The 55,882-nt window shown below is 68.0% G+C and carries 52 protein-coding genes, 2 tRNA genes and 1 pseudogene (2 of these 55 running past the window's edge); 34 read left to right on the forward strand and 21 right to left on the reverse strand.

The annotated features are described in order from the left end of the window. Positions 1-1,305 carry the 5' portion of an FG-GAP repeat domain-containing protein gene (locus tag ACKN61_RS08170; protein ID WP_408953068.1) on the reverse strand. The gene continues 969 nt to the left of window position 1, outside the view, so 1,305 of the gene's 2,274 nt are visible here — the first part of the coding sequence; it begins with the start codon at positions 1,303-1,305; the stop codon falls past the left edge of the window. A 771-nt stretch (positions 1,306-2,076) separates the two neighbouring features. On the opposite strand from ACKN61_RS08170, the gene thrS reads away from it, so the two are divergent. The 12 genes and pseudogenes from thrS (at position 2,077) to ACKN61_RS08230 (ending at position 15,062) form a co-directional block, all read left to right on the forward strand. Further along, positions 2,077-3,978 carry a threonine--tRNA ligase gene (gene thrS, locus ACKN61_RS08175; RefSeq protein ID WP_223621219.1) on the forward strand — a complete coding sequence of 634 codons (1,902 nt, stop codon included), beginning with the start codon at positions 2,077-2,079 and terminating at the stop codon, positions 3,976-3,978. 79 nt (positions 3,979-4,057) lie between these two features. Further along, positions 4,058-4,591 carry a translation initiation factor IF-3 gene (infC, locus tag ACKN61_RS08180; protein ID WP_200875790.1) on the forward strand — a complete coding sequence of 178 codons (534 nt, stop codon included), beginning with the start codon at positions 4,058-4,060 and terminating at the stop codon, positions 4,589-4,591. A 448-nt stretch (positions 4,592-5,039) separates the two neighbouring features. Next, the gene (rpmI, locus tag ACKN61_RS08185) at positions 5,040-5,237 is read left to right on the forward strand and encodes a 50S ribosomal protein L35 (RefSeq protein ID WP_027083463.1); all 198 of its coding nucleotides are present in this window, start codon (positions 5,040-5,042) and stop codon (positions 5,235-5,237) included. 12 nt (positions 5,238-5,249) lie between these two features. Then, complete coding sequence (rplT, locus tag ACKN61_RS08190) at positions 5,250-5,609, forward strand: 50S ribosomal protein L20 (protein WP_031370386.1); 360 nt, start codon at positions 5,250-5,252, stop codon at positions 5,607-5,609. A 389-nt stretch (positions 5,610-5,998) separates the two neighbouring features. After that, a complete protein-coding gene (pheS, locus tag ACKN61_RS08195; protein ID WP_031370385.1) occupies positions 5,999-7,009 on the forward strand; it encodes a phenylalanine--tRNA ligase subunit alpha in 1,011 nt (336 codons plus the stop codon). A 123-nt stretch (positions 7,010-7,132) separates the two neighbouring features. Then, positions 7,133-9,529, forward strand: coding sequence for a phenylalanine--tRNA ligase subunit beta (pheT, locus tag ACKN61_RS08200; RefSeq protein WP_408953069.1), 2,397 nt, complete (start codon positions 7,133-7,135; stop codon positions 9,527-9,529). A 64-nt stretch (positions 9,530-9,593) separates the two neighbouring features. Then, on the forward strand, positions 9,594-9,896 hold the full coding sequence (locus tag ACKN61_RS08205; protein WP_031370383.1) for an integration host factor subunit alpha: 303 nt from the start codon (positions 9,594-9,596) through the stop codon (positions 9,894-9,896). Beyond that, positions 9,889-10,245, forward strand: a complete 357-nt coding sequence (locus ACKN61_RS08210) for a MerR family transcriptional regulator (RefSeq protein WP_031370382.1) — start codon at positions 9,889-9,891, stop codon at positions 10,243-10,245. Before ACKN61_RS08205 ends, ACKN61_RS08210 begins: the two co-directional genes overlap by 8 nt. A gap of 175 nt (positions 10,246-10,420) precedes the next feature. Continuing rightward, a tRNA-Pro gene (locus ACKN61_RS08215) sits at positions 10,421-10,497 on the forward strand. Between the two features lie 450 nt (positions 10,498-10,947). Further along, positions 10,948-11,688, forward strand: a pseudogene (locus ACKN61_RS08220) (YoaK family protein); the annotation flags it as partial. A gap of 141 nt (positions 11,689-11,829) precedes the next feature. After that, entirely contained in the window at positions 11,830-12,510 is a 681-nt protein-coding gene (locus ACKN61_RS08225) for a TetR/AcrR family transcriptional regulator (RefSeq protein WP_408953070.1), read from the forward strand. Continuing rightward, on the forward strand, positions 12,507-15,062 hold the full coding sequence (locus ACKN61_RS08230; RefSeq protein ID WP_408953071.1) for a PEP/pyruvate-binding domain-containing protein: 2,556 nt from the start codon (positions 12,507-12,509) through the stop codon (positions 15,060-15,062). Before ACKN61_RS08225 ends, ACKN61_RS08230 begins: the two co-directional genes overlap by 4 nt. 34 nt (positions 15,063-15,096) lie before the next feature. On the opposite strand, the gene ACKN61_RS08235 is transcribed toward ACKN61_RS08230, so the two are convergent. Further along, positions 15,097-16,104, reverse strand: a complete 1,008-nt coding sequence (locus ACKN61_RS08235) for a TraB/GumN family protein (RefSeq protein ID WP_408953072.1) — start codon at positions 16,102-16,104, stop codon at positions 15,097-15,099. Positions 16,105-16,467: 363 nt separating this feature from the next. On the opposite strand from ACKN61_RS08235, the gene ACKN61_RS08240 reads away from it, so the two are divergent. The 3 genes from ACKN61_RS08240 to ACKN61_RS08250 are packed head-to-tail and all read left to right on the forward strand — an operon-like array spanning position 16,468 to position 18,746. Continuing rightward, positions 16,468-16,812 carry a hypothetical protein gene (locus ACKN61_RS08240; RefSeq protein ID WP_408953073.1) on the forward strand — a complete coding sequence of 115 codons (345 nt, stop codon included), beginning with the start codon at positions 16,468-16,470 and terminating at the stop codon, positions 16,810-16,812. A gap of 10 nt (positions 16,813-16,822) precedes the next feature. Beyond that, complete coding sequence (locus tag ACKN61_RS08245; RefSeq protein ID WP_408953074.1) at positions 16,823-18,403, forward strand: PepSY-associated TM helix domain-containing protein; 1,581 nt, start codon at positions 16,823-16,825, stop codon at positions 18,401-18,403. Between the two features lie 10 nt (positions 18,404-18,413). Further along, a complete protein-coding gene (locus ACKN61_RS08250; RefSeq protein ID WP_408953075.1) occupies positions 18,414-18,746 on the forward strand; it encodes a DUF3325 domain-containing protein in 333 nt (110 codons plus the stop codon). Positions 18,747-18,760: 14 nt separating this feature from the next. Here ACKN61_RS08250 and ACKN61_RS08255 read toward each other — a convergent pair whose 3' ends face one another. The 8 genes from ACKN61_RS08255 to ACKN61_RS08290 form a co-directional block, all read right to left on the reverse strand. Beyond that, entirely contained in the window at positions 18,761-19,348 is a 588-nt protein-coding gene (locus ACKN61_RS08255) for a hypothetical protein (protein WP_408953076.1), read from the reverse strand. An 8-nt stretch (positions 19,349-19,356) separates the two neighbouring features. After that, the gene (gene dxs, locus ACKN61_RS08260) at positions 19,357-21,264 is read right to left on the reverse strand and encodes a 1-deoxy-D-xylulose-5-phosphate synthase (protein WP_408953077.1); all 1,908 of its coding nucleotides are present in this window, start codon (positions 21,262-21,264) and stop codon (positions 19,357-19,359) included. Between the two features lie 151 nt (positions 21,265-21,415). After that, positions 21,416-22,645, reverse strand: coding sequence for a hypothetical protein (locus ACKN61_RS08265; RefSeq protein ID WP_408953078.1), 1,230 nt, complete (start codon positions 22,643-22,645; stop codon positions 21,416-21,418). A 127-nt stretch (positions 22,646-22,772) separates the two neighbouring features. After that, positions 22,773-23,285, reverse strand: coding sequence for an HNH endonuclease (locus ACKN61_RS08270; RefSeq protein WP_408953777.1), 513 nt, complete (start codon positions 23,283-23,285; stop codon positions 22,773-22,775). 361 nt (positions 23,286-23,646) lie between these two features. Continuing rightward, on the reverse strand, positions 23,647-25,437 hold the full coding sequence (locus ACKN61_RS08275) for an acyl-CoA dehydrogenase C-terminal domain-containing protein (protein WP_408953079.1): 1,791 nt from the start codon (positions 25,435-25,437) through the stop codon (positions 23,647-23,649). A 127-nt stretch (positions 25,438-25,564) separates the two neighbouring features. Further along, positions 25,565-26,047: an LEA type 2 family protein gene (locus tag ACKN61_RS08280; RefSeq protein ID WP_408953080.1), complete on the reverse strand. Its 483-nt coding sequence runs from the start codon at positions 26,045-26,047 to the stop codon at positions 25,565-25,567. A gap of 121 nt (positions 26,048-26,168) precedes the next feature. Continuing rightward, the gene (locus ACKN61_RS08285; protein WP_408953081.1) at positions 26,169-26,486 is read right to left on the reverse strand and encodes a hypothetical protein; all 318 of its coding nucleotides are present in this window, start codon (positions 26,484-26,486) and stop codon (positions 26,169-26,171) included. Positions 26,487-27,014: 528 nt separating this feature from the next. Further along, positions 27,015-27,458, reverse strand: coding sequence for a DUF6491 family protein (locus ACKN61_RS08290; RefSeq protein WP_057919981.1), 444 nt, complete (start codon positions 27,456-27,458; stop codon positions 27,015-27,017). A 170-nt stretch (positions 27,459-27,628) separates the two neighbouring features. Here ACKN61_RS08290 and ACKN61_RS08295 point away from each other — a divergent pair. Next, positions 27,629-27,704 (forward strand) — tRNA-Phe (locus tag ACKN61_RS08295). A 356-nt stretch (positions 27,705-28,060) separates the two neighbouring features. Next, positions 28,061-28,315, forward strand: a complete 255-nt coding sequence (locus tag ACKN61_RS08300) for a hypothetical protein (protein WP_408953082.1) — start codon at positions 28,061-28,063, stop codon at positions 28,313-28,315. Between the two features lie 607 nt (positions 28,316-28,922). Here the strand turns inward: ACKN61_RS08300 and ACKN61_RS08305 are convergent. Continuing rightward, the gene (locus ACKN61_RS08305) at positions 28,923-31,070 is read right to left on the reverse strand and encodes a hypothetical protein (protein ID WP_408953083.1); all 2,148 of its coding nucleotides are present in this window, start codon (positions 31,068-31,070) and stop codon (positions 28,923-28,925) included. A 738-nt stretch (positions 31,071-31,808) separates the two neighbouring features. Between ACKN61_RS08305 and ACKN61_RS08310 the strand changes: the two genes are divergently transcribed. After that, the gene (locus tag ACKN61_RS08310; RefSeq protein WP_408953084.1) at positions 31,809-32,507 is read left to right on the forward strand and encodes a GNAT family N-acetyltransferase; all 699 of its coding nucleotides are present in this window, start codon (positions 31,809-31,811) and stop codon (positions 32,505-32,507) included. Between the two features lie 90 nt (positions 32,508-32,597). Here the strand turns inward: ACKN61_RS08310 and ACKN61_RS08315 are convergent, their stop codons facing one another. The 6 genes from ACKN61_RS08315 to ftsY all read right to left on the reverse strand — a co-directional run bounded on the left by ACKN61_RS08315 (position 32,598) and on the right by ftsY (position 37,567). Next, the gene (locus tag ACKN61_RS08315) at positions 32,598-32,855 is read right to left on the reverse strand and encodes a DUF6289 family protein (RefSeq protein WP_408953085.1); all 258 of its coding nucleotides are present in this window, start codon (positions 32,853-32,855) and stop codon (positions 32,598-32,600) included. A gap of 104 nt (positions 32,856-32,959) precedes the next feature. After that, the gene (locus ACKN61_RS08320; protein ID WP_031372920.1) at positions 32,960-33,214 is read right to left on the reverse strand and encodes a hypothetical protein; all 255 of its coding nucleotides are present in this window, start codon (positions 33,212-33,214) and stop codon (positions 32,960-32,962) included. A 129-nt stretch (positions 33,215-33,343) separates the two neighbouring features. Beyond that, a complete protein-coding gene (locus ACKN61_RS08325; RefSeq protein WP_031372921.1) occupies positions 33,344-33,613 on the reverse strand; it encodes an oxidative damage protection protein in 270 nt (89 codons plus the stop codon). Positions 33,614-33,678: 65 nt separating this feature from the next. After that, entirely contained in the window at positions 33,679-34,803 is a 1,125-nt protein-coding gene (mutY, locus tag ACKN61_RS08330; RefSeq protein WP_408953086.1) for an A/G-specific adenine glycosylase, read from the reverse strand. A gap of 38 nt (positions 34,804-34,841) precedes the next feature. Further along, complete coding sequence (locus ACKN61_RS08335; RefSeq protein ID WP_408953087.1) at positions 34,842-36,200, reverse strand: hypothetical protein; 1,359 nt, start codon at positions 36,198-36,200, stop codon at positions 34,842-34,844. A gap of 14 nt (positions 36,201-36,214) precedes the next feature. After that, a complete protein-coding gene (ftsY, locus tag ACKN61_RS08340; RefSeq protein ID WP_408953088.1) occupies positions 36,215-37,567 on the reverse strand; it encodes a signal recognition particle-docking protein FtsY in 1,353 nt (450 codons plus the stop codon). A gap of 77 nt (positions 37,568-37,644) precedes the next feature. Between ftsY and rsmD the strand changes: the two genes are divergently transcribed. The 8 genes from rsmD (at position 37,645) to ACKN61_RS08380 (ending at position 44,197) form a co-directional block, all read left to right on the forward strand. Further along, a complete protein-coding gene (gene rsmD, locus ACKN61_RS08345) occupies positions 37,645-38,271 on the forward strand; it encodes a 16S rRNA (guanine(966)-N(2))-methyltransferase RsmD (RefSeq protein WP_408953089.1) in 627 nt (208 codons plus the stop codon). A 90-nt stretch (positions 38,272-38,361) separates the two neighbouring features. After that, positions 38,362-38,865 carry a pantetheine-phosphate adenylyltransferase gene (coaD, locus tag ACKN61_RS08350; RefSeq protein ID WP_031372926.1) on the forward strand — a complete coding sequence of 168 codons (504 nt, stop codon included), beginning with the start codon at positions 38,362-38,364 and terminating at the stop codon, positions 38,863-38,865. A gap of 29 nt (positions 38,866-38,894) precedes the next feature. Continuing rightward, positions 38,895-39,389: a hypothetical protein gene (locus ACKN61_RS08355; RefSeq protein ID WP_408953090.1), complete on the forward strand. Its 495-nt coding sequence runs from the start codon at positions 38,895-38,897 to the stop codon at positions 39,387-39,389. Between the two features lie 278 nt (positions 39,390-39,667). Next, positions 39,668-39,916, forward strand: coding sequence for a YfhL family 4Fe-4S dicluster ferredoxin (locus ACKN61_RS08360; protein WP_031372928.1), 249 nt, complete (start codon positions 39,668-39,670; stop codon positions 39,914-39,916). A gap of 56 nt (positions 39,917-39,972) precedes the next feature. Then, positions 39,973-41,685 (forward strand): gamma-glutamyltransferase, encoded by a 1,713-nt coding sequence (ggt, locus tag ACKN61_RS08365; protein ID WP_408953778.1) that lies wholly within the window; start codon positions 39,973-39,975, stop codon positions 41,683-41,685. A 103-nt stretch (positions 41,686-41,788) separates the two neighbouring features. After that, positions 41,789-42,376 carry a hypothetical protein gene (locus tag ACKN61_RS08370; RefSeq protein WP_408953091.1) on the forward strand — a complete coding sequence of 196 codons (588 nt, stop codon included), beginning with the start codon at positions 41,789-41,791 and terminating at the stop codon, positions 42,374-42,376. A gap of 163 nt (positions 42,377-42,539) precedes the next feature. Beyond that, positions 42,540-43,439, forward strand: coding sequence for an MBL fold metallo-hydrolase (locus ACKN61_RS08375; RefSeq protein ID WP_408953092.1), 900 nt, complete (start codon positions 42,540-42,542; stop codon positions 43,437-43,439). After that, positions 43,427-44,197, forward strand: a complete 771-nt coding sequence (locus ACKN61_RS08380) for a TMEM43 family protein (RefSeq protein WP_408953093.1) — start codon at positions 43,427-43,429, stop codon at positions 44,195-44,197. The genes ACKN61_RS08375 and ACKN61_RS08380 overlap by 13 nt, the downstream gene beginning before the upstream one ends. A 129-nt stretch (positions 44,198-44,326) precedes the next feature. On the opposite strand, the gene upp is transcribed toward ACKN61_RS08380, so the two are convergent. The 4 genes from upp to ACKN61_RS08400 form a co-directional block, all read right to left on the reverse strand. After that, on the reverse strand, positions 44,327-44,962 hold the full coding sequence (gene upp / locus ACKN61_RS08385) for a uracil phosphoribosyltransferase (RefSeq protein WP_057917399.1): 636 nt from the start codon (positions 44,960-44,962) through the stop codon (positions 44,327-44,329). Between the two features lie 216 nt (positions 44,963-45,178). Continuing rightward, a complete protein-coding gene (locus tag ACKN61_RS08390) occupies positions 45,179-45,490 on the reverse strand; it encodes a hypothetical protein (RefSeq protein ID WP_408953094.1) in 312 nt (103 codons plus the stop codon). A gap of 52 nt (positions 45,491-45,542) precedes the next feature. Next, positions 45,543-45,785: a hypothetical protein gene (locus ACKN61_RS08395; protein ID WP_031372935.1), complete on the reverse strand. Its 243-nt coding sequence runs from the start codon at positions 45,783-45,785 to the stop codon at positions 45,543-45,545. 32 nt (positions 45,786-45,817) lie between these two features. After that, complete coding sequence (locus tag ACKN61_RS08400) at positions 45,818-47,317, reverse strand: aminotransferase class III-fold pyridoxal phosphate-dependent enzyme (protein WP_408953095.1); 1,500 nt, start codon at positions 47,315-47,317, stop codon at positions 45,818-45,820. Between the two features lie 416 nt (positions 47,318-47,733). Between ACKN61_RS08400 and ACKN61_RS08405 the strand changes: the two genes are divergently transcribed. The 8 genes from ACKN61_RS08405 to secD all read left to right on the forward strand — a co-directional run. Beyond that, positions 47,734-47,964 (forward strand): hypothetical protein, encoded by a 231-nt coding sequence (locus ACKN61_RS08405; protein ID WP_408953096.1) that lies wholly within the window; start codon positions 47,734-47,736, stop codon positions 47,962-47,964. Continuing rightward, positions 47,961-49,796: a CIA30 family protein gene (locus tag ACKN61_RS08410; protein ID WP_408953097.1), complete on the forward strand. Its 1,836-nt coding sequence runs from the start codon at positions 47,961-47,963 to the stop codon at positions 49,794-49,796. Before ACKN61_RS08405 ends, ACKN61_RS08410 begins: the two co-directional genes overlap by 4 nt. An 80-nt stretch (positions 49,797-49,876) precedes the next feature. Then, positions 49,877-51,064: a sensor histidine kinase gene (locus ACKN61_RS08415; RefSeq protein WP_408953098.1), complete on the forward strand. Its 1,188-nt coding sequence runs from the start codon at positions 49,877-49,879 to the stop codon at positions 51,062-51,064. After that, positions 51,061-51,663 (forward strand): response regulator transcription factor, encoded by a 603-nt coding sequence (locus tag ACKN61_RS08420; RefSeq protein WP_031372940.1) that lies wholly within the window; start codon positions 51,061-51,063, stop codon positions 51,661-51,663. Before ACKN61_RS08415 ends, ACKN61_RS08420 begins: the two co-directional genes overlap by 4 nt. A 302-nt stretch (positions 51,664-51,965) precedes the next feature. Next, a complete protein-coding gene (gene queA, locus ACKN61_RS08425) occupies positions 51,966-53,024 on the forward strand; it encodes a tRNA preQ1(34) S-adenosylmethionine ribosyltransferase-isomerase QueA (protein WP_408953099.1) in 1,059 nt (352 codons plus the stop codon). Positions 53,025-53,174: 150 nt separating this feature from the next. Beyond that, positions 53,175-54,281 (forward strand): tRNA guanosine(34) transglycosylase Tgt, encoded by a 1,107-nt coding sequence (gene tgt, locus ACKN61_RS08430; RefSeq protein WP_408953100.1) that lies wholly within the window; start codon positions 53,175-53,177, stop codon positions 54,279-54,281. 283 nt (positions 54,282-54,564) lie between these two features. After that, a complete protein-coding gene (gene yajC, locus ACKN61_RS08435; protein ID WP_408953101.1) occupies positions 54,565-54,921 on the forward strand; it encodes a preprotein translocase subunit YajC in 357 nt (118 codons plus the stop codon). A gap of 63 nt (positions 54,922-54,984) precedes the next feature. Continuing rightward, positions 54,985-55,882 carry the beginning of a protein translocase subunit SecD gene (secD, locus tag ACKN61_RS08440; protein WP_408953102.1) on the forward strand. 965 nt of this gene lie beyond the right edge of the window, so the window shows 898 of its 1,863 coding nt (coding positions 1-898); the start codon lies at positions 54,985-54,987; the stop codon falls past the right edge of the window.

The following is a 55,882-nucleotide window of genomic DNA, read 5'->3' on the forward strand; positions in this document are numbered from 1 at the left end:
GTGGGGCGTGGAGATTTCTTCGGTGGTAGCCGAGCGCGTTTCCAGCCGCGGCGGCAGCAGGCCGTTGTCCCCTTGCAGATAAATGCCGAGGCCGCCGTAGCCATTGCCTGGACCAAGGTCGAGCACGGTCAGGTCGGTCTTGCCGTCGCGGTCCAGGTCGGTGGCGAGCGTCATGTACAGCGCTTCTGTATTGATCCAACTGACCGGCGCCGGCGCGTCGAGCAGGCCGTTGGCGTTCTGGTGATAGATCGAGAGCGTGCCGACGGTGGCGTTGTACTCCAGCGAGCCGGAGAAGGCGACGTCATTGCGGCCATCCTGGTTGAAGTCGCCGACCGACAGGCCGAACGCGCGCTTGCCGTTCTTGGGCGCAAGGTAGCCGCGCATGGCCGACAGCCCGCCGCCGGGAAGCTGGGTGCGGACCACCAGTGCCGCGTTGTAGTCGGTGGCGAAGACGAGGTCCGGCAGGCCATCGCCGGTCACGTCGGCGACGCGCGGGATGGCATCGCCGAAGGGCGCGCCGCTGAGTTGCGGCGGCGGGCCGGGCAGGAAGCCGCCGTTGCCGTCGCCGAGATAAGCGGTGACGCCGCCCGAGAACCCTACGCCGAGCACGTCGAGGCGGCCGTCCTGGTTGTAATCGAGCAGGGCGATGGCGCTTTCGGCCGTAGTGCTGGATGGCGGAGCGGCCATCGCCGGAGCGCGGAATCCGCTGGCGCCGTTGTTGACGAAGATGGCTGCGCCGGCGGGAAAAACGATGGCGATGTCGAGGACGCCGTCGCCGTTCATGTCGGCCAGCTCCAAGCCTCTGGCGTCTCCGCTGGGGCCGCCGGGCCTGGCGTAGTCCAGCGCGAGCGGGGCCGCCAGCGTGCCGTCGGCTTGCTGGGCGTAGACCTGCACTTTCTGGGCGTTGGGTTGCAGATAAGTGGGATTGTTGCGGTAGGAAACGCTGGTGGCGACCAGGTCGTCGCGGCCGTCGCCGGTCACGTCGCCCACGGCGACCGCGAGCGGGTAGATCTTGTCGTCGGACCGGGCGCTGGCAATCACGTACTCGATCGGCGGCAAGAACGAGAACTCGCCAGCGGCCGGTGTGCCCGCTGCGTCGGCCGATTGCAGGTAAGTGGTTTTCGACTCGCTCGGCCGCGAGCGCCAAGGGCGTGCATCCGTCGCGCTCGGTTCGGCGCGAGCCATCGTCACGTCAGCCATCTTCGCATCAGCGCTAGCCTGCGCTGCCGAATCGGTTTGCCAATAGGCTGCCGACGCCACCAGCGCGCAGCCCAGGGCGATCGCCCCGGCCATCAACTTCCTCATGCAACCCCCTGTTGCGAACTCAGACGCGGATCGCGTCGACAGACTGCTTTGCGAGGCTTCGGTCGAAAGCGCGAAATATGTGCTTTGTTGAGTCGACGCGATGCCTGTTTATTCTATGGATTAAATGCGAACTGGTTCAAAATAAATCGACGGCTTGCGGGTGCGGCAAATGACGGCAGGGCGTTGACCGGGGCCCGTTCGATCTGAGGTGACTGACTTTGCGCAAGCCGAGCCGCACCTGCGTCATGCGTGCGGTGGCGTCTTCATCCGGGACGGACCGGGGGGGCGGCTCGACCATGTGCAGCCCCGGCCCAGGCAGGGAGAATGCGGCCGTCAAGGCCGTCTGCTCAGGGAACTCCTTCCCTCCGCGGTTGACTAGACCCCACTGCGTCCCCAAGTATTAGCGCCTGCGACGCGGCATCCGGCCGCGTCCCGAATCCAGGTGGCCCGCGCGAACCGCCGGCCTAGCGTGCGACATGGACACTACCCGCGCCCATCGCTGAATCGCCCGAGGCCCCGCAGATGCAGGCGCCTTCGTGGCGCTTTTTTCTTGCCGCCGGCTTGTCGGCGTCTCCACCGGCGCTTTCGCCGGCGCTGCCCGATACGGGTTTGCCCGTCGGGCGATCCGACCGGTTTCGCCACTCCCCGCTGTTTGTTTCGCACCGACTCCCGATTCCGGGTCGCTGCCGCCGCCGCAGATTCGCCCTTGCAAGGGGCGCTGCCGGCCGGGGCGGCTACTCACCCAACGTCCGAGCCTACGAAGACCCCGCCATGATCGCCATTACGCTCCCCGACGGCAGCCGCCGCGAATTCGAACATCCCGTGTCCGTCATGGACGTCGCCGCCTCGATCGGTGCCGGTCTGGCCAAGGCCACCGTGGCCGGCGAGGTCGACGGCAAGCTGGTCGACGCCAGCGACCGCATCGACCACGACGCCAAGCTGCGCATCATCACCCCGAAGGACCCGGAAGGCGTTGAGATCATCCGCCACTCCTGCGCCCATCTGGTCGGCCACGCGGTCAAGCAGCTGTACCCGACCGCCAAGATGGTGATCGGCCCGGTCATCGACGAAGGCTTCTACTACGACATCTGGTACGAGCGTCCGTTCACGCCCGAGGACCTGGCCGCGATCGAGCAGCGCATGGTTCAGCTGATCGACAAAGACTACGACGTGATCAAAAAGGTCACGCCGCGCGAGGAGGTCATCTCGGTGTTCCAGTCGCGCGGCGAGGACTACAAGCTGCGCCTGGTCGAGGACATGCCCGACGAGCAGGCGATGGGCCTGTACTACCACGAGGAATACGTCGACATGTGCCGCGGCCCGCACGTGCCGAACACGCGTTTCCTCAAGGCCTTCAAGCTCACCCGCATTTCCGGCGCGTACTGGCGCGGCGATTCCAAGAACGAGCAGCTGCAGCGCGTCTACGGCACCGCCTGGGCCGACAAGAAGCAACTGGCGGCGTACATCCAGCGCATCGAGGAAGCCGAGAAGCGCGACCATCGCCGCATCGGCAAGCAGCAGGACCTGTTCCACCTGCAGGAAGAGGCGCCGGGCCTGGTGTTCTGGCACCCGAAGGGCTGGTCGATCTGGCAGGTCGTCGAGCAGTACATGCGCCGCGTCTACCGCGACAGCGGCTACGGCGAAGTGCGTTGCCCGCAGATCCTGGACGTGTCGCTGTGGCAGAAGTCCGGCCACTGGGACAACTACAAGGAGAACATGTTCTTCACCGAGTCGGAGAAGCGCACCTACGCGGTCAAGCCGATGAACTGCCCGGGCCACGTCCAGGTGTTCAACCAGGGCCTGCACAGCTACCGCGACCTGCCGATCCGCTACGGCGAGTTCGGCTCCTGCCACCGCAACGAGCCCTCCGGCGCGCTGCACGGCATCCTGCGCGTGCGCGGCTTCACCCAGGACGACGGCCACGTGTTCTGCCTGGAAGACCAGATCGAGTCCGAGGTCACCGCGTTCCACCGCCAGGCCCTGGCGGTCTACGGCGATTTCGGCTTCGAGGACATCCAGATCAAGATCGCCCTGCGCCCCGATTCGCGCCTCGGCGACGATGCCACCTGGGACAAGGCCGAGGCGGCCCTGCGCAGCGCCCTGGGCGCCTGCGGGGTCGAGTGGCAGGAATTGCCGGGCGAGGGCGCCTTCTACGGCCCCAAGATCGAGTACCACCTCAAGGACGCGATCGGCCGGACCTGGCAGCTGGGCACGATGCAGGTCGACTTCATGATGCCGGGCCGGCTGGGTGCGGAATACGTCGACGAGAACAGCCAGCGCCGCACCCCGGTCATGCTGCACCGGGCCATCGTGGGCTCGATGGAGCGTTTCATCGGCATCCTGATCGAGCACCACGCCGGCCAGTTCCCGGCCTGGCTGGCCCCGGTTCAGGCCACCGTGATGAACATCACCGACGCCCAGGCCGATTATGTGGACGAAGTCCGGAAACTCCTTGCAAATCAAGGGTTCCGGGTCCAGTCGGATTTGCGGAACGAAAAGATCGGCTATAAGATTCGCGAGCACACGCTGCAGCGCGTGCCGTACCTGCTTGTGGCCGGCGACCGCGAGAAGGACAATGGCATGATTGCGGTGCGTACGCGGGGTGGGGAGGACCTGGGGACGATGACCGTCGCCGAGTTCGCTTCGCGTTTGAACGGCGAGAACGTCGGCTAACCGCGCGCAGCTCGTACAGATCCCGTCCCGGTCCGAGCCCGGGACGGCCCGATGCGCAAACAGCGTATCCACTTTGGAGATTGCAACAATCAGTACCCCCGAGAAGCCGAATCGTAAGAACAACGAGATCCGCGTACCGCGCGTACGCGTGATCGGCAGCGATGGCGAAATGATCGGCGTGCTTACGCGCGACGAAGCCTTGCGCATGGCCGAGGACGAGGCGCTGGATCTTGTCGAGATTCAGCCGAATGCCGATCCGCCGGTGTGCCGCATCATGGACTTCGGCAAGTACAAGTTCGAACTGCAGAAGAAGGCCAATGCGGCCAAAAAGAAGCAGAAGCAGGTCGAAATCAAGGAACTCAAGTTCCGTCCGGTGACCGACGAAGGCGACTACCAGATCAAGCTGCGCAACATGCGCCGTTTTCTGGAAGAGGGCGACAAGGTCAAGGTCAACATCCGTTTCCGTGGCCGCGAGATGAGCCACCAGGAACTCGGCCGCGAGATGGCGGCCCGGATCGAGGCCGACCTGGGCGAGGACATCGTCGTCGAGTCGCGTCCGCGACTGGAAGGGCGGCAGATGGTCATGATGATCGCGCCGAAGAAAAAGCAGTAAGCCTGCACAGGGCCGCGAAAGCGGCCCTTCTTCGTAGCGCCGCGAACCGGCGCTGCGAACCGTGTCGATCGCCCCCGTGCAGTGGCTGCGGCGAGCGCCGCGCGACCGTCCAGGTCGCCGCTCGGGCCGCGGGCCGGCGCGGAGATTTCGCGCATTCGGCCCTGGCCGGGCCCCGTCCCGGCCCTGTGGGCAGGCCTCGCCGGCCTGCCGGCCCGGCCGCGAACCGAGCCTCGTAAGCCGCTGATTTGCGTAAGCTTCCGGCCTCGCGCATACTATGCGGCCCGGTTCGCCGGGGTTGTTGTATGCAGCATCACGGACCTGTCGTAGATTCGTTTCAGATCAACGACTTACAAGCCGGCAAGGGCAGGACGGAAAGAGTGGCCAGCGCATTGCGCGCATCGGTGCCACCGCCCAGGCCAGTGACATAAACCTCCGAAAGGACATCGCAATGCCCAAGATCAAGACCAATCGGGCGGCAGCCAAGCGCTTCCGGAAGACCGCTTCCGGCAAGTACAAGTGCGGCCACGCCAACAAGAGCCACATCCTCACCAAGAAAGCGACCAAGCGTAAGCGCAACCTGCGGCAGACGAACCATGTTCGTGCCGAGGACGCTGGCCGTCTGGACCGCATGCTTCCGTATTTGTGAGGAGAATAGAAAATGGCACGAGTTAAGCGTGGTGTAACGGCACGAGCCCGTCACAAGAAAATCCTGAAGCAGGCCAAGGGCTACTACAACGCCCGCCGCAAGGTCTTCCGCGTCGCCAAGCAGGCGGTCACGAAGGCTCTGCAGTACGCCTACATCGGTCGTAAGCAGAAGAAGCGCAATTTCCGTTCGCTGTGGATCACCCGCATCAATGCGGCGGCCCGCATCAACGGCTTGAGCTACAGCCGTTTCATCAACGGCATGCTGAAGGCCGGCATCACCCTCGACCGTAAGGTGCTGGCGGACATCGCCGTGCACGACGCGAAGGGTTTTGCGGCGCTGGCCGAAAAGGCGAAGAGCGCGCTCGCGGCGTAACCTGCTTCATTCCCCGTCCGAGCCGAGTGCCGATGCACGAGGTTCGCGGCGTGGGCACAAGGTTAAGGCATGGGGAAGGGCGCAAGTCCTTCCCCATTGTCGTTTCTGGGCCCCGTTCCCAGGCCCTGCTTTCGGATCCATCGTCGGATTCCGCGGCGGGTTTCCGGCGGGGTCGTTCGATCCGGCCGCTGCCGCGGTTTGTTCGCGGCAACGGCAGGCTGCAGTACCGCTCGTCGCTCGGCCAAAGCCGAATCCATCCGTTCTTGCGGTCGCCGCGCTTCGGTTCCCGACAGCGCCACCGCCAGCGGGGTCCGGTTGTTCGCCGCAGCGACGGTCCGAGGACGATGCCCGTCGACATCCGCGCCGGGCGCTAAGAGATTGGAAAGGCGATGAGTGGAATCGAAGCACTGACCCGACAGGCGCTGGACGAGATCGCCGCGGCGGCGTCTTCCGATGCGATCGAAGCGCTGCGCGTTTCGCTGCTCGGCAAGTCCGGCAGCGTCACCGCCCAGCTCAAGCAGCTCGGCACCCTGCCGGCCGAAGAACGCAAGGCTGCCGGCGAGGCGATCAACAAGGCGCGCGACGCGCTGACCGCCGCATTGGGCGAGCGCAAGATCGCGCTCGACGATGCCGCGCTGGATGCGCGGCTGGCGTCGGAAACCATCGATGTGACCCTGCCCGGCGTCGACGCCGCGCGCGGCGGCCTGCATCCGGTCAGTCGCACCATGGAGCGCATGGCCGACATCTTCGGCCGCCTAGGCTTCGAGCTCGCCGATGGCCCCGAGATCGAGGACGACTGGCACAACTTCGAGGCGCTGAATTTCCCGCCGCACCATCCCGCGCGGGCGATGCACGACACCTTCTATTTTGCACCCGACGAAGCCGGCGTCGCGCGCCTGTTGCGCACCCATACCTCGGGCATGCAGGTGCGCTACATGCTGCAGAACAAACCGCCGCTGCGCATGATCGCGCTCGGCAAGGTGTATCGCAGCGACAGCGACCAGACCCACACGCCGATGTTCCACCAGTGCGAAGGCCTGCTGATCGACGAGCACTCCAGCTTCGCCGACCTCAAGGGCACCCTGGCCGAATTCGTGCGCGCGTTCTTCGAGCGCGATTTCGAGATGCGCTTCCGCCCGAGCTATTTCCCCTTCACCGAGCCCTCGGCCGAAGTCGACATCGCCTGGCAGCAGCCCGACGGCAGCACCCGCTGGCTGGAAGTGCTCGGCTGCGGCATGGTCCATCCGAACGTGCTGCGCAATGTCGGCATCGACCCGGAGCGCTACACCGGCTATGCCTTCGGCATGGGCGTGGAGCGCCTGACCATGCTGCGCTACGGCGTCGACGACCTGCGCAGTTTCTTCGAGAACGATGTGCGGTTTCTCAAGCAGTTTGCTTGAGGCGGGAATCGGGAATGGGGAATAGGGAATCGTAAAAGCGAGAGCTCCGATTCCCGCGCTCCCATCCCGACCCGCGTAGCGCCGTCCGATTCCCCATTCCCTATTCCCGATTCCCGGCCTCCCATGAAATTCTCCGAAAACTGGCTGCGCCAGCATGTGCCGACCACCGCCACGCGTGAGCAGCTCGCTGCGACGTTGACCGCGATCGGCCTCGAAGTCGAAGAAGTCGTCGCCCTGGGCGAATCGCTGGACGGCGTGGTCGTCGCCCGCATCGTCAGCGCCGAGAAGCATCCCGAAGCCGACCGCCTGCAGGTCTGCCAGGTCGATACCGGTCACGGCACCGTGCAGATCGTCTGCGGCGCGCCCAATGCGCGCGCGGGCCTGATCGCGCCCTTGGCCACGGTCGGCGCCTCGCTGCCCGGCGGCCTGGCGATCAAGGCGGCCAAGCTGCGCGGCGTCGAGTCGTTCGGCATGTTGTGCTCGGCCAAGGAGCTCGGTGTCGACCCGGATGCTTCGGGCCTGCTCGAACTGCCGTCCGACGCCCCGGTCGGCACGCCGCTGGCGCACTACCTCGCGCTGCCCGATGCCAGCATCGAGATCAAGCTGACCCCGAACCGCGCTGATTGCTTCAGCGTGCGCGGCATCGCCTACGACGTCGCCGCCGCCACCAGCAGTGCGGTGAGCCCGTTGCAGATCGCGCCGATCGAGGCCGCCATCGCTGCGAGCCTGCAGGTCGAGCTCGACGCCGGCGCCGACGTGCCGCGCTATTGCGGCCGCGTGATCGAAGGACTCGATGCGACCACGCCGACCCCGGTGTGGATGGCCGAGCGCCTGCGCCGCAGCGGCGTGCGTCCGGTCTCGCTGTTGGTCGACGTCACCCAGTACGTGATGCTCGAAATCGGCCAGCCCATGCACGCCTTCGACCGCGACACCCTGCACGGGCCGATCGGCGTGCGCCATGCCCGCGCCGGCGAGACCACCCAGTTGCTCAACGGCCAGACCGTGAGCCTCGACGAGTCGTTCCTGGCGATCACCGACGGCAGCGGCGACGCGCAGCGCGTGATCGCCCTCGGCGGCATCATGGGCGGCTTCGACAGCCGGGTCACCGATGCGACCCGCAACGTGTTCCTGGAAGCGGCGCATTTCGCACCCGCCGCGATCATCGGCCGCGGCCGCAAGCTCGGCCTGCACACCGATGCCGGCCACCGTTTCGAGCGCGGCGTCGATCCCGAGCTGCCGCGCATCGCCATCGAATACGCGACCCGTCTGATCCTCGACATCGCCGGCGGCACCCCGGGGCCGCTGAGCGAGTCGGCGCTGCCGGAGCATTTGCCGCATCCGCAACCGGTCAGGCTGCGACGCGCGCGCCTGGCGCGCGTGCTGGGCCTGGCCGTGGCCGACAGCGAAGTCGAGCGCATCCTGCATGCGCTCGGCCTGGCCGTCGAAGCCAGCGACGACGGCTGGCGGGTGACACCGCCGAGCCGACGCTTCGATATCGCGATCGAGGAAGACCTGATCGAGGAAATCGCCCGCATCCACGGTTACGACCGGATCCCGACCACCTTGCCGGCCGGTTCCGCGCGCCTGGTCGCCCCGAGCGAGACCCGCGTCGACGCCGCGACCGTGCGCCGCCAGTTGGCTGCGCGCGATTATCTGGAGGCGGTCAATTACGCCTTCGTCGACGCCGCCTGGCTGGCGCTGTGGCAGGCCGGCGAGGGCGCGGTGCCGCTGGCCAACCCGCTCAGCGCCGAACTCGGCGTGATGCGCACCCTGCTGCTGCCGGGGCTGGTCGCGGCCCTGGCCCGCAACGCCTCGCGCCAGCAGGCGCGCGTGCGCCTGTTCGAGCTCGGCAACGTGTTCCGCGCCAACCCGGCCGCTTCGCCGCTGGAAACCCAGCGCATCGCCGCGGCGGTCTGCGGCGACGTCCAGTCCGAGCAGTGGGGCGCGGCTGCGCGCCCGGTCGGTTTCCACGACCTGCGCGGCGACCTGGACAGCCTGGCCGCCGCCGCCGGTGCGCGCCTGGACTACCGTCCGTCGCAACAGGCCTGGGCCCACCCGGGCCGCTCGGCCGATGTCTACCGGGTCGACGGCGGCGCCGAGCGCCGGCTGGGCTGGATCGGTCAACTGCATCCGCGCCTGCTCAAAGCACTGGACCTCGACCAGGACGTGGTCGCGTTCGAACTGGACCTGGCGCCGCTGGTCGAGCGCGCCATCCCCAGGGCCGCGGCCTTGTCCAAGTACCCCTCGGTGCGCCGCGATCGGGCCTTCATCGTCGCCGAATCGGTGGCGTGGTCGGCCATCCAGGCCACCGTTCAGGCGGCCGCCGGCCCCAGCCTGCGCGAGCTGGTCCTGTTCGACCGCTACCAGGGCAAGGGCGTGGAAACCGGATTCAAGAGTCTCGCTATGGGCTTGATTCTGCAGGATGAATCGCGCACCCTGACCGATCGGGATGTGGACGCGGTCGTGGCCGAAGTGACGGCAGCGGTGGAACGCGAACACGGCGCCCGGTTGCGCACGTGAGTACTCGCGAGGCGTGTGGCGATTGCGGCCCCGGTCCCAGCCCGGGCGTCGCGCAGAGGACAAAATGGCACTAACGAAAGCGGAAATGGCGGAGCGGTTGTTCGACGAAGTCGGGCTGAACAAGCGCGAGGCCAAGGAGTTCGTCGACGCATTCTTCGATGCGTTGCGCGAGGCTCTGGAGCAGGGACGGCAGGTCAAGCTGTCGGGGTTCGGCAATTTCGATCTGCGCCGCAAGAACCAGCGGCCCGGTCGCAACCCGAAGACCGGCGAGGAGATCCCGATTTCGGCGCGTACGGTGGTGACCTTCCGTCCGGGCCAGAAACTGAAGGAACGCGTCGAAGCGTACAGCGGAGGCGAGCATGCTTGACCCGGGCAGTAACCGAGAACTTCCGCCGATCCCGGCGAAGCGCTACTTCACCATCGGTGAGGTCAGCGAGCTGTGCGACGTCAAGCCGCACGTGCTGCGTTACTGGGAGACCGAGTTTCCCACGCTCAATCCGGTCAAGCGCCGCGGCAACCGCCGCTACTACCAGCGCCACGAGGTGCTGATGGTGCGCCAGATCCGCGGCCTGCTGTACGAGCAGGGCTATACGATCGGCGGCGCGCGCCTGCGCCTGGAGGGCGACTCGGCGAAGGACGAATCGGCGCTGAGCTCGCAGATCGTCAAGCAGGTGCGCATGGAGCTCGAAGAAGTCCTGCAACTGCTGCGCCGCTGAAGCGCCGGCCGGGATTCGGGCATCGGCAGTGGGGAATCCGGCGCAGTACCCGCGTTGCGCCGATTCTCCACTCCCGATTCCCCATTCCTGGCGGCAACGGCTATACTTGCCGCCCGTTCGCGAGAGCGGAGCTCTTTGCGAGAGCTGACTTGCAAGAACGGATCTAGCAACACGTCGGGGCGTAGCGCAGCCTGGTAGCGCATCTGCCTGGGGGGCAGAGGGTCGTCGGTTCAAATCCGGCCGTCCCGACCACTAGATTCGAAGGGCCGTTCGCCTCGCACACGCCGTCCTGTCCTGCCTTATCCTGCATTTGCGACGCATGGACGATGCCGATATTCATCGGCGTTCGAGGGCCAAGCCCCTCCAGAATCATCATCGAACCGACCGGCGAGGCCGACGCTAGTCTGTCCGCGCTTCGGCCGTGCACGTTCGCAGCGGGCATATCGCGCTTTGGCGCAGCTACGGCGCGAAGCCGCGGCCCGATTACCCCACCGGCCATGGGTACGGGTAAAGCGAGCTGCCGTTGACGCGTTGATCGAACCCGGCATCTCGCCTGGCACAGGACGATACCGTCTTTGCTTGGTGTATCCGCCGCGGAACGGCCGATGGCGGGGCGGCTTGGCCCTGGCCGAGCCGGACAGATGCGTGCGAGCGATAATGCAGGCCGTCGCGATTCGTCGGCGCGGTTGTGCAGAGGGCTCAATGCCTGTCGCTTATCTCCGTAACCTGACCGGTAGGGAGCGCCGCCCGGGCGCCGACCGCCACCTTGCGTATTACCTGGCCTTCGTCGCCGGCGCGGTCAACGCCGGCGGTTTTCTTGCGGTGAAGCAATACACCTCGCACATGTCCGGCATTTTGTCGGCGATGGCCGACGACCTCGCGCTCGGCAACCTGGGGCTGGTGCTCGACGGTCTTGGCGCCTTGTTGTCTTTCCTCGCCGGCGCCGCGTGTTCGGCGATCCTGATCAACTGGGGGCGGCGGCGGCGTCTGCACAGCGAGTTCGCCTTGCCGTTGTTGATCGAGGCCGGCCTGCTGCTCGGGTTCGGCCTGCTGGGCGGCAGCCTGCAGGGGCGGCAACTGTTGTTCGTGTCGGTCACGGTGATGGTGCTGTGTTTCATCATGGGCCTGCAGAACGCGATGATCACCAAACTGTCGCGCGCCGAAATCCGCACGACCCACGTCACCGGCATGATCACCGACCTCGGCATCGAGCTCGGCAAGCTCGCGTACTGGAACCGCACCCCCGACAGCGAAAGCGTCCCGCGGGTGGCGGCGAATCGCCGCAAGCTCAGGACTCTGGCCATTCTGGTCGCCGCGTTCTTCGTCGGCGGCGTGACCGGGGCGGTCGGGTTCGGTCGGATCGGTTTCAGCGCCACGATCCCGCTTGCCGCCCTGCTGATGACCTTGGCCCTGGTGCCGGTGCTGGACGACGTGCGCTCGCGTCCCTGAGCCGGGCGTCCGGCCGCTATCGGGCCTGTCGTCCCGGCGCCGCGGCCAGGGCTGGGCTGGGGCTGGCCTGGCCTGGTCTTGCGGTTAAATTTGAACGATGTATAAAATTGGTCTTAGTTCACCAAGGTCAAGGCCATGCCCGTTCCCAGACTGCAGCCCGAATCCGTGCGCGAACCTGCAGCGGAGCCCGGCCGGCGCGAGCGCAAGCGCAACCAGACCCTCGACCATCTCGCCGCGACCGCGTTCGGGCTGTTCGAGGCGCGCGGCTTCGAGGCGGTGACGATGGAGCAGATCGCCGAGGCCGCCGACGTCGCCAAGGGCACGCTCTACAACCACTTTCCGGTCAAGGAAGCGCTGCTGGCGCACCAGTTCCATGGCGAGCTGGCGGCGGCCATGGGCGCCATGGAGGGGCCGAGCGACAGCCTCGGCGAGCGCGCCGGTTTCGTTTCGCGCCTGTCGCGTTGGCTGGAGGCCTCGGCGCACTGGTACCAGGGGCGGCGCGCGTATCTGCCGCATTACCTGCGCTTCCGTTTCCGGCAGGTCGACGCCGCGGCGCGTGCGCGCGACGACGAGGGCGAACGCAGCGGCATGGAGCGTTTGTTCGCGGTCTGGATCGCCGCCGGGCAGGGCAGCGGCGAACTGCGCGACGACCTGTCGCCGGCGCACCTGGCGAGCTTGTTGCAGCATCTGCATCTCGCCGCGCTGATGCGCTGGCTGGCGAGCGCGGACGGCGATCTGGACAACGAATTCGCCGCGATCGTCGATGTCTTCGTGCATGGTGCGAGCCGTCCGGTCGGCGCGCGGAAGTCGCGATGAGCGCCGCGTTGCTGGACTGGCCGGCCGCGGCCGAGGCCGGGCCTGCACAGGCCGGCGGCAAAGGCTGGCAACTCGGCCGGATGGCGACGTTGGGATTGCCGGTGCCGGACGGCCTGGTGATCGCTGCCGCGGCCAGCCGCGAACGGGCCGCCGACGGCTCGGTGCCGCCGGAGCTGTTGGCACGCATCCTCGATGAATTACACACCCGCGGTTGGAGCGAACGCCCGCTTGCCGTGCGTTCGTCGGCACCGCAGGAGGACTCGGCGCGCGCTTCGTTCGCCGGCCTGCATCGCTCCTGTCTCAACGTCCGCGGCGCGCAGGCGCTGGCGGCCGCGATCGTCTCGGTGTGGGATTCGGCGCGCGAACCCGCGGCCGTGGCTTATCGCGAACGCTTCGGCTTCGCGGCCGACGACACCGCGATGGCGGTGGTGATCATGCCGTTGTTGCCTGCGGTCGCTTCCGGCGTGGTCTTCACCTGCGACCCGCTGTCCGGCTGCGACGACCGCGTGCTGATCAATGCGCATTGGGGGCTCGGCGAAGCCCTGGTCGGCGGCCATGCCGACGTCGACGAATACCGTCTGCAAGTGCGGCGCATCGACGACGGCCTGGAGCTGATCGAGCAACGCATCGGCGCCAAGCGCCGACAGTCGCGCGAACGCGCCGACGGCGGCACGGAACTGGCCGATACGCCGCGCGAGTTGGCGCAGCGCGCGGTGCTGACCGCGGCGGGCGCCTTGGAAATCGCCGCTCTGGCGCGCGACGCCGCGGCGGCGCTGGATTTCGCCCGGCCGCGCTTCGACGTCGAGTGGGTCTGGGACGGCGAACGTTTCTGGATCGTGCAGGCGCGGCCGGTCACGGCGAGCGCGCGCCATACCTATCCGGCGCTGTCGCAGCAGCCGAGCCTGTGGACGCGCGCCAACACCAAGGAAATCCTGCCCGAGCCGCTGTCGGCGATGGACTGGTCGCTGTATGCGATCGCCGCCGACCGCATGCTGACGCTCGGTTACGAACTCGGCGGTTATCGGGTATTGCCCGGCGTCGCGCACGCCAGCCTGCATCACGGCCGGGTCTATCTGGAGGCGTCGTTGATCCAATGGGAGGGCCATGACGCTTACGGCATCGCGCCGGCGGCGATCAATGCCTTGCTCGGCGGCAGCCAGGGGACGATCGCGGTGCCGGCGCCGACCTGGCGCGCACGCGCGCAACGCGGCGGACGTTTGTTGCGCTTCATGCGGCGCTCGCTGAAGAAACGCCGCGACGCGGCGGCGGACCTGGCCCGTGCGCGCGAACAGGCTCGGGCCTGGCGCGAACAGGAACTGACGCAGGGCAATCGCGGGCTCGCCGCGCTATTGCGCCAACAGGTCGCGCAGGTGCGCGCCGCGGACGAATTGTTCTTCCTGCAAGGTTCGGCGGGCGGCACCTTGACCACTCTCGTCGACCTGGTCGACAAACGTTGTCCCGGCGAAGGGCAGGCGCTGACGGCGGCGTTGATGGCCGGCGGCGAGGCGAGCGTGACCGCGCAACAAGGCTACGACCTGATCGCGTTGGCGCAGGTCGCGGCCGGGGACGAAGCCGCATTGGCGTGGCTGCGCGGCACTGGGCGCGACAGTGGGCAGTGGTCGGTGCAGTTGCCGGAGAACAGCGCATTCCGCCGCGAATTCGCCGGATTTCTCGAACGCTACGGCCACCGCGCGGTGGCCGAGAGTTATCTGCGCCAGCCGCGTTGGCGCGAGCAACCGGATTATCTGCTCGACATGGTGGCGTCCCTGGTCGGACGCGATGCCCAGGCCTTGCGACAGCGCCAGCGCGAGATTTCGGCGCAGGCCTGGCAGCGTCTGAGCGCGTGCGCGCCGGCCTGGCTGCGGCCGTTGATCCGCCACCTGTTGCGCAGCGCCATCGTCGATTGCAACCAGCGCGAGGCCGCGCGCAGCGCCTTGATGGCTTACTTCGAGGCGATACGCCGCCTCGCCATGAAGCTGGGCGAACGCCTGTCCGGCGACGGTGGTTTCGGACAGGCCGACGAAGTCTTCGATCTGACCGCCGAGGAGCTGTGCGCCGTAGCCGAAGGCCGGCTCGGCCTGCGTCATGCCAAGGCCCGCGCCGACGAACGTCGTGCGACGCGCCTGCGCTGGGCAGCGACGGCCGAACCCGAGGTGGTGGTCGAACACGGCGAACTCGCGGCGATTGCGGCGCAGAGCACTGCGAGCGCGGTGCACCAGGCGGAGGACGGGGCCTGGTCCGGCACCCCGATCGGCGCCGGTCGCGCCAGCGGGCGGGCGCGCATCGTCCGCGACCCGCGCGAGGCGGGTGCGCTCGAAACCGGCGATGTGCTGATCGCGCCCAGTACCGACCCGGCCTGGACGCCGCTGTTCCTCAAGGCCGGCGCGCTGGTGATGGAGACCGGCGGCTATCTGTCCCACGGCGCCATCGTCGCGCGCGAGTTCGGCATTCCGGCGGTGGCGAACCTGCCCGGCATTCTCGGCGAGCTGAGCGAAGGCGAGCGCATCGAAGTCGACGGTCATCGCGGCCGGGTGCGCCGCCTGCGCGATTGATCGCGCAGCGGCGCGAGGGTTCGATTACTGCCGCTCAGGGATCTTCGACGGTATAGCCCTGTTCGCGCAGACGGTCGAGCAGGCCGCCGCGTTCGAGCAGGTCCGACACCGGCAAGGTCGCGAAGGTGCTGCGGTTCTTCGCCAGCGAGTCTTGCGCGCGTTCGAGCCAGGTCGCGGTGACGCGTTCGCGCAGATCGCCGAAACCCAGGCGCTTGGCGACGCCGGTGGCGGCCAGGGCTTCCAGGCAGGTACGGTATTGATCGCCCTGCGGCAGGGTGCGTAGGCTGGCGATATCGCCGACCGCCCAGGCATTGCCGCGTGCGCGCATCGACTCCAGGTCGCCTTCGATGCGCGACAAGGTCTTGGCGAAGCACTCGCGGTCGTCGAGCGCGCTGGCCGAGAACTCCTTGAGCGCGGCCTTCGGGTCTTCGATCTTGACCGTGACCCGGGCCTCGACGATCGGCACGCCATGTTGCTTCGCGGTCTTCTCGACCACCGGCTGGACCACGCCCTTGAGCGTCATCCCGGACTGGCGGATCGCCGCTTCGTAGAGTTCCTGCGCGGCGAAGATCGGCCGCCATTTCTCGACGCCGCCGTCGCGGCCGATGTAGCGCGCCTTGAGCGTCAGCCAGCGCGCATAGAGGTCGGCCGGGACGATTTCCTGCAAGGTCTTGCCGTCGGGATTCTTGCGCGCCTTGAGCGCGGTCGGGATCAGCATCATCGTGCGCAGCATGCCGAGCTCGGTACCGAAGTTGACCGAGGGCGGGGCGATCACTTCCTCCGACTCGGCGATCGCCGCTTCGACATCGCGTGACAGCCAGGTCATGTCCTTCGGTAGCGGGCTCAGGGTGCCGAGGATCCACAGCACGTGGCCGCCGCGCACGACCTTCCACATGCCCGGCCCGGGCTGCTCGCCGGTGACGACCAGGGTGTCGAGATCGCGGATGTCGCCGACCGGCGGCGCGGCCTGCTGGGCGTGGGCAGCGGGCTGGGCGAGGGCGGTGGAGGCCAACAGCAGTACGGCATAAAGGGCACGACGCATCCGTGACGCTCCTGAGCGGGGGATGGGACTCAGCGGAAGCCGGGATCGTAGCCGGTCCCGGGGTCGGACTGTGGGTCAGAGTTGTATTGGACTTGTACGGACTGTGCACCGGTGCGCGAGTGCGCCGGTTCGCAAGCTCGGTCGGGCGACCGCCCGGCTACGACGCGGCCATGACTTGGTCACGACTTGCCAGCTCGGCGGGGTGGAGCGCCCGGCAGGATGCGGCGCGATTCGAGCGGTTTGCAAATGAGAACTATTGCCAATTAGACTGATGGCTTACCCCCATTACGAGCAGGCTCCGAGCTCGCTTCGCCATCCATCCGGCCGCAGTGCCGCCTGGACCGGCCAGGCCATGATCCGCGTATGACCCAGACCCTCGCTCCTGCGACTTCGGTGCCCGCCCGCAAGCCACGCCCGTCCTTGTCGTGGCGCTATCGCGGCGAAGTCGCGGTGCGCGCGTTCGCCGCCTTCGTGATCGGCTATGCCGTCGCCTACGCCTCGACCGCCTTCCTGACCCTGGTGTTGCCGTTGGGCCGCAACGATCGCGTGGTCACCGCGAGCCTGCTGTGTTTCTTCGTCTGGTGCGGCGTCGCGATGTACGCCTTCGCCGCGCGCACGCCCTGGCGTGCGTGCTGGGCGCCGTCCTTGTGGGCGATCGCCTTGTACGGCATCGCCGCGTTGTTTCCCGAACTCGGTGCCCGACCGTGAGCCCGCGCGCATGAAGAGCACCTTCTCGCAGGCGATGGCCTGGCTGCATACCTGGGCCGGCCTGGTGATCGGCTGGCTGCTGTTCGTGATCTTCGTCGGCGGCACCATCGCCTGCTTCGACAAAGAATTGACCCACTGGATGCAGCCGGCGCTGCATGGCAAGACCCCGGTCGCGAACATCGACCTGAGCCGGACCATCGAAGGCCTGCAGCGCATCGCCAAGCCGCATCCGCACGCCTATTACGTGACCCTGCCGAGCGAGCGCAGCCCGGCGCTGCAATCGGCGGTGTATTACGACGCCGGCCCGCACGACGCGATCAACATCGACACCAGCACCGGCCAGGCGATACCGGAAACCGCCGGCGGCGAGTTCTTCTTCACCCTGCACTACAACCTGCATTCGGAAACCTGGGGCATGTACATCGTCGGCATCGCCGGCATGTTCATGCTGATCGCGATCCTGACCGGCATCGTGATCCACAAGCGCATCTTCAAGGATTTCTTCACCTTCCGCCCCGCCAGCGGCGGACAGCGCGCCTGGCTCGACGGCCACAACCTGACCGGCGTGCTCGGTCTGCCGTTCCATCTGATGATCGCCTACACCGGCGTGGCGATCTTCGTCGCCAACTACATGCCGGCCGGGCTGCTCGCGGCCTACGACGGCGACGTCGAGAAGTTCTACGTCGAAGCCAGCGACAGCTACGAGCGTCCGGAAACGCACCAGCCGCTCAAGTCGATCTATCCGATCGACAAGTTGATCGCCGACGCGCGCGAACGCCTGGGCCAGCCGATCTCCTGGGTCAGCGTGCACCATCCCGACGACACCAGCGCGACGATCTCCTTCGGCGGCGACCACAGCCGCGCGGTGGCGTGGAATTTCGACCAGGTCTTCTACGACGCCAACGACGGCAAGCTGCTGCACGAGTCGGGCGCGTTCAAGTCCGGCTACAAGACCTATACCTTCCTCGGCGGCCTGCACATGGCGCAGTGGGGCGGCAGCGCCTTGCGGTGGCTGTACTTCGTGCTCGGCCTGGCCGGTTGCGTGATGATCGCCAGCGGCATGCAGGTCTGGGTCGCCAAGCGCGCGAAGAAGGTCGCCGAAGCCGGCGCCTGGTCGGGCTATGGGCTGGTGCAGGCGCTGAATCTCGGCGTGGTCGGCGGCATGCCGCTGGCGAGCGCGGCGATGTTGATCGCCAATCGCTTGATCCCGGCCACGACGGCGGAACGCGCGAGCTGGGAGATCGGCGTGTTCTGCGCGGTCTGGATCCTGGCTTCGCTGTACGCCGCGATCCCGGCGGTGCGCAGCCGCGGTTGGGGCCACTTCTTCGCCCTCAACGCCGTCGCCTGCGGGCTGATTCCGCTGGTCAACCTGGCGACGTCGCCGCAAAGCCATGTGTTCGCGACGATCGCGCGCGGCGACTGGGCCCTGGCCGGCGTCGACCTGACCGCGCTCGGTTTGTGCGCCGGTTTCGCCTGGCTCGCGCAGCATTCGTTCGCCAAGGCGCGCCAACCGGCATCAGTGCGTCCTGGGCGCGGCCGCGCGGCGCGTGGCGATGCCGTGGTCGACGACACGGCCTTGGCCGATCACTGAGGAGCGTCGCATGCTGTGGTTGGGTTTCAGTCTCGGTGTCGCGGCCTGGTGTCTGCTCAGTCTCGGACTCGAGAAGCATCACCGGCAGTTGTTCGCGCATGCGTTCGACCCGCGCCGCGGCCGTTGGCTGCGTGCGCTCGGTTGGGGTTTGCTGGTGCTCGACTTCGCCTTGTTCGTTGCCGGCTGGGGCTGGTCGCAGGGGCCGGTGTTCTGGTGCGCGGCGCTGATGCTGTCGGCGCTGGCCTGGACCTTGTTGATGACGCTCGCGCCGCGCGCGAGCACCCGCATCGCCATCGCCAGCGTGCTCAGCGCGCTGGTGCTGATGCCGGTTTGGATGGGGTAGGGCCGAGTTGTCGGCTACTTCGTCGGAGCTGGCGTCACGACGGTAAAGACGGGGCACGGGGCGCCTGGCCAATCCTGCTTCGGAACGTAGAGTTCGAACGAAGGTCCGTTTACGACTACGTTGTAAACACGATCTTTCAAGCGAGGTGTGCCTGGGTAGCGCCTCGGTTTCGGAAAATCGATCTTGAAAAATGTCGGTGTTTTGCCGAGCTCCGTCGTGTCTTCGTGCATGAAACTGCGCCGCAGGTCCAGGCGCCCCGAAATCGATCTTCCGGCAGGAATGGGCACCGCTCCATATCGGTCCGCAATGGCGGCGAACTCCTTCAACGGTATGGCGGGACGTCCTCTCGGCGTTTCGTATCCCTCGATACGAAGGTGACGGTGGTCCTCATGCCAAGGCAGACTCATTCTTAGCAGGCTGACTTCGGACTTGCCCGGATTGGTCAGGGTGATCTCAAGCTCGAAGGGCGCATCGCAGGAATGGGATACGCGCGCAATCAGGTGGTCGTAGTCCGAAACGGCGGCTATGGCCGAAGAGCTGCACGCCAAGATGCAGCCCCCCAGCAGCAGGCGCGTGGCGAGATGCCCCGACGCGACCTGCATCCGACCGATCACCCGATCGCCGTCTGCACCGGCGCCGCGCTCACCTGCGGCCAGCGGCGCAGGATCGAGGCGCGGATCGAGGCCGCATCCAGTCCCGCTTCGGCCAGCAGTTGCTCGCGGCTGGCGTGGTGCTGGAATTCGTCGGGCAGGCCCAGGTGCAGGATCGGCAGGACGATGCCCTCGGCCGCGAGCAACTCGGCCACGCCGCTGCCGGCGCCGCCGGCGACGACGTTGTCCTCGAGGGTGACGAAGCCTTCGTGGGTCTTGGCCAGTTCCAGGATCAGGGCGCGGTCGAGCGGTTTGACGAAGCGCATGTTGACCACGGTCAGGCCGAGTTCGGCGCCGATCTGTTCGGCCGCGGGCACGATCGCGCCGAACGCGAGCAGGGCGACGCGCGAGCCGCTGCGGCGCAAGTCGGCCTTGCCGATCGGCAAGGTGTCGAGGCTCGGCTGGATCGCCACGCCGGGGCCGGTGCCGCGCGGATAACGCACCGCCGCCGGGCCTTCGTAACGATGCCCGGTGCTGAGCATCTTGCGGCACTCGTCTTCGTCGGCCGGCGCCATCACCACCATGTTCGGCACGCAGCGCAGGTAGGACAGGTCGAGGTTGCCGGCGTGGGTCGCGCCGTCCGGCCCGACCACGCCGCCGCGGTCAATCGCGAACAGCACGTCGAGGTTCTGGATGGCGACGTCGTGCACGAGTTGGTCGTAGCCGCGCTGCAGGAAGGTGGAGTAGATCGCCACCACCGGCTTGGCGCCTTCGCAGGCCATGCCGGCGGCCAGGGTCACCGCGTGCTGTTCGGCGATGGCGACGTCGAAGTATCGCTTCGGGTATTCCTTGCTGAAGCGCACCAGGCCGGAGCCTTCGCGCATCGCCGGGGTGATGCCGAGCAGGCGTTCGTCGGCGGCGGCCATGTCGCACAGCCACTCGCTAAAAATATCGGTATAGCTCGGCTTCTTCGCGCCGGGCTTGCTGATCAGGCCCTTCTCGGGGTCGAACGGTCCGACCGCGTGATAGCCGATCTGGTCGTCCTCGGCGAGTTCGTAGCCCTTGCCCTTGGTGGTGATGATGTGCAGCAGCTGCGGGCCCTTGAGGCCCTTGAGCGTCTTCATCGCGTGCAGCAGCGCGGGCAGGTCGTGGCCGTCGATCGGGCCGGTGTAGTGGAAGCCGACTTCCTCGAAGAAGGTCGAGGGCACGAACATGCCCTTCCAGTGCTCTTCCCAGCGGCGCACGAACTTCGCGGCCGGCTTGCGCTTGTCGCCGAGCAGCTTCTTGCCGCCTTCGCGGATCGCGTTGAGGGTGCGGCTGCTGGTCAGGCGGCCGAGCATCTTGGTGACGCCGCCGACGTTCTCGGAGATCGACATCTGGTTGTCGTTGAGGATCACCAGCATGTTCGGCTCGGGATCTTCCAGGCCGCCGGCGTGGGCCAGCGCCTCGAAGGCCATGCCGGCGGTCATCGCGCCGTCGCCGATCACCGCCACGACCTTGCGCTCGTCGCCGGCGTGCTGCAGCGCGAGCGCCATGCCGAGCGCGGCCGAGATCGAGGTCGAACTGTGGCCGACGCCGAAGGTGTCGTAGTCGGATTCGTCACGCTTCGGAAACGGCGCCACGCCATCCTTCTGCTTGACGGTGTGGATCTCGTCGCGACGGCCGGTAAGGATCTTGTGCGGGTAGCACTGGTGGCCGACGTCCCACACCAGTCGGTCGACCGGGGTTTCGTACAGCCAGTGCAAGGCCACGGTGAGCTCGATCACGCCGAGCCCGGCGCCGAAATGGCCGCCCACCAGCGCGACTTGTTCGATCAGGTAGGCGCGCAGTTCCTCGGCGATCGCCGGGAGCTCCTCTTCGGGGAACCGGCGCAGGTCGGCGGGGACCTGAATACGGGAAAGACGCGGGTAGCGCTGCGAATCGATCATTACGACCATCTGTCTTCAGCTAGTCGGCCATTGTCCCGCCCCCGCGTGAGGCGAGCAAGAAGTCCGGCCGTTTCATGTTCAGACAGTAGGCGCGGCAAGGCGCCGCGCCGGGGAAAACCGGATGGTCGCGGCGGATTGCCGCAGGCGCGGCTCAGCGGCCGCGCAAACGCCCGAACAGGCCGCCGCTGGACTTGGCCGGCTCGACCGGAGTCGGGTCGCCCTCGGGCTCGGCGAAACCGGTGGCGAGGCTGGCGTTGATGAAATCGGCGACTTCGGCTTCGGTGACGCCGCTGGCTTCGGCGATCTCGGCCACGGTCGCGAGCGCCTTCATCATCACCGTGGCGATGCGGAAGTGCTTGGGATATTCGCGCTCGGTCTGCGGCCACTTGGTCATGCGGTAGCGGCGCTGCGGGTCGTAGCCCGGGGCGAGGCGACCCTGGCCGGCGAGCAGGTTGCCGAACCAGACCAGGCGCGTCAGCGGCATCGAGGCGCCGAGTTCGGCCGCGGCGGCTTCCCACTGCGCGGCCGGCACGACTTCGAAATCGGAGGCGGCGAAACCGCGATCGAACCAGTCGGCCAGCGGCTTGAGTGCGGCCGGGCCGTGGTACTTGCGCTGATCGGCGTCGATCAACAGGCGCTCGTTGCCCTGGACCACGCGCAACAGGCCGCGCAGGCGGCCGGGCACCAGCCAGTCGAGCAAGCCGTCGCCGCGAGCGGTGATGGTTGGGCCGGTCGGGGCGAGCGGGGTCGCAGGCATGGCGCTTGCGGCGATGCTGATTGCGTCGGTCACTGGCGCCGGTGCGGCCGCCGGAGCCACGGCAGGAATCGGCGTGGGCGCCTGAGCGGGTTCCGCCGGCGCAGGTGCGTTCGCCGCGACCGGTGCGGGTGCCGCTTGCTGCGCCGCCGCCTTGGCCGCCGCCGCGTTGGCTTGGGCGCGGTCGGTCTGCAGCAGTTCGACGACGACCTCGGGCAGGGCCGCGGTCGGGTCGGTCAGGGGCTGTTTCGGGATCTCGACCGTCGCCGGTGCGGGTGCCGGAGCGGGCGTCGGCAGGGCCTGGCCGGACTGCAAGGCGATCTCACCGAGCAGCTTGGAGATCGAATCGCTGGTGAAGGGATGCGACAACAGGAAATCGGCCTGGGTGCGTTGGGCCGCGGTCAGGGCGATCACCGACTTGCCGGTCGCATGCAGGCGCAGCCAACTCATCGGGCCGTACATGCTGTCCATGTCGACGACGACGAAGTGTGCCTGTTGTTCGGGCAGCAGAGTCCAGTGACCGCCGAGTTGGGCATTGGCGACCTTGAAGGCCGTCTGCAAGGCGGACTCCGTCGCCGGGTCCATGCCGGTCAGACCGAGGGTCAAAGGCATCTGTGAGGTGTCCACGAAATCGATTGCGACGAGTGTCCGGGACGACTGGATTGTCGTCAACGCGCGCTATACGTCGTTTATGACCCTTATTCGGCACCTGGGCCGGGGTTGTCGCCTCAATACTGCGACGAGTTTCACGCCTTCATGCATTCAGGCGGGCGTTCTTCGGCAGTTGGTTTTTCAGGAACGTCATCTGGTCGGCCAGGATGTTGCGGTTGGACAGGATCAGATGCTCGACCCAGCTCGGGCGGTACGGCACCGCGAGCAGCGGCATGCTGGCCTGCTGTGGGGTGCGGTTGCCCTTGCGCGAGTTGCACTGGAAGCAGGCCGCGACCACGTTCTCCCAGATGTCGCGACCGCCCTTGGACACCGGCACGACGTGGTCGCGGGTCAGGTGCGGGCGATGGAAGTCGTGGCCGCAGTACATGCACAGGTGGCTGTCGCGCGCGAACAGCGCGGCGTTGGTCAGGGCCGGGGTCGGGTCGAGCGCGCTCGGGCGGGCGTGGCCGCGCGCGGCCACGATCGGATGCAGTTCGAGCACGCTGCGTTCGCCGGTCAGGCGGTTGGTGCCGCCGTGCACTTCCAGGCAGGGATCGCCCAAGGTCCAGGCGACCGCGCCGCGCACGTACAGGCAACTGGCTTCCTGCCAGTTCATCCAGTCGAGCACGCGGCCATGCGCATCGAGCGACAGCAGCCGCACGGAGTTGAGTCGTTCGAGAGCGTTGCGCGGAACCGCGCGGGGACCGGCCCAAGGCGAGTAAGGATCGGAGACGCCGGTGGCATCCGGCTCACGCTGAAGCATTTCAGCGTGGGTTCCGGTTCGGACCAGGCGGATCTTCGCTCTATCGGTCTCCATCGGGAATCCAGCTTATACCCGTTTGATGACGATTTTGGTAGTTGCGATGGGGAAGGGGCGCGCGCCCGGTCCGAAGGGGCGGCCTGGTCTGGATCGAATGCCGTAGAAACTACGGTTCCGCCGGAGCTGGCCGGCGGAACCGCATCGTCGGGGCGACGCCTCAGACGTCGAACGCTTCCGCGTCCAGGCCGGTGAGGGTCTCGACGCTGGCGCCGATGGCGATCGCGTGGGCCTGGCTGCGCGGCAACAGGCGGGCGAAGTAGAAGCGCGCGGTTTCGCGCTTGCCGGTCTTGAAGCGCGCCGACTGCGAGGAGGCCTCGCTCGCGGCGACGCTGCGCGCCCACCAGTAGGCCAGCGAGACATAGCCCGAGTACATCAGGTAGTCGTAGGCGGCCGCGCCGACCTCGTCGGGATTGGCGGCGGCGCGCTTGCCGACGGCCATCGTCAGCTGCTGCCATTCGCCGGCCTTGGCGCGCAGCGGGCCGATGAATTCGGCGACGGCGGCATTGCCTTCGTTGTCGGCGCAGAAGCGTTCGATCTTCTCGAGCATCACGCGCAGGCCGGCGCCCTGCAACTGCATGACCTTGCGGCCGAGCAGGTCGAGCGCCTGGATGCCGGTGGTGCCTTCGTACAAGGTGGTGATGCGGGCATCGCGGGCGAGCTGTTCCATGCCGTGCTCGGCGATATAGCCGTGGCCGCCGAAGCACTGCAGCGCGTGGTAGGTGCATTCCACGCCCCACTCGGTGAGGCAGGCCTTGACGATCGGGGTCATGAAGCCGATCAGCGCATCGGCTTCGGCGCGTTCTTTCTCGTCGCCGCTGGCATGGGCGATGTCGACCTGCAGTGCGGCGTCGTAACCCATCACCCGGCCGCCTTCCACCAGCGCCTTGCAGGTCAGCAGCATGCGGCGCACGTCGGGGTGGACGATGATCGGGTCGGCCGGCAGCTCCGGAAACTTCGCGCCCGACAGCGCACGCATCTGCAGGCGGTCGCGCGAGTAGCGCAACGCGTTCTGCAGGGCGCGGTCGGACAGGCCCAGGCCTTGCAGGCCGACAGCGAGGCGGGCGGTATTCATCATGGTGAACATCGCCATCAGGCCCTTGTGCGGCTGGCCGATCAGATAGCCCTGGGCGCCGTCGAAATTCATCACGCAGGTGGCCGAACCGTGGATGCCCATCTTGTGTTCGAGGCTGCCGCAACGCACCGCGTTGGCCTCGCCGATGCTGCCGTCGCGCGCGACCTTGATCTTCGGCACGATGAACAAGGAAATGCCCTTGCTGCCGGCAGGTGCGTCGGGCAGGCGCGCCAGCACCAGGTGGATGATGTTGTCGGTGAGGTCGTGCTCGCCGGCGGTGATGAAGATCTTGGTGCCGCTGATCGAATAGCTGCCGTCGGCCTGCGGTTCGGCCTTGGTCTTGAGCAGGCCCAGGTCGGTGCCGCAGTGCGGCTCGGTCAGGCACATGGTGCCGGTCCAGCGGCCTTCGACCAGCGGCTTGAGGAAGACTTCCTGCTGCCATTCCTCGCCGTGGTGCAGCAAGGCTTCGGTGGCGCCGTGCGAGAGCAGGGGGAAATTGCCCCAGGCCAGGTTGGCCGCGTCGATCATTTCCTTGAGCGGCACGCCGGCCGCGTGCGGCAGGCCCTGGCCGCCGAACTTGATTTCGGCGGTGAGGCCGGACCAGCCGCCTTCGACGAACTGGGTATAGGCCTGCTTGAAGCCCGGCGGCGTGGTGACCGCGCCGGTGGCCTTGTCGTGGCTGCAGCCGATCTGGTCGCCGATGGCGTTGAGCGGAGCGAGCACGGTTTCGTTGAAGCGCGCGCCTTCCTCGAGCACGGCGTCGAGCACGTCGCGGGTGGCGTCGGTGTAACCCAGGCGTTGGAACTGCGCTTCGGCGCCGAGGACGTCGAACAGGACGAAACGCATGTCGGCGAGGGGGGCTTTATAGGTGCTCATGATGGTCCGGGATTCGGGAATGGGGATTCGGGATTCGCAACAGCTGAGCCGGTCGGAGTGACGATGCGGAAAGGGGCTGCGCTATACGCCTTCGCCAATCCCGAATCCCCACTCCCAAATCCCGGCTTTAACGCATCACCCCGGGCAAGCCCGGCGCCGGGCTCAGCGCGCTGCTGCGCTCGATGGTGAAGATGCGTTGCTTGGCTTCGTCGGGGGTGGCGGCGATGTCGCCCTTGAGGCTGTAGGCCAGGCTGCGGCCGCCGGACAGGGCGTCGGCGATGGCGATCTTGGCCGCGCCGGATGGGGTCAGATTGACGGTGACCACGTCGGCCGATTCCGGGCCGATCGAAACCGCCGGCTGGGCCTGGAGCTGGCCGGCGATGTCCTCGCCGAGCTTGAGCTGCAGGTCGAAACGGTCGAAGCGCATCGGGATGCTGCTGAAGTTCTCGATCCGCACCTCGACCGCCCAGCTGCCGTTGGCGCGCACGGTCAGTTGCTGGATGCGGGCGGCGGGTTCGGAGACGCGGCGGACCTGTCCGCCGCCGCAACTGGCGAGCAAGGCGGCGGCGAGCGCCAGCCCGAACAGACGCATCCAGGACCCTGCTTTCATGCCGCCGCTCCGTCGTGATGAGAACGGCGAGGATACTACGGCGAATGGTGGCGTCGTCAGGGTGGTGGTGCCGGCGGACGGAATGCCGGCGGAGCGCTGCGGTAAAGCCCGGCGCCGGGGCTCAGCGGGCTGCGCGGGAGTCGCCGTGCGCGGACGATGCGGTTGCGGCCGGTTCGAGGGGCTGGCCCGCCGTTGCGCGCAGCCTGTCGCCCCGATGGGCGAGCGAGGATTGGGAATTCGGCGCCGGGCGCGCGTCGCGGCCACCCGCCAGCGGCGAGAGCTTGGGCGAGGGATCGGGCGAGGCCAGGGGCGAGGGGGGAAGCGGGGAAGAAGGCGCCGCCGCCTGGGCCAGCAAAGCCAGCACCGAGACGGCGGCCAGTACGAGGAGATAGCGAGGCAGCTCGTGGAGCATGTCCTGGACCACCGATGCTGCCTTCATGCACGAATCCCACGTAGACCACGCGGCACAAACCGATTGGCCGTCCTGGCCCTCGGTGCGAACTCCGTTTCGCCGTGCATGCCCACTTCCCCAACACTTGCAAAGAGTAGCCCCGACTCCGCTGGCTCACCTGCTCAAGGTGACGGCCTTAATCCGTTGCTGAGCGGCATCCGTGTCATCGCATCGACCGTGCTGCCGGGGCGAGTACAGATTGGACCGAGGCGCGGTTCGGCGCAGTAGGTCGACCGCGCGGCGCCGTGTAGGATTTTTCTGACCCCGGTCACGCTCCGGCGCAGGCCGTCTCGGCCGAAGACGACGAGGCGATCCGGCGGCCCGCGGCTTGCCGCGGGGGTGCGCGCCGCGCCGCTGAGGCTGTCGAGCGCAAGCGCCGGTTCGCAACGGTCCGGCCCTGATCGGCTGCTTGCGCGAGGGCGCGATCGTCGCGGCGCATGCGCCCGCTCGTGGCGATGTCCATCGATAGCGCCGCCCAAGCGCGATGCGAAACCGCGCGTCCGCCGACTTCAGAGCTTAGGGCTTAGGATCTTCCGGCATCGTCCCGGCTTCGCGCATGTCGCGCTGCGCCTGCTTGATGGCCTTGACGTCGAGCGGAAGGATGCGGCCGATGAAACAGGGCATCTTGATCGACTGTCGGCCGAGCACGGTGACCTTGTCGAAGCGCGAATGCACGCGGCCCATCTGGTTGCTCACGCTGATCGCCGAGGCGAAGTCTAGGTCGGGGCAACGTCCCTGCAGTTCGAGCAGATAGGCCTGGTTGGGCTTGGTCCACACCGCGAGCGCGCTGTCGCCGAGCGGGGTCCAGCCGTCGATGCGGCCGAAGTACTGGAAGCTGTCGACAGGCGCGGCGGCGTGCGCGCGATACAGCGCCAGGCGCTGCGCATCGTCCATCTTGGGATTGCTAGCGCAGGCGCTCAGCAAGAGCAGGGCGAGAGCGGCCGGAACGAGGCGTTTCATGATCCACTCCTCGGCGGCGCGGGCCGCCATTGCGGGCTAGACCGACATGATGCGCCGGCCGTGGCGGAGCGTCGCATCGGGCGCGCGAGTCGTTCAGTGCCGATGAGGCTTGCCAGATTCCATCGGCATCCGTATCATCCCGCTCCTCTCACGGCGCACCGTGAAAGAACGGCCGGGTAGCTCAGTTGGTAGAGCAGGGGATTGAAAATCCCCGTGTCGGGGGTTCGATTCCCTCCCCGGCCACCATTTGCATCAAGGGCTTAGCGTTCGCGCTAGGCCCTTGGTTTTTGTGGCGCGGCGATGCCGGTGCCGGCGTCGATCGCGACGATTTTTTAGATGCGCGCAGCCCCTTTCGCCGGCTGCTTCGGCGACAGTGCCGACAGCGAACACCGACTCACGACCGTAAGCCGCCAGATTCCATCAAGGCGTGTTGGCCGATGCCCGGCGTGTCCCGCCCGTCCGGATGTTTCATCGCGCAGACCTGAGCGCACCCGCAGAGATCGTTCGGCCGCCCCGGCGGTGGCCGGCAACGGTCGCACGACGAACTTTCGATAAGTCGAACGGCTCAAGATGCGCCGATCGGCTAAAGGATTGGACGCGGGATGTTCGAAGAATTTCTCGGCGGCGGCGTAGCCATGATCGTTTTCGCCGTGATCCTCAGATTTTTCTTCGGTCGTGGCGGTGCATCGGGTTTCGATTCTATCGCCGACGCTCACGAGGACGCAGGCGATGCAGACAATGCGAAGAAACTGCGGGATACCGCGGAGTCTTATCGCACTCGTGTCGATCGCTACTTCTACCTTTTGTTGATCATCGGCCTGTTGATGATCCTCGTATCGCTGATCGGCCGCCCATGACGCCGGACAGGGGCCACGAGAACCCGCCTCGTGCGCCGTCCAATCGGATTCGACCGTTCTGTCCTGCCGCGACCGCGGCATGATTCGCCGACGGCCGCGAGGAGAGGTGTTTGTTCAAAAATTCGGCCTGTAGCGACGATGGCCTTGCCCTTGCGGCGGGTAGGGGAAATCCGACACTTCGGTGCGGTGCCCGCCGACTGCGCGCACCGGGCCGAACCGCCAAGCTGGCCAGGCTGGCAACGTGTGGCCCTCCCTCGGTAGTTGTTTCCACACGGCAAGGGCCTTCAGGGAACGAAGGCCCGCCAGCAACATGACGGCGAGTGCTCGAAAGGCCGTGGCGGCTTGCGCGCCAGCGGCACGCCACGTTCTTCGGGGCGCTCGACGCCTGCGTGCTGGATTCACTTGCGGTAGACGCCCCCGCTGTGGGGCGCATCATCGCTGTCGCTGTCGCTGTCGCTGTCGCTGGCCGAAGGCGCAGAGACGAAACGCGAAACGCGAAACGCGAAAAGCAAGAAGCGAAAAGCAAGCAGCGAAAAGCAAAAAGCACAAGGCGAAAAGCGGAAGGTCGCGGCGCTTCGCCTTTCGTCTCTGGCCGCAGTTCGCCGCCTCAGTTCACTGTGCAGCTCAAGCTCACCGTAATGCTGGCGCCGTTCGCCAAGGCGCCGAGGGTCACCCCGGTGTCCAGCGTCGCCAGGCTGATCGGTGTCGCCGGGCACGCGCTGCCGCTGCAGGTCGGCGGGGTCGTGCAATTCAAGTTGCTACGGCTCGCGATGGGGTCGCGCAGGATCGCGCCGGTGACCGCGTCGGGCCCGTTGTTGGTAACCACGATCGAATAGAGGGTCGTCGCGCCGCGGGCTACGGTGTCGCCGCTCTGATCGTTGGGGCCGGAGCCCGGGGTATTGGTCTTGGTGATCGTCAGGTCGGCAAGCGGCGCGCGCGTGTTGGACAGCGTGCAGGTCAGGTCGTCGCCGGCCACCGGCGTGAGGCTGAAGCTGCTGCCGTTGCCGCTCGGCGTTTGTCCGCCGGCGCGGGCGTTGGTGCAGGTATAGCTGGTCGTGTAGTTGGCCAGGTTCGCAGCGGCGGCGCCGGTTTCGGACAAGGTGTAGGCCGAGCCGATGCTGCCGGTCGTGAGCAAGGCCTCGCCGGTCGCGGTGTTGCCGGTGCCGGTGGTCGTCGCCGTGGCCGGGCCACCGGTGCCGGCGATGCTCAGCGTGAACTGGTCGGCATCGACGAAGCGGCCCAGCGGCAGCGTTTTGCGCAGGCGCAGGATCGGTTGCTTCTGGAACACCAAGGGGCCGCTGGCGGTGTCGTTGGCCGTATTGAAGTCGTTGTTGGTCGGGTCGCCGTCGCCGTCGGGCACGCTGCGGCCGAGCGCGGCGTTGGCGGTGTAGGTGCCACTGACCGTCGGCGAGTTGACCGTGACCGGGATCGTGAAGCTGACCGTGCCGCCGTTGGCGCCGGGCGATGCCGCGGCCGCGAGCGGGGTCGGGTTGAGCGCACAGGTGACGATGGTGTTGGCGCCATTGGCGGTGCAGTTGGCCGGCAAGGTGCCGGCGGTCCAGCCGGCCGGCAGGGTCGCGACCACGGTGAAACCATCGTTGCCGTCGGTCGCGCCTGGGCCGAGGTTGGTCGCGGTCAGGACGATGTTCTGCAACTGGCCGTAGTTGCTGTAGGCCGGCGCCGGGGTCGTCAGCGTCACCGCGATGTCGGGCAAACCGGTGACGTCGAGCGTGCAGGATTGGTCTTGCTCGTTGAGCAAGGCGATGCCGGTCAGGCAGCTGCCGCTGGTGACGAAGGTATTGGCGGCGATGCCGCCCGGCCGCTGGCTGATCGCTGCGCGGTAGTTGCTGCCAGGCAGCACGTAGATCTCGCTCGCGGTCTGCACGGTGCTGAGGTTGGCGGCGGCATTGGCATGCGGGGTGCGCCCGGCGCCGGTGGTTCCGGCGCCGTTGTCGAGCAAGGTTGCGCCCTGGGTCAGGTTGACCAGCCAACCGCTGCCGCCGCGGGTCTGGTTCCAGGCGAAATCGGTGAAACTCAGGATCGCCGAGTGGCGTGCCTGCAACAGGGTGCCGCAATACACATTGATGCCATCGTAGCCTTCACCGCCGGCCTGCATGTACAGGCCCGATACCAGCGTGGTCGAGGTGTTGCTGCAGAACGGCCCGCGCGCGACGTGGGCGGGTTGACCGGCCATGGTCTCGCGCACGCCGACTTCGACGCTGGTCGAGGCGCCGGTGGTCATGCGGACCCAGGAGTTGGCGTCGAGCGTGAGCGGGCGGCAGACCAGGTTCAACGAGGAGGACCACGGCGGGTATTGGCCGCTCGACCATTCGCGGTCCCAGCCGCCGAACTGGTGTACCAGTTGATTGGACGGGCAGTAGTTGGTGACCTCGGTGCCGGGCTCGGCGTAGGTGCCCGACAGCACATCCGGCGTGCCGTTCGGATTGCGATTGACCACGCTGACGGTAACGCCGTTGGTGGTGATGCCGCCGCAGTACAGGCCCACGCGATTGGTCATGCCGCGGGTCGAGCTGATTCCGGCGCTCATCGACTTGTCGCGGTGATAGCCGCCGCGGACGATCGTGCCCGCCTGGCACTGCAGGGCGCCCGAGCCGACGTCGCCTTTATTGGTGCCGATGGTGCCGGTCGGCAAGGCCCCGGCTTGGACGCCGATGCCCGCCTGGGCATGCGCGGTGCCGATACCGACCGCCGAGAGAGCGAGCAGGCACAGGGGGATCCAGAGTTTTGCCAACATTCGTGAACGATCCTTGCGAGGCTTCGGGCGCGCGTTCGAGCTGGGGCGCCGCTAATGTTATGTAGGTCGCAAAAAATGTGCCATTCATCACAGTTTTATAGGAAATCGTTTTCATATCGGTCCCAGGAGCGGACCGCTGACCGCGTAAATCCCTTATTGCGAGCCCGCAAACATGCCGCTGATGGTCAGTTTCTGACCATGAGGGGGGTTCAGAGCCCCAAAGGCCCGCGGCGAACCGCTCGGGTCTCGCTCGATCGGGGGCTGCCGGAAACCCGCGCTGTAGGACGCAAGCACGGCCGACGGCATTCGGTGCCGAGGTCGGCCGGCAGCGAACGAAGGGGGCTGGGACGACGCGCGATCCTTGCCGCGCTGATGTGCGCGATTTGACATCCGCGCGGTTCGCACACTACGGTGCGCGTCCCCGTATCACCGCTATCCGGCGGGCCCAGAGGGACAACATGTCTGAGAGTGTAGCCACCCGCTAAACCCTTCGCTTCGCGAAGGTGGGTAGACGCGTCGAGTTCGTTCGCCGTTCGCGCAAAGCGAATGCGCGCCGCCGCGTCCGTTTCGGCTGCAACCGACATCAGACATGACTACTTCGCAAAGAATGCGGCGCGCGCTGTGCGCGTCCGCTCAAGGTGGAGCCTTCCACCATCGCCGCGCCGTCGGCGCGGACTTCATCGCCATCGCCATCGCCATCGCCATCGTTTGCCGCGACGCCTCCTGCGCGCGCCCGCCATGCTGCAGGACTTCGGTCCTGCCTGCGCGGCCGTGCTCGAAACCCTGCAACGGGTTGCGGGCATCGCGCAGCATGCAACGGCAACGGATAGCGCGCCTGCGACACGGGGATCGGAGGCCGACATGTTGAGCCTGCTGATGTTCAGTCGCGTCTGTCGCCACGAGCCCGCGTGCGGGCAGGAGAACACCATGCAAATCGAACTGGAAAACACCAAGCATCATGCCGGCATCGATGCCGTCACCCGCGCGGCCTTCGCAGGCCACGACGAAGCCGAACTGATCGAACGCCTGCGCGCGGACGGATTGGTCCGGCTGTCCCTGGTCGCCATCGACGGCGAGCGAGTGGTGGGGCACGTGCTGTTCACCACCCTGCATGTCGTCGTCGACGGTCGTATCGTCGACGCGCTCTGTCTCGCTCCGGTATCGGTGCTGCCGCCATACCAGCGGCGTGGAGTGGGCTCGATGCTGATCCGCGAAGGGCTCGCGCGCTCGGCGAGGTTGGGTTGCGAGGCCGTCGTAGTGCTCGGCCATGCCGCTTACTACCCGCGCTTCGGTTTTTCCGCGGCCCTGGCGAGCAAACTCGCGGCGCCGTTCGCGGGCGAGTCGTTCATGGCGCTGGAACTGGTCGAGGGCGCTCTGAGCGGCGAAGCGGGCGAAGTGGTGTATCCGCCTGCGTTCGGCATCGACGGCGGTCATTGATCGCGTCGCCACAATGACGAAGCCCACCGCATGCGGTGGGCTTCGTCGTGTCGCGGATCAACACGGTGTCGATGCGCCGAGCGGATCGACTCAGGGCTCCCAGCCGCAGGTGCTCTTGGCATAGGTGAAGTAGCGGGTGCGTTCGCCCCACTGGAAGGGCTCGCCGCAATGGCCGTAGCCCATGCCGCCGACTTCGACCGTGCGGGTCGCGTCGGAGTAGTAGGTGAAGACATAACCCTCGCCGGGGCCGGGATAGGGCAGTGCGACGGCGGCCAGCGACACGACCATGCCGGCAGCGAGCAGGAACAACGACAGCTTCTTCTTCAGCGGTTTGCTGGTTGCGGACATCGGAGTTCTCCTTGAGGCCCGTGCGCGGCGCGTAGCGAATCCAGCCCGCTCGCGGCGGGCTGGACCGGTCTGTGATTCGCGCAGTGGGCGGCCGAGGCGGCCGATCAGGGCAGCGGGTGGCAGGTGGTCTTGTAGTAAGTCGAGTACGAGGTCATGCGGCCCCACTGGAAGGGCTCGCCGCAGTAGCCATAGGAACGACCGCCGACTTCGACCGTGCGCGATGCGTCGGAGTAGAACGTGAAGGTGTAGCTCTCGCCCGGGCCGGCGTGCGGCAGGGCCATGGCGGCCAGCGAGACGAGCATGCCGGCGGCGAGCAGGAACAGCGACTTCTTCTTGAGCTGCTTCTTCGACTGGAACATCAGGACTCTCCCTTGTGCCTGTGGGCTCCGGATAAGCCGGAGTCCCCCGGTTCTACACGAAACCGGCGCATCGCTGCGACGCAGGCCACGGCTGCGAGGCCGGAATCGTGACGGGCTTCCTGATGCGGATCAGGCCTCGGGCACATAGCCGTCCGGCTTGGCCGCGCCACCGCCGAACAGGAATTTCTCCATTTCGCCTTCGAGGAAAGCGCGGTGCTTGGGGTCGAGCGGCGACAGCCGGTTCTCGTTGATCAGCATGGTCTGGTGCGCGAGCCATGCGGCCCAGGCCGGCTTGCCGACATGAGCGAACACGCGCTTGCCCAACTCGCCGGGCCAGGGCACGAAATCCAGGCCTTCGGCCTCGCGTTGTTCGTACTCGCAGAAAACGGTGCGGCTCATGGGGAAAGTCCTGGACGGTAATGGAATGGGGAAGCGCCGCTGCGGTCGCCCGCATCGGCGCGGCGTCACAACGATTCGATCAGTTTGCGGATCGGCGCCGGAATGCCAAGGGCGGCGAGTTCGGCGCGTTCGAACCAGCGCAGGTCGTCATTGTCGCGCACGCCGTTGCGCAAGGCGACCGGGCGCCAGCGCCGCGGCTGCAGTTCCAGCTTGTAATGGCTGAAGGCGTGCGCGATCGGCGCCAGTTCCTCGCCGTCGGCGAACTCGCCGCTGACGTGCGCGGCGAACCATTGCGCCGCGCCGTCCTCGTCGTCGCTTTGAGGCAGGGTCCACAGCGAGGCCCAGATGCCCGCGGGCGGACGGCGCTGCAGCAGCACCCGGTTGTTGCGGTCGAGCAGCCACAGCACCTGCGCATGACGTTGCGGCGCGACCTTGCCGGGCTTGGGCGTCGGCAGTTCGGCGATGCGGCCTTCGATGCGCGCGACGCAATCGTGCTGCAGCGGACACAGGATGCAGGACGGATCGCTGCGCGTGCACAGGGTCGCGCCGAGGTCCATCTGCGCCTGGGTGTAGTCGGTCATGCGCGCATGCGGCAGATGCGATTCGGCCAGCGCCCACAGCTGGCGTTCGATCGCCGGCAGGCCCGGATAACCGGCGATGCCGTGATACCGGCTCAACACGCGTTTGACGTTGCCGTCGAGGATGGCGTGGCGGTCGTCCCAGGCTTGCGAAAGGATCGCCGCGGCGGTGCTGCGGCCGATGCCGGGCAGCGCGGTCAAGGCATCGATATCGCGCGGCAGGTCGCCGCCGTGGCGCTCGACGCAAAGCTTGGCGGTCGCGTGCAGATTGCGTGCGCGAGCGTAATAGCCCAGACCCGACCACAGGCCGAGCACGGTATCCAGCGAGGCCGCGGCGAGCGCGGGCAGGGTCGGCAAGGTATCGACGAAGCGCTCGAAGAACGGCGCCGCGGTCTTGACCTGGGTCTGCTGCAGCATGATCTCCGACAGCCACACCCGGTACGGCGTGCGCGGATGCTGCCAGGGCAGGTCGTGGCGGCCGCTGACGTCGAACCAGGCCAACAGGCGGTTGGCGTAGGCGTCGTCGCCGGCGTTGGCGCTGTCGGCGGTCTTGCTGGCTGCGGCCACTGCTGCGGTCTTGCCCGCGTGTGGTTTCGTTGCGCGCTGCTTCATGCAAGTAACTTCATGCAGATGACTTCATGCGGGAGACTTCATTCGAGCCGGCGAGTCGCGGCCGGCTTCGGCGCGGGTTGGGATGGCACGGCCGTCGATGGCGCGGCAGTCGGTGTCGTCGCCGTCGGCGTCGCAGCGTCGTCGTCTTGTTCGATTTCGATCTCGACCCCTTCGAGCGTGGCGCCGGACACTTCGATCCGCGGTGTGCTCAAGCGGCCGCTCAACGGCGGCAGCAGCGAGCCTTGTGCGCTCGCGTCGACCCAGGCCAATACCGCCGGCAGGCGGAAGCGGCCATCGAACCGAGTCTGGTCGCGTTGCAGGCGCAGCGCGCTGTCGCCGGAAAAATCGGCCGGGCCGTCGTAGTCGAGCACGAACGGCAACGGCGATTTCGACTGCCCCAACGGCGGCGGCAGCGTGGGCCAGGCTTCGGGCCATTGCGCCAGCACGCCGTCGAGATGCAGTCGCATGCCATCGCCGAAGGCGAAGCGCCCGCTGGCGTCGAGCTGCGGGATCGCATCCTTGCCGCGCAAGGCGGCGCCGAGCGGCGCCAGGGTCAAGGCGGCATCGCGATAGCGCAGCGGCCCGGCCAGGCCGAACACGAACGGCAGATCGGTGTCGCCGGCGCGGTAGCGCGCGTGGGCGCCCAGGCGCAGACGGTCGAGGCCGAGGCCGTCGTCGCCCGAATGCAACAGGGCGCCGAGGCGGATCCGCATCGGCAGGGCCCAATCCTTGGCCTGCACGCTGACGCCGCCGGATAAGCCGAGCCCACGCGCCAGCGCGGGACGTTGCAGCGTCGCGGCGAGATCGAACGGAACCTGCACGCCATCGCTGAGCACGCGTCCGCCGATGCGCGCCCGCAGCCGCCGCTGCGGGTGCAATTCGGGCGAGGACAACGAGATCTGCTCGATCGACCAACCCACGCCGACGACGCGGCCGCGCACAATGCGCAGGCCGTCGCTCAGGCTCGGCATGCGCAGGGGTTCGGTCGACGGCGGGCGTGTTGCCAGCCAACGTTGCAGTGCGGCGACATCGAGTTGCGGCGCATCGAGTTCGACCCGTTCCACGTCGAGCACGGCGCCGGCGGCGCGGATCGTGCGCCACGGCAGGGCGAGATAGACGCGTTCGGCGCGCAGCAGCGGCACGGTCGCGCCGGGTTGGCGTACGACCAGGTCGCGCACCACCAGCATCGGCGTGCCGCGCAAGCGGTATTCGCTGGCGCCGCTGGCGCTGAGCTCAAGCCCCAGCGCCTTGCCGACCTGGCTCAGCAGGATGCCGCTGACCTGGCTGGGCTGCGACACCCAGCGCAGGGCGAGCGCGGCGACCAGCAGCACGATCGCGACGATCGCGATCCGCTTGCGCGAACGGCGCGCCGGGGCGGCCGTGGTCGTCGCGGGCATGGCGAGGCCGCGCCTCAGCCGCCCAGTGCTTCAGGCAGCAGGGCGTCGACGAAGGCCTCGGCATCGAACACGCGCAGATCCTCGGGGCGTTCGCCGATGCCCGCGAAACGGATCGGGATGCCGAACTCGCGCGCTAGCGCGAACACCACGCCGCCCTTGGCGGTGCCGTCGAGCTTGGTCACCACCAGGCCGGTCACGCCGACCGCAGCGTGGAACTGGCGCAACTGCGACAGCGCGTTCTGGCCGGTGGTGCCGTCGATGACCATCAGCACTTCGTGCGGCGCGGTTACGTCGACCTTGGCCAGCACGCGGCGGATCTTGCCGAGTTCGGCCATCAGCCCCTGCTGGGTGTGCAAGCGGCCGGCGGTGTCGGCGATCAGTACCTGGGTGCCGCGCGCCTTGGCCGCCTGCAATGCATCGAACGCGACCGAGGCGGCATCGGCGTTCTGGCCCTGAGCGACCACCGGCACGCCGTTACGTTCGCCCCAGGCCTGCAACTGCGCGACCGCGGCGGCGCGGAAGGTGTCGCCGGCGGCGAGCATCAGCGGGCGGTTCTCGTCGCGGAAACGCTTGGCCAACTTGCCGATGGTGGTGGTCTTGCCGACGCCGTTGACGCCGACCGTCAGCACCACGAAGGGCTTGGCCTGGGTGTCGATGACCAGCGGCTTGGCGACCGGCCGCAGCATCGCGATCAGGTCGGCGCGCAGGGCCGCGAGCAGGGCGTTGGCGTCGGCGAACTCGCGCGACTTCATGCGCTTGCGCAGGCTTTCGACGAGCTGGGTGGTGGCGGTGACGCCGACGTCGGCGGTGATCAGCGCGGTTTCGATCTCGTCGAGCAGGTCGTCGTCCAGGCGCGGATTGCGCGAGAACAGGCCGCCGAAGCTGCGCGCGAACACGCTGCCGCGCAAACGCTCGCGCCAGCCGGATTTGCCCGCGGCGGCGGCCGGCTTGTCGATGTAGTCGGCCGGGGCGGATTCGCCCGGTACCGAGATGACCGTGGTGGATGCGGCTGCCGGTGTTGCCGCGGGCAGGCCGGTCGTAACGGCGGGCGCCACGGGCAAGGGCGGCTCGACTTCGAGCGCTGCGGCCAGCACTTCGGCCGGCACCGGCGGCTCGACGGCTACTGGCTCTACGGGAGCCGGCTTGACGGGAGCCGGCTCGACGGCAGGCGGTGCGGCGGCAGGCGGCTGCGGCGCAGGCGGCTCGACCGTAGCCGGCGTCGCTGCGGGCGCTTCGGCCGGCGGTGCGGCCGGCTCGGGCCGCGCGTTGGGAAACGCGGCGGCCAGCTCTTCGGTGGTGAAACGGCGCTCGGAAGACGAGCTTCCGCCGACGGTTTCGGGTTTCTTGCGGCGAAAAAAACTGACCATTCGGGAGGCTGGGGGCGAGAAGGCGCGAGGATGCGCGAGAATGTGCACATGCTAGCACCGGCCTCCAGGCGCCCCCGATGAAGACTCCACAGCGCGGCCCGCGTCCCGTTTCCGCCGCCTCGCGCAGCGCCGCCCCGACCGGCAAGGTCCGCATCATCGGCGGGCGTTGGCGCGGCACCCGCCTGGCCGTGGCCGATGCGCCGGGCCTGCGCCCGACCTCCGATCGCGTGCGCGAGACCTTGTTCAACTGGCTGATGCCGGTGCTGCCGGGCGCGCGCGTGCTCGACCTGTTCGCCGGTAGCGGCGCGCTCGGCCTGGAAGCGCTGTCGCGCGGCGCCGCATCGGCGGTGCTGGTCGAACGCGACCCAGCCCTGGCCGCCGAACTGCGCGCGCTGACCGCCCGCCTGCAAGGCGGCGAAGCCGCCGCCGTCGCGCAGGCCGATGCCCTGGCCTGGCTGGCGGCGCAGCCGAAGGCGGGCGAGGGCGCAGCGGGCTTCGATCTGGCCTTCGTCGACCCGCCGTTCGCGGCCGGTTTGTGGAGCGCGGTCTGGCCGGCCTTGTTGCCGACGCTGGCGCCTTCGGCCTGGCTGTACGTCGAATCTCCGGCCGATGCGGCGATCGACCTGCCCGGCGACTGGCTGCTGCATCGCGAAGGCGCCACCCGCGAGGTCCGGTACGCCGTGTACCGCCGCCTGGCGCCCTGACCGGGCCCGGCGGGCGGCTGCTACACTGCGCCGCATCCGGCGGGGGCGGCCTTCCCGCTCCCCGTCATTCCAGCAGCGAACGACCATCGAATGAGCTCGGCCCGCAACCGAATCGCCGTCTATCCCGGCACGTTCGACCCGATCACCAACGGTCACATCGACCTGGTAGACCGCGCCGCCCCGTTGTTCGAACGCATGATCATCGGCGTGGCGGAGAGCCCGGGCAAAGGGCCGGCGTTGCCGCTCAAGACCCGCGTGGAGCTGGCCCGCAAGGCGGTCGCCCACCAGCCCAACGTCGAAGTGCGCGGGTTCGACTCGCTGCTGGCGCATTTCGTCGCCCAGGTCGGCGGCGGCGTGCTGCTGCGCGGGCTGCGCGCGGTGTCCGACTTCGAATACGAATTCCAGCTGGCGAGCATGAACCGGCACCTGATCCCGGAGGTCGAGACTCTGTTCCTGACCCCGGCCGAGCAGTACGGCTTCATCTCGTCCTCGCTGGTGCGCGAAATCGCCCGCCTCGGCGGCGACGTTTCCGGCTTCGTGCCGCCGGCCGTGGTCGACGCGCTGCAGGCCGAGTGGCAACGCAACAAACACTGACCACCAAACAAACATCCAAGGGGCAAACGATGAAAACTTCCTCCCGCCTGCTGCTGATCGCCTGCCTGGCGCTGCCGTTCGTGGCCGCGTGCCAGAAAGAGGAGAAGAAGGAAGCCGCGGCCGAGACCGCCGCGCTGCCGGCGCCGAAGACCAGCGACGAAAACGCCTGGAACGCCTACCTGACCGACGTCGTCCAGCGCAATCTCGACGGCGTCAGCGGCAGCACCTACGTCTACGTGCTGCCGGCGCCGGAAGCGCCGACCTTCCAGGGCGACTACGAGCGCATGCTCGAAAAGGCGCAGACCGACCTGTCGCGCGGCATCCTCGAAGGCAACCTGGTGGCGTTCGGCTCGCCGAACTCGGCCAAGACCGCCGACCTGGTCGTCGCTTCGTTCGCCAAGGTCGAGCCGACCACGATGAAGGGCGTCAAGTTCATCTTCATCGGCGACGCCGCCGACAACGAGCGCGTCAAGGCCGCGGTGGCGGCATCGTCGGTCAACTACGTGTTCGTCGAAGCCAAGTGATTCACCGCCCGGCCGCTAGCGCGGCCGGGGCGTTCCGGACCGCCCAGCGCGGCCGGAGCCATCGATTCGAGCCGCGCAAGCGGCTCGAATCGTTTGTGGGCCGGGATGTCCCGGTCCGGGCCGGGCAGTCGGGCCGGGCGGCAGGCTGCGGCACACTCGCGGCGACGCCCGCAACACGCAGCATCCCGGCGCTCGGCTATGCCGGCGGACGCCCAAGCCCTACACTGCGACCACCATGCCGGCAATGCGACCCCGCGGCTCGCCGGCGACCAATGCCCATGTCGCTCAAGATCAACGAACTCTGCGTCAACTGCGACGTCTGCGAGCCAGCCTGCCCGAATCAGGCCATCTCCCAGGGCGAAACGATCTATGTGATCGATCCGGCGCGTTGCACCGAATGCGTCGGGCACTATGACGAACCACAATGCGTGGTCGTTTGTCCGGTCGAATGCATCGACCCGGACCCCAACCACGTCGAAACCGAGCCGCAATTGCTGGACAAGCTGCGGCGTCTACAGCAGGAGTGAACACGATGCGCAAGGCGTTGCGGCTGCGGGCCGGTCTGAAGTCTCCCATCTGCTTGATGGCCACCCTGCTGCTGATCGCCTCGCCCGCGTTGTGCGCCGACGGCGGTGCCCGCGCGCCCGCGCGCGCCGCCGCGACGGCCAGCGCGGCCGCGCATCCGCCCGGCACCGCGATCGCCAGCGCGCATTCGCTCTCCACCCAGGCCGGCCTGGAAATCGTTCGTGCCGGCGGCAACGCCTTCGACGCCGCGATCGCGGTGTCCTCGACCCTGTCGGTGGTCGAGCCGATCAGCTCGGGCATCGGCGGCGGCGGTTTCTTCCTGCTGCACGACGCCAAGCGCAAGCGCGACATTTTCGTCGACGCGCGCGAGACCGCGCCGGCCGCGGCCACGCCGGAGGCTTATCTGGACGACAGGGGCGAGCTCAACCGCGACCGCGCCACCAACGGCCCGTGGTCGGCCGGCATTCCCGGTCTGCCGGCGGCATTGGTGCACCTGGCGCAGAACTACGGAAAGCTGCCGCTGAAGACTTCGCTGGCGCCGGCGATCCGCATCGCGCGCGAGGGCTTCGAGGTCTATCCGCGCCTGGAAAAGGGCTACGGCAGCCGTCGTGAAGTGATGGAGCGCTATCGCGGCACCCGCGAGGTCTTCCTCGCCGACGGTTCGCCGCCGAAAGCCGGCGAGACCCTCAAGCAGCCGGATCTGGCGCGCACCCTGGAACTGCTGGCCGAGAAAGGCTTCGACGGTTTCTATCGCGGCGACGTCGCCGCCAAGCTGTTGGCCTCGGTCAAGGAAGAAGGCGGCCAATGGCGCGCCGAGGAACTGGCCGGTTACAAAGTGCGCGAGCGCGAGCCGCTGCGCTTGAAGTACCGCGGTTGGGACATCGTCACCGCGCCGCCGCCGTCCTCGGGTGGTGTGGCCTTGGCCGAGATTCTGCAGGTGCTGCAGGGCTGGGACCTGTCCAAGCTCGATCCCGCGCACCGCACCCACATCCTCGCCGAAGCCATGCGCCGCGCTTATCGCGACCGCACGATTTATCTGGGCGATCCGGATTTCGTGAAGATGCCGATCAAGCGGCTGACCAGCGCCGATTACGCCGCCGGCCTGCGCGCGACGATCCATCCCGAGAAGGCCACGCCGAGCGATCTGCTGTCGGGCCAGCCGGCGCCGCTGGAAGACGACGAGACCACCCATTTCTCGATCATCGACGGCGACGGCAACCGTGTCTCGGCGACCCAGACGGTGAACCTGCTGTACGGCTCGGGCCTGGTGGCGCCGGGCACCGGCGTGCTGCTCAACAACGAAATGGACGACTTCGCACTGCGCCCGGCCACGCCGAACGCGTTCGGCGTGATGGGCTTCGAGGCCAACGCGCCGGCAGCGGGCAAGCGCATGCTCAGCTCGATGACGCCGAGTTTCCTGGAGTCGCCCGATCGCGTGGTCGCGGTTGGCGCACCCGGCGGCAGCCGCATCATCACCCAGGTGTTGCTGGCGATACTGGCCTACGACGCCGGCCTGCAACCGCAGCAGGTCGCCGCACAGCCGCGCATCCATCACCAGTGGATGCCGGACGCGATCTCGGCCGAAGCCGGCGCGCTCGATGCCGCCACCGTCGCCAAGCTCCAGGCCATGGGCCACAAGGTCAACGCCGGCGAATCGACCTGGGGCAACCTGCAGACGGTGATGTGGGACAAGCGCGCCAACACCTTGTCCGGCGGCACCGATCCGCGCAATCCGGTCGGCCAGGCCGACGTGCAGCCGAACAAGCCCTGAGGCGGCGCCTGCGAAACCGCCGCCGCGATGGCGCGACGGCGGTGCGGTGCAGTAGATTTCGCGGCATGGATGGCGTCAGCACGAAGCGACAGGGGACAGGGCAGTGAGCGACGACAACGACAAGCGTTGGTATACCCGCGTGCCTGCGATCTCGATCGCGCTGGTCGCTTTCCTCGTGGCCCTGACCACCCTGATCAACAACGTGCGCGAGATCGGCGGGCTCAAGGACAAGCCGACGACACCGGCCGCGCCCTCGCAGCCGGTCGCGACCGCTCCGGTCAAGCCGGCCGCGCCGCAGGCGCCGGCGCGCTACACGGTGCTGCTGACCCTGGAAAAGATCGAAGTCGTCAACGACGGCACCAACGGCAGCACGGCCTGGTCGTTCGACATCAGCGCCGGTGGCCAGGATCTGTTCGCGCTGCCGTCGCGCGATTACCTGGACAGCGAAGCCGAGCGCATCGTCGCGCCGCGTCCGACCGACCCCTCGATGGGGCGGGTGGTGCTGGTGGCTGGGCAGGAAATGCTGGTCAAGATCAACGGACGCTCGTCCGGGCTGATCAGCAAGGCCGCGGCCAGCGGCAGCGCGACCCTGCTGGCCGAGCGGCCCCTGGCGCCGGTGCGCGTGGTCGCAGGCGACGGCCGCGACGGCGAGTTCATTTTCCACTTCGCCACCGTCACCACGCCGCAATGACGGCCGCAGGCGCGGTGGCGGCGCCTGCCCATGATCGGCCGCTGCATAGCGTGAGCGGCGCCTGTCCACGATCCGCGGCTTCGCCGCATTCCGGCCCGATGCCTGCGTTTGCGCAGTAAAATCGAGCCATCCTTCGCCAGTGCCCGTAACGGGCGGTGCAGACATGAAGCTCTGGTCGATCCTCGGCAACTCGCAGAAACTCGATGGCGGCGCGATGTTCGGCAATGCGCCGCGCGCGATGTGGGCCAAGTGGTCGCCGCCCGACGAGCACAACCGCATCGCCCTGGCTTGCCGGGCTCTGCTCGCCAGCCCGCTCAACGGCAAGACCGTGCTGTTCGAGGCCGGCATCGGCGCCTTCTTCGAGCCCAAGCTGCGCGAACGCTACGGCGTGGTCGAGGACCGTCATGTGCTGCTCGAATCGCTGGCGCGTGCCGGTTTCGTGCCCGAGGACATCGACGTCGTGGTGCTGTCGCATCTGCATTTCGACCATGCCGGCGGCCTGCTCGCGCCGTGGGCCGAAGGGCAGGCGCCGCGCCTGTTGTTCCCGAACGCGTCCTATCTGGTCGGGCGCGAGCATTACGAACGCGCGCTTCACCCGCATGCGCGCGATCGCGCGAGTTTCATTCCCGAGTTGCCGGGGTTGCTCGAAGCCACCGGCAAGCTCGAACTGGTCGAGGGCGCGCATTCCAGACTGCTAGGCGACAGCGTGCGTTTCCACTACAGCGACGGCCACACGCCGGGGCTGATGCTGGCGGAAATCGTCGGCCCGGAAAACGTCGGTGGCGAGCCGCACGGCGGCGTGGTGTTCTGCGCCGATCTGATTCCCGGGCGGCCGTGGGTGCACGTGCCGATCACCATGGGCTACGACCGCAACGCCGAGCTGTTGATCGACGAGAAGAAGAGCTTCCTCAGCGACAAGCTCGCGCGCAACGTGCATCTGTTCTTCACCCACGACCCCGACTGCGCGTTGGCGCAGGTGGTGCGCGACGAGAAGGGCAAGTTCGGCACCGCGCACGAAGTCGCCGAACTGCAGGCGCGGACGCTGGCCGCATGGGCTGCCTGAGCGGCCGCCGGCGCCGGGCGGCGCTGGTCGTGTGCGCCATCGCCTTATTGGCGATGTGCGTGTTCGCGGGCAGCGCATTCGCCCAAGCCGAAGACCCGGGCGAACCGCTCGGCGAGCCGCGCAGCGGCAAACGCCTGCTGGATCGCGACTTCGGCGTGGAAACGCGCGAGTTCGGCCTGGATCGGCGGGTCGAGATGTATCAGTGGCGTTCGGTGGGCGAGGGCTACGAGCGGGTCTGGAACGCGGCGCCGATCGATTCCTCGAAGTTCTCGCCGGGGCACGTCAATCCCTCGCGCCTGCCCCTGGAGAACAAACGCTGGTGGGCGGACGCCGCGACCCTAGACGGCAAACCGATCCGCCCCGACGTGCTGCGCGCGGTCGGCGAGTGGCGTTTGTTCCGTCCGAATTTCAGCCGCCTGCCGGCGAACCTCGCCGCGACCTTCCAGCCGGAAGGCGACGGCCTCGGCAGTGCCGAGAACCCGCTCGACCCGCAGATCGGCGATCTGCGCGTGAGCTGGCGCGAGCTGAGGTTGCCGCCCTTGGAAGGCAAGCTGGAATTGCGCGAAGGCAGTTGGCGTTTGCGGCCCGAAGCCGCCGCCGCGGCCTTGAACGCCGCGCCTGCGCGCGAGCCGAATGCGGCGGCCTCGCTCGACCGCGACGACGGCCGCTGGTCGCCGGCCTGGTTCGCCACCGCGGTGGGGTTCGCCCTGATCCTGCTGTACCGGTTGCGCAAGCGGCGCCAGCGCAAGACCTCTTAAGGCTTCGCCCGGGCGCAGCGGTCTTCGTTGCACCGGGGCGCCTGCGCAGCGCGAGCAGCGCATCGACGGCGATATGCGTCGGGTCGCCCCCGCACGCGTGGCGGGGCGCGGTCCCCCTCGCAACAACGCTCAAGCGTAATGCTTGGTCCCGAAGATCTTGTCGCCGGCATCGCCGAGGCCGGGCAGGATGTAACCGACTTCGTTGAGGCGTTCGTCGACCGAAGCGGTGAAGACTTCGACGTCGGGATGGCGCGCTTCCAGCGCTTTCAGGCCTTCCGGCGCGGCGACCAGGAACAAGCCCTTGATGCGCTTGCAGCCGGCGGCCTTGAGCAGGTCGACGGTCGCGATCAGGCTGCCGCCGGTGGCGAGCATCGGGTCGAGGATCAACGCGGTGCGCTCCTCCATGCGGCCGGTGAGTTTTTCGTAGTAGCCGACCGGTTGCAGGGTCTGCTCGTCGCGCTGCAGGCCGACCACGCCCACCTTGGCCGCCGGGATCAATTCCAGCACGCCCGGCAGCATGCCCAGGCCGGCGCGCAGGATCGGCACCAGGGTGACCTTGGCGCCCTTGATGCGGCGGGTGACGACCGGCCCGGCCCAGCCTTCGACCACGGCTTCCTCGGTTTCCAGGTCGGCGGTGGCTTCGTAGGTCAGCAGGGTCGCGACTTCCGAGGCCAGTTCGCGGAACGACTTGGTGCTGTTGTCGGCGCGGCGCATCAAGCCGAGCTTGTGCTGCACGAGCGGGTGGCGGACTTCTACGATTTTCATGAGCGGCCTTTGTGCGGGTGTTTGCCGGGCGGTCTTGGCCGCAAGCATTGATGGTTGAAGGGCAGGGCGCAAGCGTGGCGCAGGCGGATGCAGGCGTTCGCGCTCACCGCGGTGAAGGAAACGGCGGCGACGCGGCGTCAGGGTGGCGCTGCTTGCGCTGCGGGCGGGGCGAAGCGAGGTTCTGGCCGTTGGCTTCCGGCGGCCGGCGGGGAGAACTCAGTCCGCGACGGCGTAGAGGTTGTCGCCGTCGGCGATCACCTGGGCGACGAACAGCGAAAATCCGCGGATCTCGGCTGGGTCGGTGAACCGGGCCTCGAGCCGCTTCAGTTCGGCATGCAGATCCGCCAGTTCGCAGGACGAGATCTCGGCGTCGGCGAGGTAGTCGTGCAGCCTGCGCAGCAGCGGATACTCGTGGTGCGGCAGCGCCCGGGCCATCAACTGCTGGTGGAAGGGCAGGTCGATGGCGAACGATTTGCGCGAGGCGGGCGCCTCGCGTTCGTGCCGGGCCTGGATCAGGTCGAGCGCCATGACGGGGCGCAAGTCGGGCCGCGGTGTGGCCGCGGCCGACATGCGTTCGGCCTCAGGCCGTGCGTACGTACTGGATCTCGACGCCGTCGCTGTCGCCGATGGCCGCGCGCAGCACGGTGATCAACGAGCCCGCATTGAGATGATCGATCTCGATCATGTCGACGGTGGCGTGGTCGATGAAGTAGTTCTGGTCCTTGCTGTCTTCTTCTTCCAGCGCCGCGACGAGGATCTGCAATTCCTCTTCGCTGATCTCGCCGATGTCGGCGCCGGTGTCCTTGTTCGACAAACGAATCATTCCGCGACCTCGGTTGGGATGGGCGAAGCCTATCAGGCCGCCGCAGCCTGTTGCGCGCGCGGACCTTCGCGCAGGGCGCGGCCGACCATCGACACCAGCAGTTCGATCTCGTCGCTGCCGATGGTGAAGTTCGGGGTGAAGCGCAGCGAGTTGACGCCGCCGTGGATCACGCCGATGCCGCGCTCGCGCAGCCATTCTTCGGTCGAACCGGCGCCATAGCACTTGAACTGCGGGGCGAGCTCGCACGAGAACAGCAGGCCGGTGCCCTGGACCTTGGTGATCAGGCCGCCGAGTTCGCTCTTGAGCTTCTCCAGCTTTTCGATCGCCTCGGCGCCGCGGTTGCGGATGTTGGCCTGCAGTTCCGGGGTGACGTGTTCCATCACCGCGACGGCGACATCGAGAGCGCGCGGGTTGCTGGTCATGGTGTTGCCGTACAGGCCCTTGCGGTACAGCGAGGCGGCGCGTTCGCCGACCGCGAGCACAGACAGCGGGTACTGACCGGCGTTGAGCGCCTTGGAATAGGTTTCCATGTCCGGCGCTTCCAGGCCTTCGAAGCCGGGGTAGTCGACGATCGACAGCACGCCGTGCGCGCGCAGGCCGGCCTGGATCGAGTCGACCAGCAGCAGCGAACCGTGGTTGCGGGTCAGCTCGCGGGCGGCGGCATAGAACGCCGGCGGCACGCCGCGGCCCGGGTCGCCTTCGCCCATGACCGGTTCCAGGAACATGGCCTCGACGAACCAGCCGTTGCTGTCGGCGTCGGCGAACACCTTCTTCAGGGCGTCGACGTCGTAGGGCTCGACGGTGATGACCGAGTCTTCGTTGCGGAAGCTGGCCAGGTGCTGCACGTAGGCCTTGCGCGAGGAATCCGAGTACAGCGCAGGGCGCTCGGTGCGGCCGTGGAAGCTGCCCTTGACGACGACGCGCTTGATCGCGCGGCCGGCGTGGCGCGCGCCCGGGTCGGTCATCAGCTTGCTGTTGACGTCGGCGATGCGCGCGGCCAGCGACACCGATTCGGAACCGGAGTTGAGGCAGAAGAAACGCTCGTACGGGCACTCGCCGCGGGTGGTGCCGATGGCCCCGCGCAGGGCGCGCTCGAAGCGCAGCTGCGACAGCGACGGGGTCATGATGTTGGCCATCACCTGCGGCTTGGCCATCGCCGCGATCACCGCCGAGGGGGTGTGGCCGAAGCCGAGCATGCCGTAGCCGCCGGAGTCGTGCAGCACCGCGCCCTTCAGGGTGATCACCCAGGGGCCGCGCGCGGTCAGGGCGACATACGGATTGACGCCGTCGTCGGGATAGAAATTGACGTAGCCGGCCTGGACGGCCTGGATCTGCGCGTCCTCGTCGAGGTCGAGAAGGTCGGCGTGCAGGTCGCGGATCAGGGCGTACTCGGCCGCGGCCGCGGCGATGGCTTCGCCGAGCTCGGGGTGGGTCATGGCGAAACGGGCGACGGTGTCGTCGTCCAGGCCGATGGTGCGGCGTTTGCCGGCGTGAGCGCGCAGCGGCGCGAGTTGGCTGAGCAGGTTGTTCATCGTCAATCTCCACAGGCCGGCATCGTGCGCGGCCTCTCCATTTTTCGGCCGGGGCCGAAGGCTTCATCACATGGGAGACCGGTCCGCCTTCATGGCTGGACCCTCGCAGTTGCAGCGGCATTGCCGCCAAGCGCCATCTCTCACACCCATACAACGTAAGGAACAACGAAAGATCGCAGTCGCGGTGCGCGCAAGAATTTTGCGTGGCGCCACCGCTTCTCGATGATTTTTCGTTTCAATTCAATAATTTATGAGAGTTTATCATGCCCGGACCTTGCCGATAACCCCCATCGCCCCGGCCGGCCTGGGGACGGGCGTGACGCTTGTCACCGGCGATGAATGATCTCGCCCACTGCCCCGTGGAGCGCCCGAGGACGACAGTGAGCGCACCTTCCGCAAGCCCGTGGAGCCAGCCGATGAGCGCGATCCATCCCTTCCACGGTGTCGTCGCCGCGACCGCGGGGCGGTCCGCGGGCGGCTCGGTTCCGGCCGCGGGCGTAGCAGCCATCATGCTGACCGGCGCGCCGGCCCGGCCTTGGCCGCGTCGCTTGCCCTTGTCGCAATCGCCGGCGGCCCCGGCCGCCGGCGCCGCCGCATCCTCCGATGACCGCGCTGCGGCCATCGCCACCGAATGGAGCAGAACATGAAGATGGAAAAATCGTCCATGCACACCCAAGCCGTCGGCCTGTTGCTCGGCGCCTTGCTGGGCTCGGGCGCAGCGGTCGCCGCCGAGGGCGCTGACGCGCCGGCCGCGATCGCCGGCAAGGCGGCGCTGCCGGCGACATCGTTCGCGATCCGCCAGGTGCGCGTGTTCGACGGCGAGCGCGTGTTGCCCTCGGCGACGGTGCTGGTGCGCGACGGCCTGATCGCCGAGGTCGGCGCGGGCGTGGCGGTGCCGGCCGGCGTGCCGGTGGTCGACGGCAACGGCGCCACCTTGCTGCCGGGCCTGATCGATTCGCACGTCCACAGCTGGGGGCCTGCGCGCAGCGACGCCCTGCGTTTCGGCGTGACCACCGAGCTGGACATGTTCACCGACCACCGCGGCCTGGCGGCGGCGCGCGCCGAACGCGAAAGCCTCGGCAAGACCGAGAAGGCCGATCTGTGGTCGGCCGGCACCCTGGTCACCGCCAAGGGCGGGCACGGCACCCAGTACGGCATGCCGGTCGCCACGCTCGACGATCCGGCGCAGGCGCAGGCCTTCGTCGATGCGCGCATCGCCGAGGGGTCGGATTACATCAAGCTGGTGCTGGAGCCGCTGCTCGATTCCACCGGCAAGGCGCGCCTGAACACCTTGTCGGAGGCCTCCCTGCGCGCCGCGATCAAGGCCGCGCACGCGCGCAAGCGCCTGGCCGTGGTGCACGTGTCGCAGGCCTCCGATGCGGCCTTGGCGATCAATGCCGGCGCCGACGGTCTGGTCCATATCAACAGCGACCTGATCGACGACCCGAAGCTCGTTGCGGCGATCAAGCAGCGCAAGGCCTTCGTGGTTCCGACTCTGACCGTGATGTCGTCGGTCTACGGTATCGACGGCGCCTCGCGCAAGCGCGTCGCCGGCGATGCGCGGCTGACCCCGTACCTGCGGCCGCAACAGAAAGACGAACTGGCGGCGAGCTTTCCCAGCGGCTTCCTGACCGAGGCGAAATTCAAGAACTCCCTGGAGAACGTGCGCCGCCTGCACGAGGCCGGGGTGACCTTGCTCGCCGGCACCGACAGCGGCAATCCCGGCACCACCCACGGCGCCAGCGAACACGGCGAGCTCGAACTGTTGGTGCAGGCCGGGCTGAGCCCGGTGCAGGCCTTGATTGCGGCGACCGCCGCGCCCGCGCGCAGCTTCGGCCTCGACGACCGCGGCCGCATCGCGCGCGGCCTGCGCGCCGACCTGGTCCTGGTCGACGGCGACCCGACCACCGACATCACCGCGACTCGCGCGATCCGTTCGATCTGGAAAAACGGCTATCCGGTGGACCGCACCATCGACACCGCGCAGCCGATCCTCAAGCCGGGCAAGATCGCCTTGTTCGCGGACGACAAGCCCAGCGCGAACTGGATCGCCTCCAACGATATCTACATCGGCGGCAAGTCGAGTTCGCGCCTGGAAGCGGTGGCCGAAGCCGGCAAGGCGCCGACGCTCGCGGCCCGGGGCGAGGTCGTCGCCGGTATCGCCCAGCCCTGGGGCGGGCTGATGTTCGTGCCGGGCCCGGTGCCGTTGGCTTCGGTCGATGCGCGCGGGGTCGGCGAGTTCAAGCTGCGGGTGCGCGGCGACGGCCGCAAGCTCACGGTGATGGTGTTCTCGGGCAACGACATGCGCCGCCCGCCCGGCATCCAACAGCTCGAGGTCGGTGCGCAGTGGCAGGACGTGCGCGTGCCGCTGGCGAGCATGGCCGGCGTCGATCTGGCCAACCTGCGCGGCATCGTGGTGGGCGCCGGCGGCGAGCCGGGCCCGTTCGCGTTCGAGATCGAAGCGGTCGAACTCCGTTAAAGTCCGCTACGCCGATGCGGTCCGGACCGGCGCCGGACCGCATCGCCACCTAGGTCTTGCCGACCTGAAGGAGCTCGACCATGCGCTTGCCGCCGCCCACGATGGATGCCCAAGACAACCTGCTCGGTTGGCACCTGGCTTCGTTGCTGTATCTGAGTTTCGTGTTCATCCCGCTGTTCTTCTGGCCGCGGGTGCCGTGGTGGGTGGTGACCGCGGCGGTGACCTCGGTGCTGTTGTTCCTGCCGCTGTACTGGGCCTTCTACCGCAGCGGCTCCAAGCTGCGCCTGTGGTTGCTGCTCGCGGTGGCCTGCATCGGTTATGCGGTGATCCCGTTCGGCGGCGGGGGCGGCACTTACCTGATTTTCGCCTCCGGCATGATCGCCAGCCTGCTGCCGTTGGGGCGCGGCATCGCCTTGGCCGCGGTGCTGTTCGCGCTGCTCGGCGTCGAATTCATGCTGCTGGTGCCGAAGGAAGCGATGCCGCTGTCGACCTTCCTGATCAATCTGCTGGTCGGCGCGATCGTGTTCGCCGGTGTGGTCGCCGCGCGCAACCGCGAACGCCGCCATGCCGAGCTGCGCCTGACCCAGGACGAAGTGAAGCGCTTGGCCAGCCTGGCCGAACGCGAACGTATCGGCCGCGACCTGCACGATCTGCTCGGCCACACTTTGTCGGTGGTGGTGTTGAAATCGCAGCTCGCCGCGCGCCTGCTCGAACACGACACCGCCGCCGCGCACGCCCAGATCAACGAAGTCGAACGGGTCGCGCGCGAAGCCCTGACCCAGGTCCGCGAAGCCGTCGCCGGCATCCGCGCCAACGGCCTGCAGGCCGAACTCGCGGCGGCGCGGCTGGCGCTGCTGAGCGGCGAGATCAGCCTCGACCACAAGCTGGCGACCATCGACATCCCGCTCAACATCGAAGCCGCGTTGGCGCTGGCCCTGCGCGAATCGGTGACCAACGTGATGCGGCATGCGCGGGCGCGCCGGGTCGACGTCGAACTGACCCAGGACTCGCGCGGCGGCATCGTGCTGCGGATCGCCGACGACGGCCGCGGCGGCGTATCCAGCGAGGGCCACGGCCTGACCGGCATGCGCGAACGCTTGCGCGCGGTCGGCGGCACCGTCGAAATCGAAAGCCCGAACGGCGCCGGCACGCGCCTGAGCCTGCTGGTGCCGCGCGAGGCGCTGGTCGTCGCCCGTCGCCTGGCCGCGCCCGCGGCAAATTCCGCACCGGCGGCGACGCCGGCCCTGCTCGAACGAGGTATCGCATGATCCGTCTGTTGCTCGCCGAAGATCAGGCCCTGGTGCGCGGCGCGCTGGCGGCGCTGTTGAACCTGGAACCCGACATCGAGGTCGTCGCCGAAGCCGGCGACGGCGCGGCGGCCTGGGAAGCGGTCAAGCGGGTCCAGCCCGACCTGATCATGACCGACATCGAAATGCCGGGCATGACCGGCATCGACCTGGCCATGCGCGTGCGCGACTCCGGCATGTCGACCCGGGTGGTGATCGTCACCACCTTCGGTCGCGCCGGTTACCTGCGCAGGGCGATGGACGCCGGCGTGCGCGGCTACCTGCTCAAGGACGCCCCGGCCGGGCAACTGGCCGAAGCCCTGCGCCAGGTGCACCGCGGCGGCCGCGCGATCGATCCGCAACTCGCGGTCGCGGCCTGGAGCGACGAAGACCCGCTGACCGAGCGCGAGCGCCAGGTCCTGCGCCTGGCCGGCGAAGGCCTGTCGACCGCCGAGATCGGCGAGCGCCTGCACCTGAGCCAGGGCACCGTGCGCAATTACCTGTCCGAAGCCATCGGCAAGCTCGACAGCAGCAACCGCATCGAGGCCTATCGCCGCGCCCGGCAGAACGGCTGGCTGTAAGCGCCCGGCGCCGACTCGTCATAGATGCCGGCCGTCTCGGATCCGAAACCGGGGCGATTCCCAGCCGGGAGCCTGTGCTGTTCCCCCCTTTGGAAAAGGCGGGGCAGGGGGGATTTCCCGCCAGCTCGCCAGACCCCGCCAAGCCGGCTTTTGCCGATCCCGCCCCATACCCGGGATAATGGGCGCTCTCCGAAACCTTGCCCGGCCCCCTTGCCGCCCGGTTTCGCCCCGTCCGTCAGCCCAGCCGGTTTTCGCCGGCTTCGGTGGCTACGGCGCTTCGCGCTCAATTACTTCGGTTCCCTTTGAAGAAGAACGACTTCCACTACGAACTGCCGCCCGAGCTGATCGCCCAGGCGCCCCTGGCCGAGCGTTCCGCCAGCCGCCTGCTGGTCGTGCCGCCGGCGCCGGCGCCGCGCGAAGACCGGGTGTTCCGCGAGCTGCCGCAGTTGCTGCAGCCCGGCGACTTGCTGGTGTTCAACGACACCCGGGTGATCCCGGCGCGTCTGTTCGGCCAGAAGAGCACCGGCGGCCGGGTCGAGATCCTGATCGAGCGCCTGCTCGGCGGCATGGAGGCGCGCGCGCAACTAGGCGTCAGCAAGTCGCCGAAAGAAGGCGCGCGCATCGCCCTCGATGCCGGCGGCGAAGCCGAGGTGCTGGGCCGCGAAGGCGAGTTCTATCGCCTGCGCTTCCACGTGCCCGAGTCGCTCGAACAATGGCTGCTGCACGCCGGCCGCCTGCCGTTGCCGCCGTACATCCAGCGCGAGCCCGGCAGCGACGACCAGGAGCGCTACCAGACCGTGTTCGCGCGCGAAGTCGGTGCGGTCGCGGCGCCGACCGCCGGCCTGCATTTCGACGACGCCCTGCTGGACCAACTGCGCGAGCGCGGTATCGAGTTCGGCCACGTCACCCTGCACGTCGGTGCCGGCACCTTCCAGCCGGTGCGCGCCGAAAGCCTCGACCAGCACGTCATGCACAGCGAGTGGCTCAACGTCGGCGCCGGCCTGGTCGAACAGATCCGCCGCACCCGCGCCGCCGGCGGCCGGGTGATCGCAGTCGGCACGACCGTGGTGCGCGCGCTGGAAAGCGCGATCCGCCACCACAGCGGCGTCGCAGGCGAGGAAAGCGAACTGCAGCCGTTCGCCGGCGAAACGCGCTTGTTCATCCTGCCCGGTTACCGCATCCGCTCGGTCGACGGCCTGATCACCAATTTCCACCTGCCGGAGAGCACCTTGCTGATGCTGGTCTCGGCCTTCGCCGGCAAGGACGCGGTGTTCGCCGCTTACGAGCATGCGATCCGCGAGCGCTATCGCTTCTTCTCCTATGGGGACGCCATGCTGCTGTGGCCAACCGCAGCGACGTAGCCCCGCCGCGACACCACGAAGCCGAGACCCCACAACCGTCTTTCCAGCTTCCGCGCACCGCCAGCAAAGCGAAAGCCTTAGCTCGATCGCTCCGCACGAATCCATCCCCACGCATCGCCCATGCGTCCCACTCGATAAAGGAATACGCGCATGAGCCGCATGTCCTTCCAATTGCTCGGTCAAGACGGCGCCGCGCGCCGCGGCCGCCTGACCTTTCCGCGCGGCACGGTGGAAACGCCGGCCTTCATGCCGGTGGGCACCTACGGTTCGGTCAAGGGCATCATGCCCGAGCACGTGCGCGACCTCGGGGCCGAGATCATCCTCGGCAACACCTTCCATCTGTACCTGCGGCCCGGCCTGGACGTGATCGGCGATCACGGCGGCCTGCACGGCTTCGCCCGCTGGAACGGCCCGATCCTGACCGACTCCGGCGGCTTCCAGGTGTTCTCGCTCGCGCACCGGCGCAAGATCACCGAGCAGGGCGTGACCTTCGCCTCGCCGGTCGACGGCAGCAAGGTCTTCCTCGGCCCGGAAGAGAGCATGAACATCCAGCGCGTGCTGGATTCGGACATCGTCATGATCTTCGACGAGTGCACGCCGTATCCGGCCACCGTCGAGGTGGCGCGCAAGTCGATGGAGCTGAGCCTGCGCTGGGCCGAGCGCTCCAAGAAAGCCCATGAAGGCAACGATGCGGCCTTGTTCGGCATCGTCCAGGGCGGCGTCCATCACGAGCTGCGCACCCAGTCGGCGGCCGGCCTGAAGGGGCTGGGCTTCGACGGCTATGCGATCGGCGGCTTAGCGGTCGGCGAGCCCGAGGCCGAGCGCAACGAAATGCTCGAACACACCTGCCCGCAGCTGCCCGAGGACCATCCGCGCTATCTGATGGGCGTCGGCCGCCCCGAGGACCTGGTCGAGTCGGTCGCGCGCGGCGTCGACATGTTCGATTGCGTGATGCCGACCCGCAACGCCCGCAACGGCCATTACTTCACCCCAAGCGGCACCGTGCGCGTGCGCAACGCCAAGTACGAGCGCGACCTGCGCCCGATCGAAGAGGGCTGCGACTGCTACGCCTGCAGCAACGGTTTCAGCCGCGCCTACCTGCGCCACCTGGACCGCTGCAACGAGATGCTCGGACCGATGCTGGGCACTCTGCACAACCTGCGCTACTACCAGCGCCTGATGGCGCAGATGCGCGAGGCCATCGAGCAGGGAACCTTTACCGCCTTCCGGGAGTCTTTCTACGCCGCACGCGCCTAGGACGGCTTCGGGCTGCTGGCCGGCTAGGGGTTTGGACCCAGCTGGCCTGGACCTTCCAAGCCCGACCTTCCAGGTCTGACCTTCCAAGTCTGACCCCACCGGACTCCAACCCGGTCGCCCGGCGCGTGAACGGGTGGGGCCGGCTGCGAAACGGACGGGGCAGGGCCCCGGAGGTTTCGTCGCCCACCGATAAAGCGTGCGCTGCGGCTCATTTGGGCCCCGGCCTTGACTCCAACCCAGCCGTGGCATAATCCCCGGCTATTTTTCGTTCCAGGACATTCCGATGAATCTGCTCGACCTCCTGATCGCCCCCGCTTATGCCCAGGCCACCGCCGGTGCCGCGCCCGCTCCGGGTGGCTTTCTCGGCAGCGCCGGCGGCTTCGTCCTGCCGCTGATCCTGATCGGCGTCATGTACTTCCTGATCTTCCGTCCGCAGATGAAGCGCGCCAAGGAACACCGCGGCATGCTCGAAAAGCTGGCCAAGGGCGACGAAGTGCTGACCAACGGCGGCATCGCCGGCACCGTGACCGACATCGGCGAGAACTTCATCACCGTCGAAATCGCCGCCAACGTGCGCATCCGCGTGCAGAAGGGCGCGATCGCCAACGTGTTGCCCAAGGGCACCTTGAAGTCGGCCTGAGCCGACGCCACGCCTTTATTTACATAGACGCGGCGGCCGGGGAGGCTGCCGCAGGGGTTCTCGATGCTGACCTTCGCGCGCTGGAAATACTTCGCCATCCTGGTCGTACTGATCTTCAGCGTGATTTATGCGCTGCCGAACGCTTATCCGCAGGATCCGTCCGTACAGATCTCCGCGGCCCGGCCGACCGGCACCCAGGTCGATGCGACCTTGGCCAAGCGCGTCGAAGGCATCCTCGCCAAGGCGCAAATTTCCTCGAAGTCGATCCTGGTCGAGAACCAGGGCAACCTGATGGTGCGCCTGACCGACACCGACCTGCAGACCCGCGCCGCCGACCTGCTGCGCCCGCAGCTCGGCAGCGAATATGTGGTGGCCCTGAGCCTGGCCCCGACCGTGCCGGACTGGCTGCAGGCGTTCGGCGCCAAGCCGATGCCGCGCGGCCTGGACTTGCAGGGCGGCGTCCACTTCACCATGCAGGTCGACCAGGACGCCGCGCTCAACAAGCGTCTTGAGGCTTACGTCGAAGACGTGCGTTCGACCCTGCGCGACAGCAGCGTCTCCTACACCTCGGTGGTGCGTCGCGGCAACGAGGCCATCGTCGCCACGCTCGCCGCTGGCGCCAATGCCGACAAGGCGCAGAAGCAGTTGCGCACCGCCTTCCCGACCCTGACCCAGAGCCTCGACGGGCAGACCCTGACCCTGGAGATTCCGCAGTCGGAGCTGCAGCGCATCTCGCTCGACGCGATCGAGCAGAACCTGACCACCCTGCGCAACCGCATCAACGCCTTCGGCGTCGCCGAGCCGGTGATCCAGCGCCAGGGCACCGACCGCATCGTGATCCAGCTGCCGGGCCTGCAGGACACCGCCGAAGCCAAGCGCCGCATCGGCGCCACCGCGACCCTCGAATTCCGCGCCGTGGTCGGCGACGAAGCCACCGCCGCGGCCGCCGTGCGCGACCGCA

The sequence above is a fragment of the Lysobacter sp. Hz25 genome, assembly GCF_046097045.1.
In the GTDB taxonomy this organism is placed as follows: Bacteria; Pseudomonadota; Gammaproteobacteria; order Xanthomonadales; family Xanthomonadaceae; genus Lysobacter; species Lysobacter antibioticus_B.

Coding starts and splice junctions, on each gene's coding strand:
- thrS (WP_223621219.1), top strand. CDS start 2,077: ATGATCGCCATTACGCTCCCCGACGGCAGCCGCCGCGAATTCGAACAT.
- rpmI (WP_027083463.1), top strand. CDS start 5,040: ATGCCCAAGATCAAGACCAATCGGGCGGCAGCCAAGCGCTTCCGGAAG.
- rplT (WP_031370386.1), top strand. CDS start 5,250: ATGGCACGAGTTAAGCGTGGTGTAACGGCACGAGCCCGTCACAAGAAA.
- pheS (WP_031370385.1), top strand. CDS start 5,999: ATGAGTGGAATCGAAGCACTGACCCGACAGGCGCTGGACGAGATCGCC.
- pheT (WP_408953069.1), top strand. CDS start 7,133: ATGAAATTCTCCGAAAACTGGCTGCGCCAGCATGTGCCGACCACCGCC.
- ACKN61_RS08205 (WP_031370383.1), top strand. CDS start 9,594: ATGGCACTAACGAAAGCGGAAATGGCGGAGCGGTTGTTCGACGAAGTC.
- ACKN61_RS08210 (WP_031370382.1), top strand. CDS start 9,889: ATGCTTGACCCGGGCAGTAACCGAGAACTTCCGCCGATCCCGGCGAAG.
- ACKN61_RS08225 (WP_408953070.1), top strand. CDS start 11,830: ATGCCCGTTCCCAGACTGCAGCCCGAATCCGTGCGCGAACCTGCAGCG.
- ACKN61_RS08230 (WP_408953071.1), top strand. CDS start 12,507: ATGAGCGCCGCGTTGCTGGACTGGCCGGCCGCGGCCGAGGCCGGGCCT.
- ACKN61_RS08235 (WP_408953072.1), bottom strand. CDS start 16,104: ATGCGTCGTGCCCTTTATGCCGTACTGCTGTTGGCCTCCACCGCCCTC.
- ACKN61_RS08240 (WP_408953073.1), top strand. CDS start 16,468: ATGACCCAGACCCTCGCTCCTGCGACTTCGGTGCCCGCCCGCAAGCCA.
- ACKN61_RS08245 (WP_408953074.1), top strand. CDS start 16,823: ATGAAGAGCACCTTCTCGCAGGCGATGGCCTGGCTGCATACCTGGGCC.
- ACKN61_RS08250 (WP_408953075.1), top strand. CDS start 18,414: ATGCTGTGGTTGGGTTTCAGTCTCGGTGTCGCGGCCTGGTGTCTGCTC.
- ACKN61_RS08255 (WP_408953076.1), bottom strand. CDS start 19,348: ATGCAGGTCGCGTCGGGGCATCTCGCCACGCGCCTGCTGCTGGGGGGC.
- dxs (WP_408953077.1), bottom strand. CDS start 21,264: ATGATCGATTCGCAGCGCTACCCGCGTCTTTCCCGTATTCAGGTCCCC.
- ACKN61_RS08270 (WP_408953777.1), bottom strand. CDS start 23,285: ATGAACTGGCAGGAAGCCAGTTGCCTGTACGTGCGCGGCGCGGTCGCC.
- ACKN61_RS08275 (WP_408953079.1), bottom strand. CDS start 25,437: ATGAGCACCTATAAAGCCCCCCTCGCCGACATGCGTTTCGTCCTGTTC.
- ACKN61_RS08280 (WP_408953080.1), bottom strand. CDS start 26,047: ATGAAAGCAGGGTCCTGGATGCGTCTGTTCGGGCTGGCGCTCGCCGCC.
- ACKN61_RS08285 (WP_408953081.1), bottom strand. CDS start 26,486: ATGAAGGCAGCATCGGTGGTCCAGGACATGCTCCACGAGCTGCCTCGC.
- ACKN61_RS08290 (WP_057919981.1), bottom strand. CDS start 27,458: ATGAAACGCCTCGTTCCGGCCGCTCTCGCCCTGCTCTTGCTGAGCGCC.
- ACKN61_RS08300 (WP_408953082.1), top strand. CDS start 28,061: ATGTTCGAAGAATTTCTCGGCGGCGGCGTAGCCATGATCGTTTTCGCC.
- ACKN61_RS08305 (WP_408953083.1), bottom strand. CDS start 31,070: ATGTTGGCAAAACTCTGGATCCCCCTGTGCCTGCTCGCTCTCTCGGCG.
- ACKN61_RS08310 (WP_408953084.1), top strand. CDS start 31,809: ATGCTGCAGGACTTCGGTCCTGCCTGCGCGGCCGTGCTCGAAACCCTG.
- ACKN61_RS08315 (WP_408953085.1), bottom strand. CDS start 32,855: ATGTCCGCAACCAGCAAACCGCTGAAGAAGAAGCTGTCGTTGTTCCTG.
- ACKN61_RS08320 (WP_031372920.1), bottom strand. CDS start 33,214: ATGTTCCAGTCGAAGAAGCAGCTCAAGAAGAAGTCGCTGTTCCTGCTC.
- ACKN61_RS08325 (WP_031372921.1), bottom strand. CDS start 33,613: ATGAGCCGCACCGTTTTCTGCGAGTACGAACAACGCGAGGCCGAAGGC.
- mutY (WP_408953086.1), bottom strand. CDS start 34,803: ATGAAGCAGCGCGCAACGAAACCACACGCGGGCAAGACCGCAGCAGTG.
- ACKN61_RS08335 (WP_408953087.1), bottom strand. CDS start 36,200: ATGCCCGCGACGACCACGGCCGCCCCGGCGCGCCGTTCGCGCAAGCGG.
- ftsY (WP_408953088.1), bottom strand. CDS start 37,567: ATGGTCAGTTTTTTTCGCCGCAAGAAACCCGAAACCGTCGGCGGAAGC.
- rsmD (WP_408953089.1), top strand. CDS start 37,645: ATGAAGACTCCACAGCGCGGCCCGCGTCCCGTTTCCGCCGCCTCGCGC.
- coaD (WP_031372926.1), top strand. CDS start 38,362: ATGAGCTCGGCCCGCAACCGAATCGCCGTCTATCCCGGCACGTTCGAC.
- ACKN61_RS08355 (WP_408953090.1), top strand. CDS start 38,895: ATGAAAACTTCCTCCCGCCTGCTGCTGATCGCCTGCCTGGCGCTGCCG.
- ACKN61_RS08360 (WP_031372928.1), top strand. CDS start 39,668: ATGTCGCTCAAGATCAACGAACTCTGCGTCAACTGCGACGTCTGCGAG.
- ggt (WP_408953778.1), top strand. CDS start 39,973: ATGGCCACCCTGCTGCTGATCGCCTCGCCCGCGTTGTGCGCCGACGGC.
- ACKN61_RS08375 (WP_408953092.1), top strand. CDS start 42,540: ATGAAGCTCTGGTCGATCCTCGGCAACTCGCAGAAACTCGATGGCGGC.
- ACKN61_RS08380 (WP_408953093.1), top strand. CDS start 43,427: ATGGGCTGCCTGAGCGGCCGCCGGCGCCGGGCGGCGCTGGTCGTGTGC.
- upp (WP_057917399.1), bottom strand. CDS start 44,962: ATGAAAATCGTAGAAGTCCGCCACCCGCTCGTGCAGCACAAGCTCGGC.
- ACKN61_RS08390 (WP_408953094.1), bottom strand. CDS start 45,490: ATGGCGCTCGACCTGATCCAGGCCCGGCACGAACGCGAGGCGCCCGCC.
- ACKN61_RS08395 (WP_031372935.1), bottom strand. CDS start 45,785: ATGATTCGTTTGTCGAACAAGGACACCGGCGCCGACATCGGCGAGATC.
- ACKN61_RS08400 (WP_408953095.1), bottom strand. CDS start 47,317: ATGAACAACCTGCTCAGCCAACTCGCGCCGCTGCGCGCTCACGCCGGC.
- ACKN61_RS08405 (WP_408953096.1), top strand. CDS start 47,734: ATGAGCGCGATCCATCCCTTCCACGGTGTCGTCGCCGCGACCGCGGGG.
- ACKN61_RS08410 (WP_408953097.1), top strand. CDS start 47,961: ATGAAGATGGAAAAATCGTCCATGCACACCCAAGCCGTCGGCCTGTTG.
- ACKN61_RS08415 (WP_408953098.1), top strand. CDS start 49,877: ATGCGCTTGCCGCCGCCCACGATGGATGCCCAAGACAACCTGCTCGGT.
- ACKN61_RS08420 (WP_031372940.1), top strand. CDS start 51,061: ATGATCCGTCTGTTGCTCGCCGAAGATCAGGCCCTGGTGCGCGGCGCG.
- tgt (WP_408953100.1), top strand. CDS start 53,175: ATGAGCCGCATGTCCTTCCAATTGCTCGGTCAAGACGGCGCCGCGCGC.
- yajC (WP_408953101.1), top strand. CDS start 54,565: ATGAATCTGCTCGACCTCCTGATCGCCCCCGCTTATGCCCAGGCCACC.